At 38.8% G+C, this 57671-nt stretch carries 61 protein-coding genes and 2 pseudogenes; 43 read left to right on the top strand and 20 right to left on the bottom strand.

All coding sequences use genetic code 11. The features are described from left to right. Nucleotides 1-358: 358 nt before the first annotated feature. Nucleotides 359-952 (top strand): hypothetical protein, encoded by a 594-nt coding sequence (locus tag QT16_RS15490; protein ID WP_039489165.1) that lies wholly within the window; start codon nt 359-361, stop codon nt 950-952. A 2-nt stretch (nt 953-954) separates the two neighbouring features. Here QT16_RS15490 and QT16_RS15485 read toward each other — a convergent pair whose 3' ends face one another. Further along, the gene (locus QT16_RS15485; protein WP_039489163.1) at nt 955-1335 is read right to left on the bottom strand and encodes a hypothetical protein; all 381 of its coding nucleotides are present in this window, start codon (nt 1333-1335) and stop codon (nt 955-957) included. Between the two features lie 99 nt (nt 1336-1434). On the opposite strand from QT16_RS15485, the gene QT16_RS15480 reads away from it, so the two are divergent. Beyond that, nucleotides 1435-1875, top strand: coding sequence for a tellurite resistance TerB family protein (locus QT16_RS15480; protein WP_039489160.1), 441 nt, complete (start codon nt 1435-1437; stop codon nt 1873-1875). A gap of 17 nt (nt 1876-1892) precedes the next feature. Here QT16_RS15480 and QT16_RS15475 read toward each other — a convergent pair whose 3' ends face one another. Next, on the bottom strand, nt 1893-2459 hold the full coding sequence (locus QT16_RS15475) for an NADPH-dependent FMN reductase (RefSeq protein WP_024605004.1): 567 nt from the start codon (nt 2457-2459) through the stop codon (nt 1893-1895). Nucleotides 2460-2578: 119 nt separating this feature from the next. Here QT16_RS15475 and QT16_RS15470 point away from each other — a divergent pair, with 119 nt between their 5' ends. Then, nucleotides 2579-3478 carry a LysR family transcriptional regulator gene (locus QT16_RS15470; RefSeq protein ID WP_039489158.1) on the top strand — a complete coding sequence of 300 codons (900 nt, stop codon included), beginning with the start codon at nt 2579-2581 and terminating at the stop codon, nt 3476-3478. 32 nt (nt 3479-3510) lie between these two features. Here the strand turns inward: QT16_RS15470 and norR are convergent, their stop codons facing one another. Then, nucleotides 3511-5067 (bottom strand): nitric oxide reductase transcriptional regulator NorR, encoded by a 1557-nt coding sequence (gene norR / locus QT16_RS15465; protein WP_039489156.1) that lies wholly within the window; start codon nt 5065-5067, stop codon nt 3511-3513. Nucleotides 5068-5227: 160 nt separating this feature from the next. On the opposite strand from norR, the gene QT16_RS15460 reads away from it, so the two are divergent. The 3 genes from QT16_RS15460 to hmpA are packed head-to-tail and all read left to right on the top strand — an operon-like array spanning nt 5228 to nt 7931. After that, on the top strand, nt 5228-5497 hold the full coding sequence (locus tag QT16_RS15460) for a hypothetical protein (RefSeq protein WP_007584928.1): 270 nt from the start codon (nt 5228-5230) through the stop codon (nt 5495-5497). Then, on the top strand, nt 5497-6729 hold the full coding sequence (locus tag QT16_RS15455) for an NnrS family protein (RefSeq protein ID WP_039489153.1): 1233 nt from the start codon (nt 5497-5499) through the stop codon (nt 6727-6729). The genes QT16_RS15460 and QT16_RS15455 overlap by 1 nt, the downstream gene beginning before the upstream one ends. A 20-nt stretch (nt 6730-6749) precedes the next feature. Continuing rightward, the gene (gene hmpA / locus QT16_RS15450) at nt 6750-7931 is read left to right on the top strand and encodes an NO-inducible flavohemoprotein (protein ID WP_039489151.1); all 1182 of its coding nucleotides are present in this window, start codon (nt 6750-6752) and stop codon (nt 7929-7931) included. 71 nt (nt 7932-8002) lie between these two features. Here hmpA and QT16_RS15445 read toward each other — a convergent pair whose 3' ends face one another. From QT16_RS15445 to QT16_RS15435, 3 genes are all read right to left on the bottom strand, one after another. Then, nucleotides 8003-8374: a hypothetical protein gene (locus QT16_RS15445; RefSeq protein ID WP_039489149.1), complete on the bottom strand. Its 372-nt coding sequence runs from the start codon at nt 8372-8374 to the stop codon at nt 8003-8005. Next, nucleotides 8374-9981, bottom strand: coding sequence for a S41 family peptidase (locus QT16_RS15440; RefSeq protein ID WP_039489147.1), 1608 nt, complete (start codon nt 9979-9981; stop codon nt 8374-8376). The genes QT16_RS15445 and QT16_RS15440 overlap by 1 nt, the downstream gene beginning before the upstream one ends. Nucleotides 9982-10081: 100 nt before the next feature. Further along, nucleotides 10082-10735, bottom strand: a complete 654-nt coding sequence (locus QT16_RS15435) for an endonuclease (RefSeq protein ID WP_033020859.1) — start codon at nt 10733-10735, stop codon at nt 10082-10084. A 231-nt stretch (nt 10736-10966) separates the two neighbouring features. Here QT16_RS15435 and QT16_RS15430 point away from each other — a divergent pair, with 231 nt between their 5' ends. Next, nucleotides 10967-11935, top strand: coding sequence for a DnaJ C-terminal domain-containing protein (locus tag QT16_RS15430; protein WP_039489145.1), 969 nt, complete (start codon nt 10967-10969; stop codon nt 11933-11935). After that, entirely contained in the window at nt 11935-12255 is a 321-nt protein-coding gene (locus QT16_RS15425; RefSeq protein WP_024599636.1) for a chaperone modulator CbpM, read from the top strand. Before QT16_RS15430 ends, QT16_RS15425 begins: the two co-directional genes overlap by 1 nt. A 62-nt stretch (nt 12256-12317) precedes the next feature. Here the strand turns inward: QT16_RS15425 and QT16_RS15420 are convergent, their stop codons facing one another. After that, nucleotides 12318-13043: a membrane protein gene (locus tag QT16_RS15420; protein ID WP_039489142.1), complete on the bottom strand. Its 726-nt coding sequence runs from the start codon at nt 13041-13043 to the stop codon at nt 12318-12320. A 313-nt stretch (nt 13044-13356) separates the two neighbouring features. On the opposite strand from QT16_RS15420, the gene QT16_RS15415 reads away from it, so the two are divergent. Continuing rightward, a complete protein-coding gene (locus tag QT16_RS15415) occupies nt 13357-13737 on the top strand; it encodes a hypothetical protein (protein ID WP_024595094.1) in 381 nt (126 codons plus the stop codon). On the opposite strand, the gene QT16_RS15410 is transcribed toward QT16_RS15415, so the two are convergent. Then, a complete protein-coding gene (locus QT16_RS15410; RefSeq protein ID WP_002959621.1) occupies nt 13738-14178 on the bottom strand; it encodes a PaaI family thioesterase in 441 nt (146 codons plus the stop codon). Between the two features lie 167 nt (nt 14179-14345). Here QT16_RS15410 and lexA point away from each other — a divergent pair, with 167 nt between their 5' ends. The 5 genes from lexA (at nt 14346) to QT16_RS15385 (ending at nt 19622) form a co-directional block, all read left to right on the top strand. Continuing rightward, on the top strand, nt 14346-14963 hold the full coding sequence (gene lexA, locus QT16_RS15405) for a transcriptional repressor LexA (RefSeq protein WP_024595093.1): 618 nt from the start codon (nt 14346-14348) through the stop codon (nt 14961-14963). A gap of 483 nt (nt 14964-15446) precedes the next feature. Further along, the gene (gene coxB, locus QT16_RS15400) at nt 15447-16589 is read left to right on the top strand and encodes a cytochrome c oxidase subunit II (RefSeq protein ID WP_039489140.1); all 1143 of its coding nucleotides are present in this window, start codon (nt 15447-15449) and stop codon (nt 16587-16589) included. After that, nucleotides 16589-18181 carry a cytochrome c oxidase subunit I gene (gene ctaD, locus QT16_RS15395; protein ID WP_002959615.1) on the top strand — a complete coding sequence of 531 codons (1593 nt, stop codon included), beginning with the start codon at nt 16589-16591 and terminating at the stop codon, nt 18179-18181. The genes coxB and ctaD overlap by 1 nt, the downstream gene beginning before the upstream one ends. Further along, nucleotides 18181-18711, top strand: a complete 531-nt coding sequence (locus QT16_RS15390; protein WP_002959612.1) for a cytochrome c oxidase assembly protein — start codon at nt 18181-18183, stop codon at nt 18709-18711. Before ctaD ends, QT16_RS15390 begins: the two co-directional genes overlap by 1 nt. A 35-nt stretch (nt 18712-18746) precedes the next feature. Then, entirely contained in the window at nt 18747-19622 is an 876-nt protein-coding gene (locus QT16_RS15385) for a cytochrome c oxidase subunit 3 (protein WP_039489137.1), read from the top strand. Here QT16_RS15385 and QT16_RS21095 read toward each other — a convergent pair. After that, complete coding sequence (locus QT16_RS21095) at nt 19525-19833, bottom strand: DUF2909 family protein (protein WP_076915320.1); 309 nt, start codon at nt 19831-19833, stop codon at nt 19525-19527. The genes QT16_RS15385 and QT16_RS21095 overlap by 98 nt on opposite strands. Nucleotides 19834-19847: 14 nt before the next feature. Here QT16_RS21095 and QT16_RS15380 point away from each other — a divergent pair, with 14 nt between their 5' ends. The 13 genes from QT16_RS15380 (at nt 19848) to QT16_RS15320 (ending at nt 31931) form a co-directional block, all read left to right on the top strand. Beyond that, nucleotides 19848-20588: an SURF1 family protein gene (locus tag QT16_RS15380; protein WP_039489136.1), complete on the top strand. Its 741-nt coding sequence runs from the start codon at nt 19848-19850 to the stop codon at nt 20586-20588. After that, entirely contained in the window at nt 20578-21072 is a 495-nt protein-coding gene (locus QT16_RS15375; protein ID WP_024595087.1) for a hypothetical protein, read from the top strand. Before QT16_RS15380 ends, QT16_RS15375 begins: the two co-directional genes overlap by 11 nt. A gap of 28 nt (nt 21073-21100) precedes the next feature. Next, nucleotides 21101-22090, top strand: coding sequence for a COX15/CtaA family protein (locus QT16_RS15370; RefSeq protein WP_007584952.1), 990 nt, complete (start codon nt 21101-21103; stop codon nt 22088-22090). Between the two features lie 12 nt (nt 22091-22102). Next, nucleotides 22103-23032, top strand: a complete 930-nt coding sequence (gene cyoE / locus QT16_RS15365; protein ID WP_039489134.1) for a heme o synthase — start codon at nt 22103-22105, stop codon at nt 23030-23032. Beyond that, a complete protein-coding gene (locus tag QT16_RS15360; protein ID WP_039489132.1) occupies nt 23029-23646 on the top strand; it encodes an SCO family protein in 618 nt (205 codons plus the stop codon). Before cyoE ends, QT16_RS15360 begins: the two co-directional genes overlap by 4 nt. A gap of 151 nt (nt 23647-23797) precedes the next feature. Further along, entirely contained in the window at nt 23798-24070 is a 273-nt protein-coding gene (locus QT16_RS15355) for an STAS domain-containing protein (RefSeq protein ID WP_024594293.1), read from the top strand. A gap of 8 nt (nt 24071-24078) precedes the next feature. Beyond that, nucleotides 24079-24441, top strand: coding sequence for a response regulator (locus QT16_RS15350; RefSeq protein WP_002959593.1), 363 nt, complete (start codon nt 24079-24081; stop codon nt 24439-24441). Between the two features lie 10 nt (nt 24442-24451). Beyond that, a complete protein-coding gene (locus tag QT16_RS15345; protein ID WP_039489128.1) occupies nt 24452-26542 on the top strand; it encodes a chemotaxis protein CheA in 2091 nt (696 codons plus the stop codon). Next, entirely contained in the window at nt 26539-27024 is a 486-nt protein-coding gene (locus QT16_RS15340) for a chemotaxis protein CheW (RefSeq protein WP_002959588.1), read from the top strand. The genes QT16_RS15345 and QT16_RS15340 overlap by 4 nt, the downstream gene beginning before the upstream one ends. A gap of 45 nt (nt 27025-27069) precedes the next feature. Continuing rightward, complete coding sequence (locus QT16_RS15335; RefSeq protein WP_039489127.1) at nt 27070-29376, top strand: methyl-accepting chemotaxis protein; 2307 nt, start codon at nt 27070-27072, stop codon at nt 29374-29376. An 83-nt stretch (nt 29377-29459) separates the two neighbouring features. Next, nucleotides 29460-30284 (top strand): CheR family methyltransferase, encoded by an 825-nt coding sequence (locus QT16_RS15330; protein ID WP_033020851.1) that lies wholly within the window; start codon nt 29460-29462, stop codon nt 30282-30284. Continuing rightward, a complete protein-coding gene (gene cheD, locus QT16_RS15325) occupies nt 30274-30891 on the top strand; it encodes a chemoreceptor glutamine deamidase CheD (protein WP_039489124.1) in 618 nt (205 codons plus the stop codon). Before QT16_RS15330 ends, cheD begins: the two co-directional genes overlap by 11 nt. 8 nt (nt 30892-30899) lie before the next feature. Beyond that, on the top strand, nt 30900-31931 hold the full coding sequence (locus tag QT16_RS15320; protein ID WP_024596107.1) for a protein-glutamate methylesterase/protein-glutamine glutaminase: 1032 nt from the start codon (nt 30900-30902) through the stop codon (nt 31929-31931). Here the strand turns inward: QT16_RS15320 and QT16_RS15315 are convergent. Further along, nucleotides 31921-32958 carry a polysaccharide deacetylase family protein gene (locus tag QT16_RS15315; protein WP_039489172.1) on the bottom strand — a complete coding sequence of 346 codons (1038 nt, stop codon included), beginning with the start codon at nt 32956-32958 and terminating at the stop codon, nt 31921-31923. The genes QT16_RS15320 and QT16_RS15315 overlap by 11 nt on opposite strands. A 42-nt stretch (nt 32959-33000) precedes the next feature. Between QT16_RS15315 and QT16_RS15310 the strand changes: the two genes are divergently transcribed. After that, nucleotides 33001-34272 (top strand): MATE family efflux transporter, encoded by a 1272-nt coding sequence (locus QT16_RS15310; RefSeq protein WP_039489122.1) that lies wholly within the window; start codon nt 33001-33003, stop codon nt 34270-34272. Between the two features lie 9 nt (nt 34273-34281). Here QT16_RS15310 and QT16_RS15305 read toward each other — a convergent pair whose 3' ends face one another. Then, nucleotides 34282-34551, bottom strand: coding sequence for a hypothetical protein (locus QT16_RS15305; protein WP_002959572.1), 270 nt, complete (start codon nt 34549-34551; stop codon nt 34282-34284). 9 nt (nt 34552-34560) lie between these two features. Beyond that, entirely contained in the window at nt 34561-35136 is a 576-nt protein-coding gene (gene nfuA / locus QT16_RS15300) for a Fe-S biogenesis protein NfuA (protein ID WP_002959571.1), read from the bottom strand. Between the two features lie 146 nt (nt 35137-35282). On the opposite strand from nfuA, the gene QT16_RS15295 reads away from it, so the two are divergent. Next, nucleotides 35283-37838, top strand: a complete 2556-nt coding sequence (locus QT16_RS15295) for a M14 family zinc carboxypeptidase (RefSeq protein WP_039489119.1) — start codon at nt 35283-35285, stop codon at nt 37836-37838. Between the two features lie 223 nt (nt 37839-38061). Here QT16_RS15295 and QT16_RS15290 read toward each other — a convergent pair whose 3' ends face one another. Further along, nucleotides 38062-38739 carry a ComF family protein gene (locus QT16_RS15290; protein WP_024596110.1) on the bottom strand — a complete coding sequence of 226 codons (678 nt, stop codon included), beginning with the start codon at nt 38737-38739 and terminating at the stop codon, nt 38062-38064. 74 nt (nt 38740-38813) lie between these two features. Between QT16_RS15290 and bioH the strand changes: the two genes are divergently transcribed. The 3 genes from bioH to QT16_RS15275 all read left to right on the top strand — a co-directional run bounded on the left by bioH (nt 38814) and on the right by QT16_RS15275 (nt 40809). Further along, nucleotides 38814-39551 (top strand): pimeloyl-ACP methyl ester esterase BioH, encoded by a 738-nt coding sequence (gene bioH / locus QT16_RS15285; protein ID WP_039489116.1) that lies wholly within the window; start codon nt 38814-38816, stop codon nt 39549-39551. A gap of 90 nt (nt 39552-39641) precedes the next feature. After that, nucleotides 39642-39950, top strand: coding sequence for a hypothetical protein (locus QT16_RS15280; protein WP_002959563.1), 309 nt, complete (start codon nt 39642-39644; stop codon nt 39948-39950). Between the two features lie 4 nt (nt 39951-39954). Next, on the top strand, nt 39955-40809 hold the full coding sequence (locus QT16_RS15275) for a putative metalloprotease CJM1_0395 family protein (protein ID WP_039489113.1): 855 nt from the start codon (nt 39955-39957) through the stop codon (nt 40807-40809). 74 nt (nt 40810-40883) lie between these two features. On the opposite strand, the gene QT16_RS15270 is transcribed toward QT16_RS15275, so the two are convergent. The 4 genes and pseudogenes from QT16_RS15270 to QT16_RS15255 all read right to left on the bottom strand — a co-directional run. After that, nucleotides 40884-43211 (bottom strand): Tex family protein, encoded by a 2328-nt coding sequence (locus QT16_RS15270; RefSeq protein ID WP_039489110.1) that lies wholly within the window; start codon nt 43209-43211, stop codon nt 40884-40886. Between the two features lie 168 nt (nt 43212-43379). Continuing rightward, nucleotides 43380-43961: a CBS domain-containing protein gene (locus QT16_RS15265; RefSeq protein WP_039489108.1), complete on the bottom strand. Its 582-nt coding sequence runs from the start codon at nt 43959-43961 to the stop codon at nt 43380-43382. A gap of 50 nt (nt 43962-44011) precedes the next feature. Beyond that, entirely contained in the window at nt 44012-44323 is a 312-nt protein-coding gene (locus QT16_RS15260; protein WP_033020846.1) for a hypothetical protein, read from the bottom strand. Nucleotides 44324-44439: 116 nt separating this feature from the next. After that, nucleotides 44440-44778 (bottom strand): annotated as a pseudogene (locus QT16_RS15255) (GreA/GreB family elongation factor); the annotation flags it as partial. 106 nt (nt 44779-44884) lie between these two features. On the opposite strand from QT16_RS15255, the gene gmtY reads away from it, so the two are divergent. The 4 genes from gmtY to greB all read left to right on the top strand — a co-directional run bounded on the left by gmtY (nt 44885) and on the right by greB (nt 50447). After that, on the top strand, nt 44885-46204 hold the full coding sequence (gene gmtY, locus QT16_RS15250) for a gamma-mobile-trio recombinase GmtY (RefSeq protein ID WP_039489106.1): 1320 nt from the start codon (nt 44885-44887) through the stop codon (nt 46202-46204). Continuing rightward, the gene (gene gmtZ / locus QT16_RS15245; RefSeq protein WP_039489104.1) at nt 46201-48933 is read left to right on the top strand and encodes a gamma-mobile-trio integrase GmtZ; all 2733 of its coding nucleotides are present in this window, start codon (nt 46201-46203) and stop codon (nt 48931-48933) included. The genes gmtY and gmtZ overlap by 4 nt, the downstream gene beginning before the upstream one ends. Next, on the top strand, nt 48930-49541 hold the full coding sequence (gene gmtX, locus QT16_RS15240; protein WP_290294884.1) for a gamma-mobile-trio protein GmtX: 612 nt from the start codon (nt 48930-48932) through the stop codon (nt 49539-49541). Before gmtZ ends, gmtX begins: the two co-directional genes overlap by 4 nt. Nucleotides 49542-49976: 435 nt before the next feature. Next, nucleotides 49977-50447 carry a transcription elongation factor GreB gene (gene greB, locus QT16_RS15230; RefSeq protein ID WP_039489102.1) on the top strand — a complete coding sequence of 157 codons (471 nt, stop codon included), beginning with the start codon at nt 49977-49979 and terminating at the stop codon, nt 50445-50447. 54 nt (nt 50448-50501) lie between these two features. On the opposite strand, the gene QT16_RS15225 is transcribed toward greB, so the two are convergent. The 3 genes from QT16_RS15225 to QT16_RS15215 all read right to left on the bottom strand — a co-directional run bounded on the left by QT16_RS15225 (nt 50502) and on the right by QT16_RS15215 (nt 51869). Beyond that, nucleotides 50502-50957 carry a MerC family mercury resistance protein gene (locus tag QT16_RS15225; protein ID WP_238719449.1) on the bottom strand — a complete coding sequence of 152 codons (456 nt, stop codon included), beginning with the start codon at nt 50955-50957 and terminating at the stop codon, nt 50502-50504. 102 nt (nt 50958-51059) lie between these two features. Beyond that, nucleotides 51060-51437 carry a MerR family transcriptional regulator gene (locus QT16_RS15220; RefSeq protein ID WP_004588890.1) on the bottom strand — a complete coding sequence of 126 codons (378 nt, stop codon included), beginning with the start codon at nt 51435-51437 and terminating at the stop codon, nt 51060-51062. 42 nt (nt 51438-51479) lie between these two features. Then, nucleotides 51480-51869, bottom strand: a complete 390-nt coding sequence (locus QT16_RS15215) for a Cd(II)/Pb(II)-responsive transcriptional regulator (RefSeq protein ID WP_004588889.1) — start codon at nt 51867-51869, stop codon at nt 51480-51482. A 77-nt stretch (nt 51870-51946) separates the two neighbouring features. Between QT16_RS15215 and QT16_RS15210 the strand changes: the two genes are divergently transcribed. The 7 genes and pseudogenes from QT16_RS15210 to QT16_RS15180 form a co-directional block, all read left to right on the top strand. Further along, a complete protein-coding gene (locus QT16_RS15210; RefSeq protein ID WP_004588888.1) occupies nt 51947-52561 on the top strand; it encodes a cation efflux transmembrane domain-containing protein in 615 nt (204 codons plus the stop codon). 55 nt (nt 52562-52616) lie between these two features. Beyond that, nucleotides 52617-53349: pseudogene (locus QT16_RS15205) on the top strand (transglutaminase-like domain-containing protein). Next, nucleotides 53336-54238, top strand: coding sequence for a cation diffusion facilitator family transporter (locus QT16_RS15200; RefSeq protein WP_004588886.1), 903 nt, complete (start codon nt 53336-53338; stop codon nt 54236-54238). The pseudogene QT16_RS15205 and the gene QT16_RS15200 overlap by 14 nt, the downstream one beginning before the upstream one ends. A gap of 103 nt (nt 54239-54341) precedes the next feature. After that, entirely contained in the window at nt 54342-54644 is a 303-nt protein-coding gene (locus tag QT16_RS15195) for a hypothetical protein (RefSeq protein WP_231485813.1), read from the top strand. Between the two features lie 83 nt (nt 54645-54727). Next, on the top strand, nt 54728-55945 hold the full coding sequence (locus QT16_RS15190) for a TolC family protein (protein WP_008468875.1): 1218 nt from the start codon (nt 54728-54730) through the stop codon (nt 55943-55945). Nucleotides 55946-56009: 64 nt separating this feature from the next. Beyond that, the gene (locus QT16_RS15185; RefSeq protein ID WP_002962258.1) at nt 56010-57266 is read left to right on the top strand and encodes an efflux RND transporter periplasmic adaptor subunit; all 1257 of its coding nucleotides are present in this window, start codon (nt 56010-56012) and stop codon (nt 57264-57266) included. Nucleotides 57267-57277: 11 nt separating this feature from the next. Further along, the coding region (locus QT16_RS15180) for an efflux RND transporter permease subunit (protein ID WP_039489093.1) at nt 57278-57671 on the top strand (394 nt) is incomplete at its 3' end.

Here is a 57671-nt window from a genome sequence, read left to right as displayed (position 1 = left end):
GACATCCTATTGCGTAGCGCACCGACTTCAAATTGTAGAGAGTCTGACTAGAAATAGTCGGGCTTTTTTACGTCTGCAGAAAAGTGAAATGTGCGCAGTTAACACACACTCATACCAACATCCATCACGTAGGTCGTTCGAGCGTAGCGACTCCCGACGTTAAAATCACATCTCGGAGTGTGCAATTAATATTTATAAAAGTAGGATTGTTAATGAGTGCAGAGATATTTAGTCGTTAATCATTACTTAAAATTTTATCTAGTTGTCCCGTTCTCATTTTTATATAGATACTTCTAATAAAGTACTTAAGAAAACTGTACTATTACAGGTGTTTTAAAATAACTATAACGAGAAACAAATGAAATTATTAACTGCAGCAACTTTAATCGTTGCTTCATCGACAGCTTTTGCACGCCCTGCACCGCTAGTGTCTATTCCTACTCATGATGCCTTTTTTAATAGTATTGCAGCGCATTGCGGTAAAGCTTTTGAAGGTGAAGTAGCAGTAGATTACGCGAAAGGCCCAAGCTCATTTACAGATAAAAAACTGGTTATGCATGTACGTAAATGTAGTGAGACTGAGTTACAAGTACCGTTTCATGTAGGAGACGATGCATCACGTACGTGGATCATAACTAAAACGGGTAGCGGCTTGAGTTTAAAGCACGATCATCGTCATAAAGATGGAACAGACGACGCATCAACTATGTATGGTGGCCATACGCTTGATGCAGGGTCTGCGCAGATACAGTCGTTTCCAGCAGACCAATACTCTAAAGAGTTATTTGTAAAACAAGGTCTTGCGCAGTCTGTAGGTAATACATGGCAAATGTATATTTACCCAGAAGTATTTACTTATCGATTAATTCGCCAAGGACGTGAGTTTAAGGTGGATTTTGATTTAACTAAACCGACTACTCCACCATCAGCACCTTGGGGTTATAAAGACTAAGGTTACTTACCCTTACTTGTATCTTCTTTAGTTTCGCATTGGAGTAAAACACTTAAATCTGGTTGGTAAGCGCGTGGTTTTGTTGGAAAACGTTCGTACTCTTGCACGCCTTCAAGTACTTTCAACATAAAGGTATTGCCGCGGCATAGACGGTCAGCATGGCGCAATAAAAATACACTTTGATTGGTAAAGTGTTTGTAATCGTCTGACTGGATTTCTATTTTATAATTGTCTTCGCCAATTTGTGTTTGGTAGTAATGTACTTTGTTATCAAAGTCGTAGAGCTTCTCGGTTTCGGCTTTTTCAGCAAGTGCAGTATTTGCACTCGAAAGGGCCACCAGCGTAGCGCCTATAAATAAGCGTGGTGTGTTTATTCCTTTCATAAAATGTATCCTTTAATTTGCGAACTTTATACCCATTAATAAGAGTAATAAGGTCGATTTCTTTACGTATTAGTCTAACACCCAAAAAGGGAAAGTGTGATGTTCAAACAAATAAAACAACTTTTTGCTGTATTCGATGAACAGCAGCCAAGTATGCAAGAGCACGATTTAAAAACAGCTGTTGCTGCATTATTAATTGAAGTTATGCGTGCAGATACCAAGCTTGAACATGATGAACAACGAACCCTGACTGTAACCTTAAAAAAGTATTTTAATTTAACAGATATTGAGGTTAATGAGCTTACTAATAACGCGGCAAGTAGCTTAGATGATTCGATAGATTACTTTCAGTTTTCAAAGCAGATTAATGAGCATTGTAGCGCGGCGCAGCGAATAGAAATAATAGAGTTATTATGGCGCTTAGCGTATGCCGATGGAGAAATAGATCCCCAAGAAGACTACGTTATACGTAAAGTAGCAGGGCTTTTATATGTAACGCATACCGACTTTATCGCCGCCAAAATAGCAGCGACAAAGTAAGTAGGCGTGCGTGCAAGTTATTTTAACTTACTTGCAACGCTTACTAACTGATGAGCGAGGGCTGATACTTTTTCAGCCGTTACAGGTTCATTTATTTGCCCATTTTCATTAAACAATGTGTGCACAGCGGGTACTGCAAGTTGATCGGCAAGTACTAACGATCCAATGCCGCTTAATATATCACGCACATGATTTAAACCGCGTAAGCCGCCAAGCCCACCAGGCGATGCTGCAAACAAAGCAACCACTTTATTACGAAAAGCAGGAACAGCACCTTGCTCTGTACGCGATGCCCAATCAATCGCATTTTTTAGTGCTGCGGTAATAGAGCCGTTGTACTCTGGGCTTGCTAGTAAAATACCGTCGGCTGTACGTAGCTTATCTTTTAAAAGCTGTACATCGCTTGGTGTACCTTGCGCTTCAATATCTTCGTTAAATAGTGGGATGTTTAATTCGTTTAGTTTTATTACTTCTACTTCAGCACCTGTTTGTAGAGCAAAACGTGCTGCCTCATTAATAATTTTTTGATTAAAGCTTTCTTGGCGAAGGCTTCCAGCTAGGGCGATAATTTTTGGTGCTGACATGGTAGTGGCCTTTTAATGTTTTAAGTTACATGACTAATGTAGCAAAATTTCACTTGTAGAAAACCCTAATAAACGCAACACTTGTGTGCGTAAATGCACATAAGTATAAGGTAAGCAGCATGGCGATAAAATTTGAAGATTGGCAAGACGTTAAAGTAGCGTTTGAAGTAGCACGATTAGGCACGTTAACGGCGGCGGCAGAAGAGCTTAATGTGCACCACAGCACAGTACTTAGGCGAATTAATAATCTTGAAAAAAACTTAAATGCACGCCTTTTTCATCGCCATGCCCGTGGTTACAAGGTTACTGAAATTGGCACCAAGTTATTTGCAACGGCGCAAACTATCCATAGCTCCTTAGAGCAGTTACATAACGATATAGCAGCAGCCGATAGCACCCTTAGAGGGAGTTTATTGCTAACGACGGTAAGTGGTTTTATGGATGTACTTGGTGATGTATGTGAGCAATTTCAGTCGCTACATCCACAAGTGCAGCTTGAGGTTATTTTAGAACAAAAAAGATTAAGACTCGATCACGGACAAGCACATATTGCAGTGCGTGCAGGCCCAAGACCTGATGAGGGCGATTATATTGCTCAGCATTTAGCGCAGTTATCATCGAGTTTATACGCGAATAAACGTTACATTAATAAATACGGCATGCCTAAATTATTAAGTGATTTACAACAACATAATTTTGTATCGGGTGTGGCGGGTTTTAATGCCCGCGTGCCTTATTTTGCATGGGCAGATGAACATATTCCTGCATCGCAAATTAAGCTGCGAGTATCTGAAACCGCAGAAGCGACTCGTGCAATAATTAAAGGGCTAGGCATTGGCGGATTACAGCATGACGTAGCGGCGCAATATTCTGATTTAGTACCTATATTACACAGTGAGTTAAGCTGGCCTACCGATGTATGGTTAGTCACACATCACTTAGTGCATCGCACTGCTAAAGTACAAGCTTTTGCTGGGTTGTTAAAAACACATTTTAGTAAGTTAGCTGCTAATCAATAGTTTTAGCAGCATTTTAGTTGTGTTTTAAATGATTATAGTGTTTTTTTTACTTCTATTCCTAGGCGTTTAGCCAAGCGTACCAAGTTAGCTCTATCTAATTCGAGCACTCTTGCTGCTGCTGACCAATTGTAATTATGCTGCTTTAATTGCTCGGTAATTACATTGTATTGCAAAGATTCTACAGCTTGCTTTAGAGGTTGGTTGATTAGGGTATTGGTTGTGCTTTGAGTTGCAACAATAGAGTTTGGCTGTGCACTAGGTGTTAAATCACAGTGCTCGCTTGTAATTGTTATTATTGGATTTTGCCATTGGCTTTGTTTCGCTTTTAGCGCACTTCGGCTAATGACATGTTCAAGCTCGCGCACGTTACCTGGCCAGCTGTACTGATTAAGTAATGCTTGCGCTTCGGGGCTTAGTTTTAATTGTTTTATCCCTAATTTACGGGCTGTTTGCTCAATAAAATAACCAGCTAAGAGTGTTATGTCGTGCTCGCGTTTACTAAGTGGTGGCACAGTAATAGGGTAGACACTGAGGCGATGGTATAAATCGGCTCTAAAGCGACCTTGAGCTACTTCTTCTTTTAAATTTCTGTTGGTTGCAGCAACAACGCGTACATTTACGTATTTTGGCGTGTCTTCTCCTACCGTTTGTATTTCGCCACTTTGTAGCACTCGTAATAGTTTACTTTGCATGGCAAGGGGTAGTTCGCCTATTTCATCTAAAAATAACGTGCCGCCATCAGCTAACTGAAATTTACCTTGGCGCGAATTTTGTGCGCCTGTAAAAGCCCCTTTAGAATGACCAAAAAATTCACTTTCGGCGAGGTTTTCGGGAAGTGAGGCACAATTTAAGTGAATAAGCGGTTGATCTTTTCGAGCTGAATTTAAGTGAATGTTACGCGCAACAAGTTCTTTCCCTACCCCTGTTTCACCTAATATAAGCACGCTAAAGTTAGATGCTGCAACGAGTTTAATGTCGTTTTTAAGTGTTTGCATTAACGGGCTTTGACCAATAATTTCACCGCCGTCACGTGTTAATGCTTCACGATTTAGTTCTTGTACTAATGCACTTGAGTGCTGTGCATGCTGTTTGTAGTGGGCAAGTTCTAAGGCCGTTTTAAAGTGCGCACTACACAGCGTTTGTAAAGTATTGAGTGTATCAGCGCTTATGCTGTTAAATGCATTAGCGTTAAGGCTATCAAACGTAAGTACGCCAAGTAGCGCGTTTTTATCATAAAGAGGTAAACCTAAACATGCATGTACCGGTATGTCGCCGGTTTTAGCTAATAGCAATCCATCGTATGGATCGGGTAGTGGGCAGTCGTGCGCAAATTGAAGCGCGAGTGTGCTTTTGCAAATAGCTTCTAGGCGAGGGTGTTCTACTATTTTAAATCGTCTGCCTAAACTGTCGGGCATTAACCCTTTAATTGCCAGGGGTTTTAATTGTTCGCCCTGAAGCACTAGTAACGCACTTGCATCACTAGGAATAACCCGCTCAACCGTTGCTAGTAATTGATCAAAGCTATGCTCGTGTAGTGTACTTTGAGCAAGCTCTAGAGCAACTTGTGTAAGGTTGAATTGCTGGTTCACGTCAAAATGACCTGTTTGTGTTCTTATGAGTTAATTTATAGTAGGTCATAAAGACTCATACTGTAAAGTGATTTAATTTAACTTATTGAATTTAATTAATTAAATTTTTTGGCACAGTATGTGTAATAGCTAAGTAACGTAGTTAGTTACAGAGATCGCTATGAACACACTAATGCTGAATAATTTAAATAATCAAACACAGTTTAGTTCACTATACGAAACAGTATTATTTGCTGCCAATACTGCATTGGCTGTGAGTTTAGTGTGTATTACGGCAAGTATTTTAATTAGCTACCCGTTTGCTGAGTACTTTTCCATGGCGGTGCAAGTATCAGCTCATATTGGGACTATTGTTATTGCTGCTATTTTAAAAGTAAGTTACGTACTGCGCTGTGTTGCACAGCATGGTTTAGGGCAGGAGGTACGATAATGCGCCCTATAAACTTAACTGAGCCAATGCCAGCACGCGTTGCTATTCATCAAGTATCTCAATGGCCGTTATGGATGCTAGCTTTTAGGCCTTTCTTTTTAGGCGGTGGCTTATTGGCATTTTTGTCAGTGGGGTATTGGCTACTTATTTTAACAGGCCATGCAAGTTGGCACTTATCGATACCTGCGACATTATGGCACGCGCACGAAATGCTGTTTGGCTTTGCAGGAGTTGTAGCTGTTGGCTTTTTACTTACCGCAGCACAAACGTGGACAGGCGTGCCGAGCATAAGTGGCAAAGCTCTTATGTGGCTTACGTTTATATGGCTTGCAGCGCGCTTAGCATTTTTTGTAGTACTGCCAGATATTGCTCATTTTAATTTATATGCTGCACTTACATTACAAGTTATTTGGTGGTTAGGCGCCATAACCGCGTTGGCTAATATGTTATTAAAAGCCAATAGCAAAAGTAACTATCCGTTTTTAGCTATTTTAGCTGTGCTTTGTGGACTCAATGTATTGTATTTAATACTTGTTTTACAACAAAACATGCAGCTTGCACTTGGTGTGGTTGATACCGCAGTACTGGTAATTACTTTACTAGTTGGCATTGTTGCGGGCCGCGTTTTACCATTTTTTACCGCTAAAGGTCTAGGTTTAGCCGCACAAGTTCGCACTCCTAAAATAGATAAAGCGGTGATGTATTTATCTATTTTGGCTATCACTCTGTTTTTCATCAACAAGTTGTTTTTGAACACGATTAATCCTGCGTTAGTTGTTGCAACTGTTGCTGCGCTTCACCTGCTTAGGGCTGGTTGTTGGTGGGATAGCAAGGTATTGAGAGTGCCGTTGTTATGGTCTTTACATTTTTCTTACTTAGCGTTAGGCGTAGGGTTAATGATGGTTGCATTTAGCTTTTATAGCAGTGCAATACAATTTAAAGATGCGCTGCACTTAATCACTATTGGCACAATAGGTATGATGATTTTAGCAATGATGACGCGTGTATCACATGGTCATACAGGGCGGACACTCGCTATTCCCCATTACATGGCTGTTGCTTTTGCGTTTTTGCTTGTGGCCGCTATTACTCGTTCATTACTCCCTTTTATTATTGGGCCTCACCTTGCTTGGCAAATAAGTGCTTTGCTGTGGTTAGTGGCTTTTTCATTATTTTTAATTCACTGCACACCTATATTAACGCGGCGTCGTGTTGATGGGCGTCGTGGTTAGTTCATCCATAGGAAACACATATGTTATCTGATAAAACCATTGAGATTGTAAAAAGCACAGTTCCGTTATTAGCGCAGGCGGGTACGGTTGTTACCGATCATTTTTATAAGCGTTTATTTAGCCATAATCCTGAGCTTAAAAATATTTTTAATATGGCGAATCAAGATACAGGTCGTCAGCAATTTGCACTTTTTAATGCATTGGCTGCGTATGCACAAAATATTGATAATTTAGCCGTATTAAAAGAAGCGCTAACACGTATTAATCATAAGCATACCAGCTTGAATATTTTACCTGAGCATTACCCTATTGTAGGTGCACACTTAATTGGTACGCTTAAAGAGCTTCTTCCTGAGCAATTTACTCCCGATGTTGAATACGCTTGGCGCGAAGCTTACGGCGTACTTGCTGATATTTGTATAACCGAAGAAGCTGCTTTGTATGAGCACAGTAAAAATAAACACGGTGGTTGGGCGGGAACTCGCCAATTTGAAATAACCAACAAACAGGCTGAATCAGAACTAGTAACGAGTTTTACACTTACGCCAGTTGATGGCGAAGCTGTTATTACACATAAACCAGGGCAGTATTTAGGTATTAAAGTTAAGCCAGAGGGCGCTGAATATGAAGAAATTCGCCAGTATTCTATTTCACAAAAAAGTAACGCTAAAAACTACCGTATTAGTGTTAAAAAAGAGCTACAGCCAAAGCCTGGCATGGTGTCTAATCATTTACACTCATTAGAGCAAGGCACTATTGTTGAGCTATACCCGCCGGCAGGAGACTTCTTTTTACGTAATAATACAAGTCCAGCGGTACTCATTTCAGCAGGTGTTGGGCAAACGCCAATGCTGGCTATGCTTGAAACGTTATTAAGTGACAACTCTAATCAAGAGATTATGTATTTACATGCCTGCGAAAATACTCAGCAGCATTCGTTTTCAAAATATTTAAATGAGTTAAATGCAGTTTATAACCGCTTACAAACAATGACGTGGTTTAACCAAGCGACAGAGGGCGCTGACTTTACTGGGTTAATGAACCTAAACGCAGTACAAGCACAGCTACCATTGAGTAATGGTGACTTTTATATATGTGGTCCTGCCGGTTTTATGGCATTTATAAAAAACCAGTTACTTGAGTTAGGTGTTAAAAACGAGCAGATTCATTATGAAGTGTTTGGTCCGCATCAAGACTTGTAATAACGCTTTAAAATAGAAAAAGGCGCGCAGCGGTGTGCTGCGCGCCTTTTTATAAACGCTAATAAAGTGCCTTATAACTCTTTACAGGTCACACCTTCAAGTACTGTAGTAAGCTCTTTTTTAGGATAGTAAAGCTCGCATTGGTTATTACGTAGCTGCAAAATAAACTTTTCAGATTTTATATTATGCGCGCCCATAATTACTCTGCCATCAGACCCTTTACTCATTGCATGATCAATTAGCAGTTCGCTACGTTTAGTAAATACGGAATCGGAAAGTGTTACTAATGCGCCTCCCTTAGCTTGTTGAATTGCCTGTTGTAGTGTTGCAATAACGCTAGGATTAACGCTCGTTAATATAGCGGGTTTAGCGGGCTCACTATTTACACTTTGGCATCCTCCCAAAGCGAATAAGGTAGCTAATGGGAGTAATAATTTAGCCATTACCTTTCCTCACTCAGTGTTGGCCAAGTTAAGTCCATATTACGCTGGGTAAATTGCTCAGGCATATTTAAAGGAATGAGAGATTCACGAGAGCTTGAAAAATTAGCTGGCTCTGCTTTTGCAGCAGCCGTTCTAATTGGGCAATTGCCATTTTCAACATGAAATAATGCGGTGGCTAAAACGGCCTCGTCACTGTCGCCTAACTGATGATCAAAGTCGTCCTCAATTTCACAACCTTGAACATCAGCATCAAATTGTGGCGTAGGGGTTGGTGTAAAACCCGCAGCGTATTCGCCAAATCCTTTGCTATTTACGCCACTAAATTGAATAGTGTAATAGGTTGTTGCGCAGTTATGAGTTGGGGTAAAGCCATAGGGCTTACCGCAGGTTGTGTCGCCAATTAAAATAACTTCTGCGTCTATACCTTTTAAACCATTAATAAAAGCTTCTGATGCCGAACAGGTGCCTGATGTGCTTAATACATAAACCTTTGATAGGTTTAAATCAGGTAGGTTTTCACCTGTGCTAAAAAAAGTAGAGTAATCTATTTCTTCATCAATAAATGGAAAAGGTGAATCAACGGGTTGTTTATCGTTTTGTTGAGTTTGATAATAAAAGCGGTTGTTAACGTTGGCATTACCGGCAACCATATAAGCCAATTGTGCCGACAGTGCTAATAAACCACCACCGTTATATCTAAAGTCGATTACAAGCTCATCAATACCATCGGTTTTAAACTTATTTACCGCATCAATAAGCCCTTCTTGGGCAATGCTTATATGGCTATTAAATTGCATGTAACCCACGCTTAAACCATTTACGGTTGTAATCGTTTTAACATTTTGAACCGGTGTTTGTTCAATATTGCCGGCGGTTACATTAAATGTTTTTTCGGCGCCATCGTTACTGCGTACAACAATAGTATGTGAGTCGCCGTTAGTTGGGCTAAATAAGCCTTCGTTAAGCGTATCTACACCCGACTGTGTATTGGTATTAATGCTAACACCGTCAACTGAAAGTACAGTATCACCACGTTGAAAGCCTATTTGGCTTGCAGGTGAATCATCTTCAAGATAAGCGACGCGTAAAATACGGTCGGCTGTATCGCCAATAAACGCCCAATTTATACCGTAACCAGAAGTAACGCCCGATTGCGCTTCTTGAAAGTAATCTTCAGTAGGTTCTGAAAAATGAAAGTTATCTTTTTTTGCACCTGAGTCGGTAAGCTGCTCTGTTTTTAATTGGGCAAAATAATCTGCTACTGTGGCAAAGCTTTCAGGATCGTTATCGGCAATCTCATCATACCAAAGGTAGGTTTCGTCGCTCCAAGAGCGAAGCCAGAGTTTTTCGTAAAGGGCAGAACCTGCTTGATCTGGGTAAGGCTCGTTGTTATTAAAGGGATCATTACCCGTACGCGGGGTTTCGCAAAAGTTTTTTAAATCGTTAGAGGGTTCAAATACACCCGCAGTCCATGTTGGACTGCTACTAACAGGTGTTGTAACTACAGGGGCTGAGTCGATACCGCTACCGCCGCCGCCACAACCGGTCAAAGCAAAGCCCGCAAATGCAGTGAAAATGGCAAGCGAGGTTTTATTATTTTTAAACATAGGTAAGGGCTTTTTTGTAAATAAGTTGTTTAAAATATTACAACACTCGCTCGTTTATTCAACATTTATAACTTTGATTTATGTAAATGAGTGTTAAAGCTTAGAGCTTGCTCGCACTACTTGTATCTGCGAATGCTTGCTTTTGCCATGCATTAAATAACTTTTGCTGTTTATCAGAGATTTTTAAACCGTATGTTTTTTGCATGTAAGCGTAGGTGTCAGCTATACGTTTACGTGCATAGACAGGCGGTTCAACTACACGTTGCTTAAAGTTTACTTTTACTTCGCAGCGACCATACTGTGTGGCGTTTTCGCTAAGCATGCCAAAACGATAATTAGAGCGATCGGCATTAATTTCGCCAATAGCTGGCGCTAAGTTATTTATATCAGCTTCCATTTTTCTAAATTTAGCACTTACTTTACGGCAGTTTTTACGTCCGCCATCTTGCCAACATTGTAGCTGATGACCAAATTCCCACGCCGGAACAATATGTTCCCACTCAATGCGTAGTGCTCGCACATTTACTTTGCCTGAGCGGGTAAGTGTATTTCGAGGAATGTAACCACAGTTAGAAGGATCAGGAATGAGTTTTTTGCCTTCTTTTTTAATATCACAGCCGCAGTAAATGCTTTTGGCGTTGTCAGGTAGGGTTTTAATTAAATGTCTTTTAGCCGTTGAAAAACGGGTAAATTGTTCGGCTGATACCGAAACGCACACACAACAAGCCAATAAGGCCAGAATAAATCGAGTCATATCCATCACAAATGTGAACTACAGGAATAGGCAGTTTAAAGCCTTGAAGATAAAAGATAAAGTTAACTTAAGGCCTACGCTTATATTAATAAAAAGTGCCTGATTAATTTTTTACTCAAAGTTATTTTCACTATTCATTTATTTCTCACTATTTATCGTATTTTAACCACACAAGGTTACCCGTTAAGGAGTATGCTTAAAGCTTACTCAATATGAGGATTTGGATTGCAAATGAAATTTGTTGATTATTATGCAGTGCTTGGAATATCGCCTGATGCAGATGATAAAGCGGTTAAAGTAGCTTATAAAAAGTTAGCCAGAAAATATCACCCAGATGTAAGCAAAGAGCCTCAAGCAGAAGATAAGTTTAAAGAAATAGCAGAAGCTTACGAAGTCATCCATAACAAAGAAGAACGTGTAAAATACGACGAGTTACGTCGTCACCAACAAAATCGTGCTCGTCAACAGCAAGGCCATTATGGTGGTAACAATGCCTCTTCGCAAAGTAATTATCAGCAAAGCGATCCTCAAACCGACCAAGAGTTTTCTGACTTTATTAATTCAATGTTTGGCGGAGCTGGTGGATTCGATCGTTCCGGGCAGAGCAGAAGTAACGCCGCTCGCGCGCAAAAAGGACAAGATGTGGAAATAGAGTTCCCAATTTTTCTTGAAGAGACTTTAGTTGATACCGTGAAGCCTGTTGAGTTTATGTTACCGCAGCGAGACAGCAGTGGCCGTGTCACTGAAATTAAAAAATCACTTAAAGTGAAAATTCCTGCAGGCTCAGTAAATGGCGAACGAATTCGACTAAAAGGGCAAGGCGGATTAGGGTCAGCGAATGGGCAAAATGGCGACTTGTATTTACAAATTAGTTTAGTGCCTCACCCATTATTTGATGTTGAGGGTCATAACCTAAATATAGTTGTCCCTCTTGCACCATGGGAAGCGGCTCTTGGTACAAAGCTAAATTTACCTACGTTGACAGGTAATATCCAATTAACTATTCCTTCTAATAGTCAGTCTGGTCAACGCTTGCGTATTAAAGGTAAGGGATTAATGAGTAAAAAAGCTAAAGGTGACTTATTTGCTGTGCTTAAAATTGTTAATCCAACATCTGTTGATGATACCAGTAAAAAACTTTGGGAAGAATTAGCCGAAAAAGCTCACTTTAATCCCCGTAATAACTGGAGCAAGCCATAATGCAAATTATCGTGACACAAAAGGACGATTTACTTACTAGTAAAGAGCTATGTTTGAGTAGTGATATTAGCGAAGCAATTTTATATGAGCTAGTTGAGCATAATATTGCGGTTCCAATTGAGGGGGATCATGTTACGCAGTGGCAATTTACGGTATCTGCAGTGACCTTAGTTAAAAAAGCGGCCCGTATCCAACATGACTTTTCGTTAGATTGGTCGGCAATAGCTTTAGTTTTACAATTGCTGGATGAGCGTGATGAGTTGATTTTCGAAAACGAAATGTTAAAGCGACATTTGAGTCGATTTAAGCACTTGGAATAAAATAAGCCCTAGGCTTATTTACTCTTTGATAAGTGGGCGCTAGCTCTCAAAAACCAATATGACTACTTTGATTTATTCTTATTTTTAATTCGGATAAATCGTTTTAGTCGTATATTTTGTATAAGTAGTAATATTCCACTTAAACAAAAAAGTACGCTAGTTGCTGCAAAACTAATAAGCAGCGGATTATTAAAATCCTCTCGCTCATCGTAATCCATAATATGTAACATCCAAAAAAAGTCGAAAATTCGCCATAGTGTGCTGCGAACGGTGACAACTCTGCCGTTATTTTCTGACAAGTACAGTGTTGTGTTAAAAGTGTCGTCAAATTGGACCTGCCAAACATTGGTTTTATATCCAACTTCTCGCGTACCTTGCTTTAGCAGTACAGCGCTTGTCACTTGAGCATCAATAAGTAAGTGTGCTTTAGCATTTGCGGTAATTTGTATTTTAGTTGGCGGCTCAAAGGGCCGGCCTGTTATACCGTTAAAGCTTTGCTGTTCATCTTTATTTATTACTGTAATTATAGGTGTGGTTAAAAAGTTCTCAAAAATTATTTGTGTTGGATTAGCCACCTGAGAGGCAATATCGTCAAGGGAGGCAACATAATCAGCCTGCGTAAATGGGTTATTAAGAGTACGTGTTGCAAGATGCTCCCCATGAACTTTATCAAGAGGGATTGCACTCATAATTAAACCACCTAGTAACCATGCTAAAATTTGTAGTGCTAATAAATAACCTAACCATTTATGTAACTTGCGAGCATGTTTAAATATTTTTTTATTCATGTTTTAGTCTTATTATTTTTAGAGGCTAGTTTATTACATTAATGGGATAAGTTACTGCGACATTTTGTCGCAGTTTAAACTATAGCTTACTGTAATCATTTAAAAATAAAAAAGATTACACTTAAATCCCTAACATGACTTATCTGTTTAATTGAGCTGGATGTTTGATATCCAGCTAGCTTTAAATGCTAAAAAATACTTAAAAGCTGCGAAATATCCATATAAAGTGGTTAATAGAGCATAGTTGATTTGGTATAACGGTAAAACTGCGTTAAAGTTTGCAATGAAATTATTAGAGGATAAATACGAAACGATGTCGGAAATTCAATTTTTAAATGTAGATCTTGAGCTTGAATCAAAGCAAGATATTAGTTTGCTAGTGGCAGACTTGAAAAAAGTCGCGACGATTTTACATTATGACAAAGACGAATACCGTCAATTAGCGCGTATTGAAGCTACAGGTGAGGTGAGCACACCTGATAAAGCCATAAACCATATATGTGAGCTTATTGAATCGTGTTCGCGTAACGCGCTAAAGCAATGGTTAAGCTGTTCACGTAGAACGTTTGATATTGGTTTTGAATCAGGGACTTCTCCTAAGTGCTTTAATCAAGCCTTAGATGCAGATACATTATTGCGTATATCTGCGATTGGTGCGGGTATGGAAATTACCATTTACCCAATCGAAAAGTAACTATCTTCGCTCTACGACTGCTGCGGTCATTTTTGATACGCAGCACAGCTCATTGCGGCTATTTGTAATTTTTATTTCCCACACTGAACTACGTTTGCCAATATGAAATGCTCTAGCCGTTGCTGTTAAAGTGCCGTTGCGAGATGCTTTTAAATGACTTGCGCTAATTTCCTGCCCTACACAGTAAAATTTAGTAAAATCGACAACAAAGTTAGCGGCATAGCTGGCAACTGTTTCGGCAAGTACAACGTTAGCACCGCCGTGAACCATGCCCATTGGGTTATGATGCTCAGGAATTGCCGGCATTGTGGCAACCAAATAATCATCGCCAATTTCTGTGACTTCTATACCCATAGTTTTCATTAATGTTCCTTGGCCATTAACGCCTTGCTCTAACTGCTTGCACAGCTCTAAGGTGATGGGCTGGTACCAAATACTCATAATGTCTCCTTTGCATTTTTAATCATTTATAAACTTAGCTTTAGTTATATCCTTGAAATGTACACAAGTGAAATTACTTTAGCTATTTTAAGGCTTAATTTAAATTTGCGATTTTTATTTAACTGTATATACTCACAGTTAAATGTACTGTATGGAAAACCAGTTGTATGCGACCATTAACGAACCGCCAAGCTCAAATACTCGAACTAATTAAAGTTTTTATTAAAGACACTGGTATGCCCCCTACACGTGCTGAAATAGCGCAAACATTAGGTTTTAAAAGTGCCAATGCTGCTGAAGAACATTTAAAAGCACTTGCTAAAAAAGGCGCAATTAAAATGAAACCAGGTGCAAGCCGTGGTATTCAATTAATTGAAGAAGAAGAGCCAGAACAATTAGGTTTACCGCTTATAGGGCGTGTTGCTGCTGGTTCACCTATTTTGGCGCAAGAGCACGTTGAAAGTCACTGCAAAATCGATCCATTAATGTTTAAACCAGCTGCAGATTTTTTACTACGCGTTAACGGTATGAGCATGAAAGATATTGGTATTATGGATGGTGATTTACTTGCTGTACATCGTACTCAAACCGCTGAAAACGGACAAGTTGTTGTTGCCCGCCTAGACGAAGACGTAACTGTAAAACGTCTTGAGAAAGCGGGTCGTAAAGTATTACTTCATGCTGAAAACGACGATTTTGACTCTATTGAAGTAGATCTTGAGAATGAGTCTTTTAATATTGAAGGCTTAGCCGTTGGCGTTATAAGAAACGCTGATTGGATGTGACTTTAAAAATAGCTTTTAAACAAGCAGTTTTATAAATGCGTACTAATTAGTACGCATTTTTGTTTTAAAATTTGTACTAAAAATAGGGCGTAAACAGCCCACTGACTATTTAAGCTGTAAACTTTTTTGCACTTATATTTTCCCCCTCCGAATGCGTTAAACCCCTTTGTTTTGCTCATATTTTGAACTTCCTGTCGTCCAGTTGATTACCGATTTTTTATTAATTATTCAATATCACCTGATTGTTTTTTATACTAAAACTTGCTTGTTGTTCGTTTTTTAGCTAATTGTTAATGTGCTGAGCTAATAATAACTCACAGCTTTTTAGTTTTGAGAACACACAATATACACAAACCCGTTGTTGGCGCAGCAAAACCAATCAATATTAAATGAGATTGGCTAAAAAAATAAAAATAACGAATTGGCGTTTAAGCCGTATGCCTCTTCGCTTTGCATTCGCAATAGCATCAAAGGAGCCGTCACATGGGTAAACTGACCTCTACCTTGTGGCTTATATTATGTGTTTTTTCGCACCCAGTTTTGGCTAACAGCCAATACAATATGCGCAAAGGCGTAACCGATATAAGCAATAATGTATATCAGCTGCACATGACCATATTTATAATATGTTGTGTGATTGGGGTGATAGTGTTCGCAATTATGTTTTGGGCACTTATTCATCACCGTAAATCTAAAGGGGCTGTACCTGCCCAATTTCACGAAAGCACTAAAGTAGAAATACTTTGGACTGCAATTCCGTTTGTTATTTTAATTGCTATGGCAGTACCAGCCACTAAAACCCTTATTGCAATGGAAGATGCCAGCAAAGCTGATCTCACTATTAAAATTACGGGTTCGCAATGGAAATGGCATTATGAATATATGGGCGAAGATGTAGAGTTCTACTCTATTTTATCTACCCCGCAAGATGAAATAGCGAATCTTGCAGATAAAAACCCTAACTACTTACTTGAGGTTGATAAGCCTCTTGTACTGCCAATAAATCAAAAAGTACGATTTTTAATGACTTCTGATGATGTTATTCACTCTTGGTGGGTACCTGATTTTGCAGTTAAAAAAGATGCGAACCCCGGCTTTATAAATGAAACATGGACGAACATAAACGAAGAAGGTACTTACCGAGGCCAATGTGCTGAGTTGTGTGGTAAAGACCATGGCTTTATGCCCGTTGTGGTGGTCGCTAAATCTGAAGCTGATTTTAAAACATGGCTTGCAGATGCAAAGCAGGCTAAACAAAAAGCAGCATTAGCAGATGCCGCATTACTTGATAAAACCCTCCCAAAAGAAGAGTTAATGACTTTAGGCGAACAAGTATATATGGCTAATTGTGCTGCATGTCATCAACCTACTGGCATGGGGTTACCGGGCGTATTTCCTGCACTTAAAGGCAGCCCGATAGTGCTTGGCGATATAAAAGATCACATTGATGTAGTTATCCATGGACGACCCGGTACGGCAATGCAAGCTTTTGCCAAGCAGTTATCTATAAAGCAATTAGCTGCGGTTATTACTTATAAACGTAATGCGTGGGGTAATGATACGGGTGATGTTATTCAACCGAGTCAAATACAGACAGCACTTGATGCCAAAGTGGAGGCGAACTAATGAGTAGCATAGTAGAACAACCTAACGCCAATGAAGCTCATCATGCTCATCACCCAGCTAAAGGTTTTAAACGCTGGCTTTACACAACTAATCATAAAGATATAGGTAGTTTATATTTAATTTTTTCGCTGACCATGTTCTTAATTGGTGGCGCAATGGCTATGGTGATCAGGGCTGAATTATTTCAACCAGGTTTACAGTTGGTCGATCCTCACTTTTTTAATCAAATGACCACAGTGCATGGTTTAATTATGGTGTTTGGTGCGGTTATGCCGGCCTTTACAGGCCTTGCTAACTGGATGATACCACTCATGATTGGCGCGCCAGATATGGCATTGCCAAGAATGAATAACTGGAGCTTTTGGATTTTACCGTTTGCGTTTTTAATCCTATTGGCATCGTTATTTATGCCTGGTGGGGGTCCTGCATTTGGTTGGACTTTTTATGCACCACTGTCCACAACATACAGTAATGATAATACTGCATTGTTTGTATTTGCCGTACATATTATGGGAATTAGCTCGATAATGGGCGCAATCAATGTGATTGTAACCATAGTGAACTTACGTGCCCCCGGCATGACATGGATGAAGTTGCCCTTATTTGTATGGACGTGGTTAATTACTGCCTTTTTATTAATAGCCGTAATGCCAGTGCTTGCAGGGGCTGTCACTATGGTACTTACCGATAAGTATTTTGCGACCAGCTTTTTTGATGCCGCAGGCGGTGGCGACCCGGTGATGTTCCAACACATTTTTTGGTTTTTTGGTCACCCTGAAGTATACATAATGATTCTTCCTGCCTTTGGCATTATATCGACCATAGTGCCTACCTTTTCTCGTAAAAAACTTTTTGGTTATGCATCAATGGTCTACGCCACATCCTCAATTGCGCTACTTAGCTTTATTGTTTGGGCGCATCATATGTTTACCACTGGGATGCCGGTCGCTGGCGAGTTGTTTTTTATGTACGCGACCATGCTTATATCGGTACCTACAGGAGTAAAAGTATTTAATTGGGTTGCCACAATGTGGAAAGGCTCAATAACTTTTGAAGTGCCAATGCTTTTTAGTATTGCGTTTATTGTGCTGTTTACCTTGGGTGGTTTTTCGGGATTGATGCTGGCAATTACACCTGCTGACTTTCAATATCACGATACTTATTTTGTAGTGGCGCACTTTCATTATGTATTAGTAACAGGGGCTGTATTTTCGATAATGGCGGGGGCCTATTACTGGCTGCCCAAGTGGACGGGCAATATGTTTAATATCACATTGGCTAAATGGCATTTTTGGCTATCACTGGTGAGCGTGAACGTACTGTTTTTTCCTATGCATTTTGTAGGGCTTGCTGGTATGCCGCGTCGAATTCCCGATTACGCTCTTCAATTTGCCGACTTTAACGCAATCATAAGTATTGGTGGGTTTGCCTTTGGTTTATCGCAATTGTTGTTTGTAGCTGTGGTAATTAAATGCGCGCGTGGCGGTGATAAAGTGCCTGCAAAAGTATGGGAAGGAGCAGAAGGGCTTGAGTGGGAAGTTGACTCTCCAGCGCCATATCATACTTTTTCTACGCCGCCGGTAATTAAGTAATGACACACGCACCGCTACTCAAACGTTTGGTACTTATTTGCATAGGCATGTTTGCCTTTGCCTTTGCTTTAGTACCTTTGTATGACGTGTTTTGTGATGTAACAGGGCTTAATGGAAAGCCTTCGCTTGAGCAAGCAGAGCAAAGTACACAAATAGTACAAAACCGAGAAGTCGGCGTTAGCTTTACTACTCACGCACAAAGTGGTGCACCGTTTGAAGTTAAATCAAAAGAATACAGTGTAGTGGTAAAACCCGGTGCAATGCGTGAGGTAATGTTTAGCGCTAAAAATAACAGCAATCTGGATAAAGTAATGCAGGCTGTACCATCAGTCTCACCAGGTAAAGCGGCAAAGTATTTACATAAAATAGCTTGTTTTTGCTTTGATCAGCAACCTCTAAAAGCAGGGGAAGAACTTGAATTTAAATTACTTTTTTATGTTGATACCGCATTGCCAAGCGACATTGAAGAATTAACTTTATCTTATACCGTATTTGATATTAGTGAACAGCTGGTGGCAAGTAATAACTAGCTTTTTAAACTAGCGTGAAACTAGGAGTAAATAAAATGAATCAAGAATATGAGCATTATTACGTACCTGAGCAAAGTCCGTGGCCTATTGTAGGTGCTGTTGCATTGTTTTTTATTGCAGTAGGGGCAGGCTTAACAGTTATGAGTGTAGGTAAAGAAAGTGGTAGCGGGGTTTATCTGCTTTATGCCGGTATTGCTGTACTTGTGTATATGTTGTTTAGCTGGTTTAAAAATGTAATTAGTGAGTCGGACCAAGGTTTGTACTCAGCACAAATGGATCGCTCTTTTAGACAAGGTATGAGCTGGTTTATTTTTTCTGAAGTTATGTTTTTTATGGCCTTTTTTGGTGCGCTTTTTTATGCACGCGTATTGTCGGTACCTTGGCTTGGAGGTGCAGGCAATAATGCAATGACTAACGAGGTATTATGGCCTACTTTTGAAGCCGTTTGGCCGCTAGTTTCAACACCTGCTGGCGAAACTACTCAAGCTATGGGCTGGCAAGGCTTACCACTTATAAATACCTTAATACTGCTTACCTCCTCAGTTACTTTACATTTTGCCCACGTAGCGATGGAAAACAATAAACGCACTCCACTTAAGGTTTTTTTAGGCGCTACTATTTTATTGGGCGTTTGCTTTTTAGGGCTACAAGTTGAGGAGTACATGCATGCATATAATGACCTTAATCTAACGCTAGATGCGGGCATTTACGGTAATACGTTTTTTTTATTGACTGGTTTTCATGGCATGCATGTAACGCTAGGAACCGTACTTTTATTTGTAATATTTTTACGGATATTAAAAGGGCACTTTACTAAAGATAAGCACTTTGCTTTTCAAGCAGCTGCTTGGTATTGGCACTTTGTTGATGTGGTGTGGCTGTGTTTGTTTGTATTTGTATATGTGCTGTAGCGTTTATTGGCGAATTATTTGCTTTAATAAAACCAAGTTTAAGCGCTGCAATAACAACAACTAAAACAACGACCGAAAACAATACGCGACGACCTAAAAAGTGAGACATAGGTCGTCCCCCTGTTTTCCCTGACACCATAATAAACAATGCTCTAAATAAGTTAAAAAGTATAAATATTAACAACAGTACGATAATAATTTTAATAATCACTGAGTTGACCCTTTATGCAGTTAGTTTTATGGCACAAACAAAAGCTTAGCTCACTAATCACACTTTGTATGGTTGTGGTTGTTGTACTTGTGTGTGTGCGATTAGGGTTTTGGCAGTTGGAGCGAGGTGAGCAAAAGCAGCAACAACTAACCGCTATTGCTAAGCAACAGACTCGTGGTGTGATGAGCTGGTCTCAATTACTTAACCTGCCTGATAGCTGGAACAAAACTGGTGTATTGGTTGAGTTAAAAGGGCGGTTTGTACAAAACCAATATTGGCTTTTAGATAATCAAGTTTATAACGGACAAGTAGGGTACGACCTACTTGCTTTACTAAAGCCAGATAGCGAAGAAAAAGTGATTTTAGTTAATTTAGGATGGGTAAAAGCGCCTATATCTAGAGATGCACTGCCAAAGGTTACTCTGCCTAGAGGTGTTTTTATTCTTAAAGCGCAAATAAAAGAAAATAACTTAAGTAGCTTCACGCTTGAAGATAAAACGACAAATAACGACTTACCTACAAGAATCCAATCTATCGACTTGAATATGCTGAGCACCCAAAGCCAGCAATCATTAATTAATTTTATGGCTTACAGACAAGGTACTGGTGATGAGATTGCAACACCTCATTATGAGGCCGTTGTTATGAGCCCTCAAAAGCATAATGCCTACGCTGTGCAATGGTTTTTAATTGCTATTGCATGTGCTGTTGTGGCTATTTTTGCGAGTAAAAAAAGGACACACAATGAAAAATAATCCCCTTTTGTTGTTTGTGGGTTGCTGCGCTATCCCATTAATTTTGGCATATGGCGCATTAAAGTTTGATTGGTTGCCTACTGCAATTACTAATAATGGCGAGTTTTTAAGCCAAGAAATAAAACTTAAAAATTGGCCGCAAAATAATCCCAAACAATGGACTATCGCACTTAATTATTCAAACGAATGTAACACCCCATGCAGCGAACAGCTCAATGCACTTAATAACTTATATGTGGCACTTGGTAAAAACCAAGGCAAGGTTGATATGGCTGTAATGGGAAGCCCCGACAATAAAAATCTACCATGGAAAATTATTACCGAGCAACAGAGTTTAAATCCTGCAAGTTTATATTTAATTGATCATATGGGGTTAGTGGTACTTGAATATCCTTTTAAGGTCGAGCCACAAGAAAACCGTTTAGTACAAAAAGGGTTATTAAAAGATCTAAAAAAATTACTTAACTATTCTCGTTCTAGCTAATTAAGTTGAGCTTAAGTTGGAGTATCTGATGTATAAAAATTATAAAAACTTAGTATTAATAACAGGATTACTCGCTTTGATTGTAGTTGCTTTAGGTGCGTACACCCGCTTAAGTGATGCAGGATTAGGGTGCCCCGATTGGCCTGGTTGTTATGGCTTTTTAACGGTACCTAAGCATGAGGCTGACATAGCCTTAGCAACTCAAAGCTACCCCGATATGATGTTCGAAACCGCAAAAGCGTGGAAAGAAATGATTCATCGCTACTTTGCAGGTGCTTTAGGCTTACTTATTTTAGGTTTATTTGTGTTGGCTTTTTTAAAACGCCAATATCCAACTACGCCAGTTAAATTGCCTTTGGCTTTACTTCTACTCGTGGTATTTCAGGCTGCCCTTGGTATGTGGACAGTAACCATGAACCTTCAGCCGCTTATTGTAATGGGCCACTTATTAGGTGGCTTTAGTATTTTGTCACTTATAACGCTTTTATATTTACGGCTAACCGCAAAACCTATTATGGGTGGCGATAGCGGCGCAAAACGCTATTTTGGTTTAAGTTTAGTAGCGCTCAGTGTATTAATTATCCAAATTGCACTTGGTGGTTGGCTGGCTGCAAATTACGCCGCTCCTCATTGTAGTGGTTTGCCATTGTGTAATTATGCACAACCGTTTTCATTGAGTAGCGTATTTCAATTACCACTTGAGCACAGTAATTATGAGTTTGGTGTGTTATCGCAGCAAGCGCGTATGTCTATTCATTTATTACACCGCATTTGGGCACTGGTTACTTGCATCGTTCTGGCGCTAATTATGTGGAAAATATACAGCCAAGCGTACTCTAAAAAAATTAAAAATTGCGTGGTGAGTGTATTACTTGTTCTGCTTTGCCAAATTAGCTTAGGGCTTATTTTAGTACATTGGCATATTCCGTTGGGAGTTGCATTGGCGCATAACTTGATGGCTGCCATACTATTATTAAGCATGGTTAGGTTGTGTTATTACCTAAAATCACGCACATAAAGGGGAAATATAATGGCACTTATAATTGATAAAAAAATACTGCTACCCGTTAATACTCAATCGCTAATTTCGCGTACTCATAATTTGCTGCAAGACTACTTAGCAATTAGTAAATTTAAAGTGGTAGCCATGCTGGTACTAACAGCTTGGGTTGGTTTAGCGCTGGCTCCTGATGTAGGGCGAGGTATGGCTGTACAGTTTATTAGCTTGTTAGGTATAGGGCTACTTTCTGCTGCTGCAGCGGTTATTAATCATGTGGTTGATAGTGAGATAGACTCAAAAATGGCAAGGACTCGTCATCGTCCTGTGGCTAAAGGGCGTTTAAGTAAAATACATGCGCTTAGTTTTGCAGCTGTTATTGGGGTTGCGGGTTTTATTATGCTAATGGTGTGGGCTAATACCTTAACCGCTATATTAACGTTATTTGCATTGGTAGGTTATGCATTTGTTTATACATCATTTTTAAAGCGTGCTACACCGCAAAATATTGTTATAGGTGGGTTGGCTGGCGCAATGCCTCCATTATTAGGTTGGGTGTCAGAAACAAACCAAATGGCAGCAGCCCCTTGGTTACTTGTAATGATAATATTTACCTGGACTCCGCCACACTTTTGGGCGCTGGCTATAGCACGAAAAAGTGATTACGAACGCGCTAAAATCCCTATGTTACCAGTAACCCATGGAATCGACTTTTGTAAAACGTGCGTCGTTGCCTACTCTGTTTTACTCGCTGTAGTTTGCGTATTACCTTATTTAATTGGTATGTCTGGATTAATATATTTAATAGGTGCGTGTGTATTAAATGCAGTGTTTATATATAAAGCCGCCAAATTAAAAATTGCTGGAAATGATGAGACTGCAATGGACTTATTTCGTTTTTCGATTATTCATTTAATGGTACTCTTTGTAATCTTATTTATAGATAAATGGCTCCCTTTATGAAGCAGTTATGGCTTGGATTAATTGTTGTTTTTGTTTTGTTTTTATCAGCATGTTCAAATGAAAATAGTCCACCAGATGTAGATGCATTAGTTTACGAAAATGCAAAGCCACTGTCTGATTTTACGCTAAACGATCAGCGCGGCGAATTAGTGACTAAGCAACAATTTTTAGGACAGTGGAATTTAGTATTTTTAGGCTACACAAGCTGTCCAGATATTTGTCCATTAACACTTGCTAAGTTAAATGCTGTTTATAAAAACTTACAAGCAGATTATCCGCTGCAAATTTGGTTTTTATCGGTTGATCCAAAACGCGATACACCAGCTAAACGAAAGCAATATATAGATTACTTTAATCCTGACTTTTTAGCTGTATCAGGGGAGCATAAACACCTTTTTCCTGTTGTTAGAGAGCTTGGTTTAATTTACGCGATTAGCGATAGTAGTGAATCAGAATATGCAGTTGATCATAGTGCTTCGGTCGCTATGGTTGATCAAAATGGAGCGGTTAGAGCTATTTTTAAACCAGAATTTAAACAAGGTAGTGTGCCATTAATTAATGCGACGACTTTAACGAAAGAGTTTAAAAAAATAGCCGATTACTACAAAGACTAGCTTTTACTTTTTACCAATTTGAAAGGAGCTTTAGGCTCCTTTTTTTGTTTTTTAACGACGATTTAAATTTAATTAAGCATTTTATGGCAATTTTAATAACTAGGGCTAAGCTTTTGTTATGAATTGAATTGACAGGGAATGCACCTACTAAATGCTAAAACTTCCGAGCGAACTTGCTATTACGCAAGTTGAAACACTACATCAAGATTTACTGCACGAACTCAATAGCAACGATGATATCTGTCTTGATATTAACGATGTGATTTCTGCTGATACTGCCTCAATTCAACTTTTATGCGCCTTACAAAAACACCTACTTACCATACAGCACAAAATCATTTGGGTAGGCAGTAGCAAGGCCTTAACACATACAATCAATAAACTTGGCTTAAGCCAATACTTAACAACCGAAAGTAAAAGTTAGGGGTATATATGAAAAGAATTTTAGCGGTTGATGACTCAGCATCGATGCGTCAAATGGTGAGCTTTACATTAAAAACCGCAGGGTTTGATGTAACCGAAGCTAAAGATGGCAGTGAAGCTCTCGCTATTGCCAAGCAGCAAGACTTTGATGCCGTGATCTCAGATGTAAACATGCCAATAATGGATGGAATTACATTAATACGAGAGCTGCGTACTTTGCCTAGTTATAAATTTACACCATTACTGATGCTTACAACTGAGTCGGGATTAGAAAAAAAAGTAGAAGGTAAAGCTGCTGGGGCAACAGGCTGGATTGTTAAACCATTTAATCCCGATCAGCTACTAGCGGTAATTAAAAAAGTTATTCGCTAAGGAGCGCAGTGTGAGTATAGATTTAAGTCAATTTTTTGAAGTTTTCTTTGAAGAGAGTTTTGAAGGCCTAGATACCATGGAGGCTGAGCTATTAAACTTAGTGCCAGGTGAGGAAGATTTAGAAACTATCAACACTATTTTTAGAGCTGCTCACTCAATAAAAGGAGGCAGTGGGACATTTGGTTTTAGCTCCGTTGCTGACTTTACTCATGTACTTGAAACATTACTCGATCAAATTCGCCAAGGTGAACGAGAGCTTAGTACCGAGCATGTTAATTTATTACTCAAAGCTGTGGATTGCTTACGCGCTTTACTTGCTGCACTTCAAGGTGAACAAGAGCCAGATTTAACCGAAGCAGATTTGTTAAAAGTACAATTTGAACATGTACTTGGAATGAAAAATGAAACACATGAGAATAAACCTCAAAGCTGTGAAGAGCAAACAAGTAGTAATACCTATCAAATAGACTTTAAACCTCATCATCATTTATTTAAAACAGGAAACGAGCCACTGTATATGATCAGTGAGCTTGAAGAGCTAGGTGAGTTAGAAACCACAGTATTTTACGATGAAGTTCCAGAAATCACAGATTTGAGCAGTGATGAATGCTTTTTACATTGGCGCTTTTTTTTAAGCACTAGCCATGATGAAAAAGCCATAAAAGAAGTGTTTGAATGGGTTGAAGACGATGCCGATATAAAAGTTGAATTATGTGGCGGCTTATTTGGCAATGATGAGCCAATTCCACCTAATCAAGATGAGATACCTAAAGCTGTTGAGCTTGAAGAACCCGATTCAATAAAAGTAGCTGAGTTACCAAGTAAGCCACAGCAACCCGTTGCTAATAAAGATAAAAAACCTGCAAGTACACCAGAGTCTACCTCCATTCGCGTTGGCATTGATAAAGTTGATTCGTTAATAAATATGGTAGGTGAACTTGTTATTACACAAGCCATGCTAAATCAACTCAGCGAACAAGAAATCACACCAGCCACAATCACTTTACTACAAGAAGGCTTAGCACAACTTGCACATAATACGCGTGATTTACAAGAAAATGTGATGCGTATTCGTATGCTCCCAATTAATTTTGTATTTAGTCGTTTTCCTCGATTAGTGCGAGATATAGCGCAAAAGCTAAATAAGCAGGTTGAGCTAAAGCTGATCGGAGAGCAAACCGAGCTTGATAAAACAGTAATGGAAAAAATATCTGACCCTATGGTGCATTTAGTAAGGAACTCACTTGATCATGGGTTAGAGACTGTTGAGCAAAGACTGGCGGCAGGTAAAGATCCCGTTGGCACAGTAACCTTAAATGCATTTCATCAGGGTGGAAACATCGTTATTGAAATAATGGATGATGGACAAGGGTTAAATACAAAAAAAATAAAAGAAAAAGCCATCGCTAACGAATTAATCTCAGCTGATAACCATCTCAGTGACGATGAAATAAATGAGCTTATTTTTATGCCGGGCTTTTCGACAATGGATGAGGTAAGTGACTTATCTGGACGTGGAGTTGGGATGGATGTTGTTAAGCGAAATATCCAATCATTAAATGGCTCAGTGGAAGTAACCTCAGCGCCCGGTGTTGGTTCTACGTTTACTATTAGATTACCCCTTACTCTCGCTATTTTAGATGGGCAATTAGTTAAGGTGGCTCAGCATACTTATATTATTCCGCTCATTTCTATTGTGGAGTCACTGCAAATTGATATTGCAAAAGTGAGTCGAGTGGGTAAAAGCCTTGATGTATTGAGGCTTCGAGACGAATACATTCCTATATTAAGACTCTACGATATTTTTAATCATAAAAATGCCATTGAATCACTCGATAAAACGCTGCTTGTTGTTGTAGAAACAGATAACCAAAAGGTGGGTTTATTAGTTGATGATTTACTGTCTCAACAGCAGGTTGTTATTAAAAGTTTAGAGGCAAACTACCATAAAGTGGATGGCATATCGGGTGCTACCATTTTAGGAGATGGACGTGTATCGCTGATTGTGGACATTAGCGGCTTAATAAAGCTCTCAGGCTTAAAGAAGCCAGGTAGCCAAGAACTAACTATTGAAACGCAAGCCACTTTGGAGGCGTTATGAGCTCAGATCAAAGCCAGTTAAGTAACCAATTAAATCTTCAGCAACAGCAAGGTGTAAAACAGTTTTTAACTTTTATTATGGCTGATGAAGAATATGGCGTTGATATTTTAACAGTACAAGAAATTCGCAGTTGGGAAGAAATTACAGTACTGCCCAATGCACCAGAATTTGTAAAAGGCGTTATTAATTTACGCGGAACAATAGTGCCAATTATTGATTTACGGTTGCGCTTTGGATTACCAAGTGTCGACTATGGACCATTAACGGTGGTTATCGTTGTCAAAATAGAATTTGAACTAGGTAGTAAAATTATAGGTGTTGCTGTTGATGCCGTCTCTGATGTTTACAGTATTGCGGAGCAAGATGCGAAAGCGGTTCCTAGTTTGTCTGAATCGAGTAATTGTGAATATGTAGCTGGGTTGGTGAATGTTGGTGAAAAAATGGTAGCGCTAATTGACCTGCAAAAAACAATGAATATTTAGCAAATAGAAACTAAATGAATAATAAACTTAAAGGTGGTGATGAGCATGGGATGGTTTAGTAATCCAAAGCAGTCAAAATCAAGTAATGATTTAATTGTAGACGCATTGAATAAATCATTAGCGGTGATTGAGTTTGAACCTAACGGAAAAATAATTACTGCAAATATGAATTTTCTAAACGCGATGGGCTATCGTCTTGAGGAGGTTCAAGGCCAGCATCACTCGATGTTTGTTGACCCAGATGAAGCTCAGGGCAACGATTATAAAAACTTTTGGCAACGCCTGCGTAATGGCGAGTTTATCTCAGATGAGTTTAAGCGTAATGCAAAAGGTGGAGCTGAGGTATGGATCCAAGCAACTTATAACCCAATTGTTGATGAGCAAGGGCAGGTATTAAAAGTAGTTAAGTTTGCCACCGACGTGACTGAGCAAAAGTTAATAGCAGCAGAAGCTTCAGGGCAAATTAGTGCTATAAGTAAATCTCAAGCGGTTATCGAATTTAATTTAGATGGCACTATTATTGATGCCAATGATAACTTTTTAAATGCGCTTGGCTATCAACTTAGCGAGATTAAAGGCCAGCACCATAGGCTTTTTATTGATCCCGAACATGCAAATAGTATCGAATATAAAGAATTTTGGGCCAAACTAGGTCGCGGTGAATTTGATTCAGGGGAATATTTAAGAATAGGAAAGCAGGGTCAGGAGGTCTGGATTCAAGCATCTTATAATCCAATTTATGATATGAACGGCAAGCCGTTTAAAGTGATTAAATATGCATCTGATATTACTGAACAAAAAGAGCTTGAAAAAGCATCTCGTAAAGCAGCCGATTTAGCAAATGCGCTTAAAGTTTGCCAAGCAAACGTAATGATTGCTGATGAAAACCTTAAAATAGTATTTGTGAACGACCGTGTTCAGCAAATGCTAAAAGTCCGCGAAAAAGAATTACAAACCGTATTGCCGAGCTTTTCTGTTGATAATTTAATTGGCACCTGTGTTGATGATTTTCATAAGCACCCTAATCATCAACGTGATTTATTAAAAAACCTAGATAAGCCCTATAAAGCCGAGCTACTGTTAGCAGGTGTCACTTTTACCTTGATTGCTTCACCTTGGATCAGTCAAGACGGAAAGCATTTAGGCACCATTGTTGAGTGGGAAGATAGAACCAATGAAGTTGCGCTTGAAAAAGAAATCGCTGAGCTCATTGGTGCTGCAGGTAATGGCGAATTAGATACAAGAGTAGCGGAAGATGGGAAGGAAGGGTTCTTTTTACGTTTGGCTCAAGGATTAAATAGCTTAGTTAAAATAGTTGATGATGCCGTTGCCGACACTGGCAATATGCTCGATGCGATGGCAAGTGGTGATTTATCAAAACGTATTGAAAAAGAATACAAAGGTTCATTTGATAAGCTTAAACGCGACGCAAATGCAACGGCAGATAAATTAACAGAAGTGATTAATCGCATAAATTCATCGGCAACGTTAGTAGCCAGTGGTGCAGAAGAAATTTCTCAAGGTAATGCAGATTTAAGTCAACGTACAGAAGAGCAAGCATCGTCACTTGAAGAAACCGCTTCAAGTATGGAGGAAATGACCAGTACCGTTCGTCAAAATGCTGATAACGCAAAAGTAGCGAACGATCTAGCAGAAGAAACCTGTGAAAAAGCAATTCAAGGTGGTGAAGTTGTTAATAGAGCTGTTACGAGCATGTCGGCAATTAATGAGTCGAGCAAAAAAATTGCAGATATTATCGGTGTAATAGACGAAATCGCGTTTCAAACGAACTTATTAGCGCTTAATGCCGCAGTGGAGGCAGCAAGAGCGGGTGAGCAAGGTCGAGGCTTTGCAGTTGTTGCAGGTGAGGTTCGTAACTTAGCGCAGCGCTCTGCGGGCGCAGCGAAAGAAATTAAAGAGTTAATACGAGATAGTGTAGGCAAAGTAGCTGATGGCTCTCAATTAGTTAATGAGTCGGGCGCTACACTTAAAGAGATTGTTGTGTCAGTGCAAAGAGTGACGCAAATGATTTCTGATATTACAGAGGCATCTGAAGAGCAAAGTGCAGGTATTGAACAAGTTAATAAAGCTATTTCTCAAATGGACGAAATGACGCAACAAAATGCCGCTCTAGTAGAGCAAGCCTCTGCTGCTGGTGAGTCTATGGCTGAGCAAGCTAATGAGATGCGCCGATTACTTAACTTTTTCTCAGTAGATCAGCAAGAGATGACAATGATGTCATCAACTATGCGAACCCCTGAACTATCTCATAAGCCGCAAAGTCGTTTTGTGAGTAATAAGCCCAGGGGCGATAACTTTGTAGACTCAGCTGATGAGTGGGAAGAGTTTTAATATTTAGCCTTTTTATGCCTCGTCTAATAAATAGTTACAGCGAGGCACTACTTGTTAGCGTTAGGTTTAATTGAGAGCGAACAATGAAAGAGTTTTTGTGTACCGACCGCGACTTTAAGGAAATTGCCAGTTTAGTTTACAGCGCATGTGGAATTGTATTGGGGGATCATAAGCGAGAGATGGTTTATTCACGCTTAGCAAGACGTATTAGGGAGCGTAAATTAACTGATTTTAAAGCTTACTTAGAGTACCTGAATAGTCATAAAGATCAGGAATTTGATGCCTTTATTAATGCGATAACAACGAACTTAACGTCTTTTTTTCGTGAAATACATCACTTTGAATTTATAAAATCTGAGCTTGTTCCTGCTCTTTTAAAGGCAAATAAAAACAGTAAGCGAGTAAGAATCTGGTCTGCAGGATGCTCCACAGGGGAAGAGCCTTACAGTTTGGCGATGACTTTAAATAACGCATTTCCGAGCAATTGGGATGTAAAAATACTAGCAACCGATTTAGATTCTAATGTATTGGCAAAAGCACAAAAAGGTATTTACACCGCGGCGAATGTTAATGGCTTAGATGACGTGCAACTTAAGCGTTGGTTTTTAAAAAGTAAAGACGGTGAAAATTATAAAGTTAGAGATAAACTAAAAGAGTCTATTTCTTTCAAGCGTTTAAACTTATTGCAAGACTGGCCAATGAAAGGATCATTTGATCTTATTTTATGTCGTAATGTTGTTATTTACTTTGATAAAGAAACAAAAGATCAGCTTTTTAAGCGCTACGCTAATATATTAAATGAACAAGGTTATTTGTTTTTAGGTCACTCAGAAAGTATGGGTAAAGAGCATTCACAATTCAAAAATTTAGGGAAAACTATGTACCAAAAGGGACAAAATGCACGCTGAGTTTAGGCCGGTATTACCTAACTTTGAACACATTAAACGATATTGGGATTCGGGCCGAGGTAGCGTTGTAGCTAAAGTACTTCCGGGTGAGTTTTATGTTTCTAAAAATAATGAACTGATCTCTACAGTTCTGGGTTCGTGTATTGCGGCTTGTGTATACGATGAAGTACTTGGTATTGGCGGGATGAATCACTTTATGTTACCAATTCAAAAGGGAGTAGAACTTAAAAATGCGCATAGTTTAAGTTGTCGCTACGGTAATTGGGCTATGGAGTATCTTATAAACGAAGTTTTAAAAAATGGCGCGTCTCGGTGTAACCTAAAAGTAAAACTTTTTGGCGGGGGGAAAATTATTAGTGCGATGACTGATATAGGGTTGGGTAATATTAGTTTTGCAGCAGCGTATATTAAAGAAGAGGCATTAAATCTAGTTGCCCATGATATGGGGGGGCCGTGGCCGCGAAAAATATTTTTTCACCCGAATACCGGTAAAGTTCACATGAAAAAACTTAAAAACCTACATAATAATACGATTGAAAAACGCGAAGTTCGTTACTTACAAAATCTTAAAAAGCAAGAAGTAGTAACCGATATAGAGCTGTTTTAGGAGTATGCATGATTAAAGTATTAATAATTGACGACTCCCCTTTAATTAGGCGTTTACTCACTGAAATATTACAACAAGCTAAAGACATTACAGTAGTGGGGAGTGCAGAGGATCCCTATGAAGCTCGCGAAATGATAAAAAAACTCAGTCCTGATGTATTAACGCTCGACGTAGAAATGCCAAAAATGGATGGTATTAGTTTTTTAAAAAACTTAATGCGATTAAGACCAATGCCAGTAGTGATGATTTCAACTCTGACGCAAAAAGGCTCTCCTATTACACTAGAAGCACTCGAATTAGGGGCTGTTGATTTTATAGCTAAGCCTACTAATAACGTAAGAGAGCAATTGAGCCAATATGCATCACTTGTCCAACAAAAGGTGCGAATAGCTGCTGGAGCAAGAGTAAGAAGCTATAAAAAAACGGTCGTCACAAATGAGCCTATTAATACCCATTCTCAGTTTTTACTTAATAAAGTAATAGCGATAGGTGCTTCAACGGGAGGTACTGAGGCTATAAAAGAAGTACTTATTAAAATGCCACAAAATTGCCCGCCAATTGTAATTACTCAGCATATTCCTCCAGTGTTTAGCGCTTCATTTGCTGAGCGAATGAATCGTACATGCACGATAAATGTGAAAGAAGCTGAACATGGCGATAAGCTTAGCGCGGGCTGGGCTTATATAGCACCGGGTGGGTTTCATTTAAGTATTAAAAAACGAGGTGTTAGCTTGTATTGCCAGCTTGATGATGGCGAGCCGGTGAACAGACATAAACCTGCGGTAGATGTGTTGTTTAACTCATTAGTTGAAACTGGGGCTAAAAACGTAGTTGCAGCCATACTAACAGGAATGGGGAGTGATGGCGCAAAAGGGTTGCTTGCACTAAAACAAAACGGAGCACATACCTTGGCTCAAGATGAGTATTCGTCTGTGGTATGGGGTATGCCTAAAGCAGCTGCTGAGCTAAATGCAGCTGACGAGATAGTTGCGCTGGATAAAATAACCCAGCGGCTTTTACATCAGGCTGTTAAGGTTTAGATGCTTCAATTACCCAAGGCTGCGAAAACCAAAAGTAATTACCAGGGCTTGAAATAGAAGGGGCCGTGCAATTAAAACGAGAACGCCCTTTATTAAGCACCTTTGGTGAGGTGATTTCGACAGTATTTTTAGTTATCCATTTTAAATCTGCTTGGCCTACGCTTGATACATAACAGGCAAATTGGCTCTTATGAAAATCACCCATCTTAAATTCCATTGTGAGCGAGGGTGGATTTTGCTGTGTAACGCTATCTTGATAAGTTAAATTGGTGATATTAAACGCGCGTGAGTTAAGCTTAGTAATAAGGGTTTCTAGTTTGCTGTAAAAGCCTGATGCAGGAAAACGCGGCAAGCGGCTAAAATTAGAATCTTTATTTACAGCGCCTGAGTGCTGGCCAATACCCACAAAACCAAGCTCTTTCACGAGTGCTTGCAGCTCGTTATTAAACTCACCATACGGGTATGCTAAGTATTTATAGTCGTGGCCTATTTCTTCTTTTATGCGCTTTTGAGAGTTAAGAATATCTTGCTTAATACGTGATTGCCATTGTGCATCGGTTTCGTTTTCAAGCTTAAGGTGTAAGTAATCATGTTGTCCGCTATGATTGGCTATTAATGCCCCTTTTTTAGATAATTCTTTGAGCTTATCCCACCCCATTACGTAACTCATACCTTCGTCTATTAATTTAGGGTTTACAAAAATAGTGTACGGGTAGCCAAACTTTTCTAAAATAGGTGCGGCTTGTTCATAGTTATTGTTATAGCCATCATCAAAGGTGATGGCGAGAGTTTTATCAGGTAAAGTTTCACCTTGTTGAAGCGCGCTAATTAACTCATTAAGAGGAATAACGTTAAAGTTGTGCTCTTTTAAATAGCTTAAGTGCTCCGTAAATGTATTTGCGCTAACGCTCGTGACAGCGGGTAGGGTTTCACTAACATGATGATACTGTAAAATAACGGCTGCTTGAGCCCGTACAGATACACTAATGAGGATAAATAACACTAAATGAAACAATTTCTTATACATAATAAGGCACACCATAAAAGCTTGCTGTTGTTAGCGGGTCCGATGATACTATCAAATATCACAGTGCCGTTGTTAGGAATTGTTGATACTGCTGTAATTGGGCACTTAGGAAGCGCTCATTACTTAGCTGGAATTGCCCTTGGCTCTGCAGTTATATCTATTTTATTTTGGCTTGCTGGTTTTTTAAGAATGAGCACCACGGGACTCGTGGCACAAGCATACGGAAAAAACGATTTAACCCAACTTGCCGCTTTACTTAAACGAAGCCTATTGCTTGCAAGCGCAGTGGCCGTGCTATTAATTGTGTTATCCCCATTAATGAAGCACGCTATTGCTTACCTCTCCGCAGCCAATGGCGACGTACTTAACCAAGCTTATCAGTATTTTAGCATTCGTATTTTTAGTGCTCCAGCAGCATTATGTAATTTAGTGTTACTGGGTTGGATGCTTGGTGTGCATTATGGTCGAGGTCCATTTTATTTATTACTCGTCACTAATATCGTTAATATAGTGCTCGATATTTATTTTGTTGTTTATTTAGATTGGGCAGTTGCAGGCGCTGCATGGGCGTCACTTATTGCTGACTATACAGCACTAGTATTTGCACTGTTTTTAGTGGCTAAACTAGCTAAAAAACAAGACATTGATCTAAATGTACCGAACTGGTTGAGTATTAGCAAAATGGCTGAATTATTGAGTTTGAATAGAGATATATTTATTCGCTCTTTAATACTGCAATTATGCTTTAGTTTTATGACATTTTACGCGGCGCGTATAGGCGAAACCACATTAGCTGCTAATGCTGTTTTACTTAACTTTTTAATGTTGGTGAGCTTTGCTCTTGATGGCGTTGCTTACGCGTCTGAGGCAAAAGTAGGGCAAGCGAAAGGCCAAGGAAGTGTTAAGAATATAGGGCTTTGGGTTAAAATAAGCGTATTTTGGGGTATGCTTTTTGGTGTGTTATATAGCCTGTTTTTTGCATTATTTGGCAACACCATAATCAAGCTTTTAACCAATGTGCCAGAGGTTATTCAAGAGGCAACGCATTATTTACCATGGATAGTAGTATTACCAATTTTGGCCATGAGCTGCTTTTTGTTTGATGGTGTTTTTGTAGGGCTTACGCGAGCAAAGAACATGCGTAACAGTATGATACTTTCAGCTGGAGTTGGCTTTTTTGGTGTGTTTTGGGTGTTTATAGACCTGCAAAATAACGGGTTATGGTTGGCTATGAGCTGTTTTATGTTAATGCGCGGGGTTACATTAATAATTAAATATCACCACTTAAAAATAAATAATCAGCTATTAGATTAAATAAATGGTTTATTTCCAGAGATCGGGGTCGTGGTGTTTAGGGCCCATATCTTTTAAAACTTGTGAAAAACGATTGGCAAAAATACCGCAGTAGCCCCAACCGGCAAAAAATAATGCGGGGAGTAAAATTATAACGCCAATTATTTGTAAGCTGTAGTGGGTGTAATACCCAATAGATATGAATATCACGGCTAGCACAAACAGTGCTAAGCCGCGAAAAAAGCGCTTTAAGCTCAGCTTAGGATTGCTCCCTAAGCGATAGATAAGCTGCTTTAGCATTTACAAGGCCTAATAGTAAGAGTGATCGCCCGCTTCGTGTTCTGTTATATCAGCAACACCGGTGATTTCTTCAAACTTAGCTATCATTTCTTTTTCAATGCCTTCTTTTAGTGTTACATCGATCATAGAACAACCGTTACAACCACCACCAAACTGAAGTATAGCTATACCTGCAGCTGTAATCTCAACAAGGCTTACTTGACCACCGTGGTTAGCAAGTTGTGGATTTACTTCGGTTTCTAGCATGTGCTGTACACGTTCGTTTAACGATGCATCGTCACCTATTTTACGCGCCTTTGCATTTGGTGCTTTTAGCGTCAACTGAGTACCCATTTTGTCGGTAACAAAATCGATTTCAGCTTCTTCTAAAAATGGAGCACTTTCTGCATCTACAACGGCATCAAAACCGTTAAAGTTTAGGCGAATATCGCTCGCTTCTACAGCGTCTTCTGGACAATAAGACACACCACATTCCGCTTGTGATGAACCAGGGTTTACAACAAACACACGAATATTGGTTTGTTGTGATTGATCTGCTAATAGTTTAGCAAAATGCGCTTGCGCTGTTTCGGAAATAGAAATCATAAAACCATCTATACTTGACTAAATTACTCGGATACTGCGTATCATACTCCGCTCATCGTGTTGCGGCTAGTGTTGAGCGTAAAAAGTTGGCATCTATTTTAAGCAATGGTAGCGTGCAAACAACGAACATTTTTTGAGTGATTTATATGCGTTTGGTATTAACATTAATGGTGGTGTTGCTTAGCTTTTCAAGTGTAGCTAAGCCACTTTCGTATTATTTTGAACAAGATGTAAAATTTGACCCTTCAATTCCTACTCCTGAGCAAGTACTCGGTTACGAAGTAGGAGAGTGGCACGTGAGACACGATCAGCTCGTACGTTATATGGAAATACTTGCTGATAAAAGCGACCGTATAAATTTTGAAGTGATTGGCCGCACACATGAACAACGCCCCCTTGTCATGCTAACAATTACAGCAGCTGATAAGTTATCAAGCATAGAGCAGACACGCCAAGCTCACTTAGCACGCTTAAGTAACGATGGATCAGATGCTAATTCTACAAAGCAGCCTGCCGTTGTATGGATGGGATATAGTGTGCATGGTAATGAGTCATCAGGTAGTAACTCATCTTTGCTGGTGGCGTATTACTTAGCTGCTGCACAAGGTGCTGAAATAGATGAGTTATTAAATAACACGGTTATTTTACTCGACCCTTCGCTTAATCCTGACGGACTTGCTCGTTTTGCTAATTGGGCCAACAGTAACCGAGGTATGAACTTATCAAGCGACCCTAAAACCCGTGAACATGTTGAAAACTGGCCAAGTAGTCGTACCAATCATTACTGGTTTGATTTAAATCGTGACTGGTTATTACTACAACATCCTGAATCGCGCGCGCGTATTGCTAAATTTCATCAGTGGAAACCAAATGTCTTAACCGATTTTCATGAAATGGGACCAAACAGCAGTTACTTTTTTCAGCCAGGTATCCCTAGTCGTAAACACCCAATAACACCGGATGAAAATGTAACGTTAACTAAAGCGATTGCTAACTATCACGCAAAAACCTTAGATGAAAATAACGCACTGTACTTTACTGAAGAAAGCTTTGACGACTTCTATTACGGTAAAGGCTCAACTTATCCCGATGTAAATGGTGGTGTAGGTATTTTATTTGAGCAAGCAAGTTCTCGCGGGCATATCCAAGACACTATAAATGGACCTTTGAGCTTCCCCTTTACTATTAAAAATCAACTATTAACGAGTTTATCTACCTTTAAAGCCGCTGTTGATAACCGCCAAGCATTACTTGATTACCAAGCTAAGTTTTATAATCAAGCTACTGATTTAGCCAGTGATGAAAGCTTTGAAGGTTATGTAATTGAGGGCGCGGATGACAACACTCGTATTAAAGATTTTTTAGGGTTGTTGAAACAGCATCAAATAGATGCTTTTTCGCTTACTAAATCACTCAAGGCAAATGGCAACAACTATACAACCAATAGCTACTTTGTGCCCTTAGCCCAGCCACAGTACCGCCTAATAAAAGCTATTTTTAGCGAGCAAAAAAACTTTGCTGATAACACCTTTTATGACGTATCTGGCTGGACTTTAGCGCATGCGTTTAACTTACCTTTTGCAAAAGTAAAAAGCAGTTGGGGTTTAGAGGTTGCAAGTAAACCGTGGCAAAAAGCGGTAAAACCTTCTTTTGCTTCACTTGAGCAAGGTTATGCGTTTGGCTTTTCGTGGGATGATTACCTAGCACCTAAAATGCTAAACAGCCTTTTAAAGCAAGGTATTAAAGCGCGTGTAGCGCTAAGCCCATTAACAGCCAAATCAAACTTAAGTGAAGTAAGCTTTGATGCTGGTAGTATTATTGTGCCAGCAGGCTTACAAACGAATAATGATTGGGTTGGAATATTAAATAAAGCACAAAACGAGTTTGGAATTGCAATCAAGCCTATTAACTCAGGTCTTACAAGCAAAGGAGCCGATTTAGGGTCTCGTACAATGGCGGTTGTTAGCGAGCCAAAAGTATTATTGGTAGGTGGTAAAGGCGTAAGCCAGTACGAAGCTGGGGAAGTATGGTATTACCTCGATCGCTTTGTAGGTGTTGCGCCAACAATTGTTGAAATGGAGCGTTTAAACTCTATTGAACTCAGTAATTACAGCCATATAGTACTTGCCCATGGTAACTACAATAGCTTATCTGATACCGACAAAGTGGCTATAAAAAGCTGGGTAAGAAAAGGCGGCGTTATTTGGGGCCATAAAGGGGGTGCTAAATTTTTAGCTGATCAGCAATTACTCAAAGCAAGCTATCTATCACGCCAAGATGTAGCAAGTGCATTTAAAACAAAAGGTTTAAGCTACGCCGATAAGGACCATTTAGCAGGACGTCAACGTATTGCAGGTGCTATTTTTAATACTAATGTAGATTTAACTCATCCGCTTACATTTTCACTTAAGCGCAATACATTGCCCGTATTCAAAAACAGTACTTGGTTGCTAGAAGCTTCCGATGCGCCATTCGTAAATGTACTTACCTACACTAAAAACCCATTATTGGCAGGTTTTACTGATGCCGTTAATGTTGATCAAGTTGCTGGTGGTGCTGGCTTAATTGCGCACTCATATGGACGAGGTACAGTAATAGGCATGACCGACGACCCTGTATTTAGGGGTTACTGGTATGGGACTAGTCGACTACTAAGCAATGCGTTATTTTTTGGTCATACGTTTCGTGCAAATGGCGAATAATACCAATTCGCTTAATTAAGTGATCTATTTTGAGGATGGAAAAACGTGTTGATAGCTAGGCAAAAAATTCGCTATTTAGTTGTTCTCGGCAATTGCTCCTGCATTGCTCTACCTTCTGCATCCATGCAGTCGTAAATGAGAATTTTTTAACACAGGTAGCAACACGCTTAGCCCCGCAAAATGATTAAGTATTATAGCGGATTGGTTTAATACTTTTTAATAATTAAATAGGCGTTAAGCAAGTTGTAAAAGCCCACACTTGTTTAGCGCCTGCTTGTTTTAGTGCACTAGTAGCTGCGTTTAATGTTGCCCCTGTCGTCATCACATCATCAACAATAGCGACTGTTTTACCGGCCATATCCTGTGTACAAATAAAGGCATTTTTTAAGTTTCTTATACGCTTTGCTTTGGATAGCTCCGACTGAGCTTGTGTTTTTTTATCGCGAATAAGAACATTACTTAGTGGGGCGTAATTAGCTAAACAGGGTTGCCAAACTTGGCTTACCTGATTAAATCCGCGAGTAATAAAGCGGCTTTTATGAAGAGGTAAAATAATAAAGGTATCTGGCAAGTTAGGGCTTTGCTCAAAAAACTGCGTTAACTGTTTTTGTATAATTTGCTGCAATGCCTTTTTATAATGAATTTGATTATTAAATTTTAGCCTTTTAAGCCAATGCTCAAAGGGAGGTTGATAAAAAGCGCATGCAAATAATTTATCAAACTCGCAATTAGGAAACATCTCAATAATATCAGGTCGATGCAATAAACTCGTATGCTTACTAAAATCAAACAATGGTAAATCTTCAAGGCAATAATCACATAGCCCTAAAGAGGTCGTAATCGAGTTTTGACACTGCACGCAATAAGAGGGAAATAACCAATTTAAAACGGCTTGTTTCACTGACTCGCTCCTTGCATTGCAATCGCCTTTCTAAACGTTATGATGAGCCTAAGTTTGGTAAAGGTTAGGCAAATATGCAAAATGAGTTAGTGTTATTACATGGTTGGGGAATGAACCAGGGCGTATGGCAGTTAGTACAGCCAGAACTTGAGTTTTTATATTCAGGAAATGTACGTAGCCTTGACCTACCTGGGTTTGGTAATAGCGATGTGTGCCCAAGCCCTTATACTTTGCATGATGCAGCAGAAATTTTAAGTAAGCAATTAAAGCCAAAGAGCATTTTAATGGGATGGTCGTTAGGTGGATTATTTGCACTTTATATTGCTAAGCATTGGCCTGAAAAAGTATCTAAAGTTATTTTAATAGCATCGACTCCTTTTTTTGCTGAGGCAGATAACTGGCCTGGAATAAAAGCGAATGTATTGGCGCAGTTTAAAGAGCAATTAGTTAATCATCGAGAAAAAACAATAGAGCGCTTTTTAGCTATTCAAGCAATGGGTAGCGAGTCGGCGCGTGATGATATAAAGCAGCTTAAACAATTGCTAAATCAGTACCGCGCACCCCAAAGCGATGCCCTGAGTGCTGGTTTAGATATTTTACAAAACGACGATTTACGTGACTTATTTACTCATTGCCCAGTCCCTATTAGAGGAGTATTCGGCCGCCTTGATTCTTTAGTGCCTTATAAAGCGATTAGCAAAATGTCAGCACTAAATACTGAGTTTGAATATGAAATACTAGATAAAGCATCCCATGCACCATTTATTTCTCATAAAAGTGAGTTTTTATCTGTCGTTAAATCAATGCTTTAAAATAGAGCTAAGAATAGCGCTGTTTAAAGCTTTATTTTAAGCAGAACCTGAGCGATAATTAAACAATGTTTATTTGGTGGAGGTTTTAATATGCCAATCGGATCAGTATTTAATAGTGGTATAGAAGGGTTTAACCGAGCTAGCCAAGGTATTGAAAAAGCCAGTGCTGAGATTAACCGTGCCAGTATAGAACAACAAGATGACGCGCAATTAGCGCAGCAACGTCAGCTTACGGCAGCACGCCCTGAAGAAGCGATTACTGCACCAGTAGCACAACCAGCTCGTGTTGATGAAGCGCTTGTTAACTTAAAAGTTGAAGAATTTAATGCCAAGGCAAACACGCAATCAATTCAAACGGCCGATGATGTACTTGGCACGTTAATCGATATTAAAGTTTAGTATTATGAATATTGTCACGCCATTTCCGTCTATCAATATAAACACCGCAAATGTTTATACGGAAACCGCACGGCGTGACAACCAACTACGCGAAGTTATTCCCGCTCCCGCATCTAATAGCGCAAGTAATACAGAAACCAAAGCGCAAAGTGATGCTGAAAAAGCAAAACTGCCAGGTAGTAGCGATGGTGCGACGTATAACGCAACGGGAAAAATAGCAGACGAAAAGTCAGTTCAGCAGCGCGATGGAAACTCAGAAAACCCTGAGGGCACTGAGCAAGAAAGTGAAGCAATCGAGAAAAAAGAATCTGAGCAAGAAGAGCTGCAATTAGAACAAGAACAACAACAAATTACAGAGCTAAAAGCACGAGATACTGAAGTACGAATACACGAACAAGCACACGCTTCTGTAGGCGGGCAATATGCTGGCTCGCCAAGTTATGAGTATCAACGTGGTCCAGATGGTACTAACTACGCAGTTGGCGGAGAAGTACAAATAGATGTATCAGAAATTCCGGGTGACCCGCAAGCGACTATAGACAAAATGCAAACGGTACGCGCTGCCGCATTAGCGCCTGCAGAGCCTTCAGGAGCTGATCGCTCTATTGCCGCAGATGCTACGCAAAAGCTAGCAGCGGCTCAAGCTGAGCTTGCACAACCTGAAAAAGAAGACGACGAAGACGCAAAAAGTAAATTTGAAGCGTCATTCTCTAGCGATGAAAGCAGCGATACAAAAACAGCTAAAAGTGACGAGCAAACACGTGATGCCGATGTTGAGGCACGGGCGGGGCGTATTGCTAATTTTTACCAAATGGCTACATCGCCAGCGAGCCAAAGTAGTTTTTCAGCGTTAAGTTAATAATTTAGCAAAACATAACCACAAAAAAAACCGCTTACGCGGTTTTTTTTCGTTTTAGCTTAGCTGTACAACTATTATTTTTTCACTTTAGCATTAGCGAACGCATCGGCAAATGCATTGCCCATTAACGCATTACCGTTGTCACGTTTAGGCTTTGCAGCGCGAGGTTGCGAATTATTAGCACGTGCTTGTGGCTTTTGCGTAGCTGGAGCTGCTGACTGATTACTTGTGTCAATATCGTCATCTAAGCGCATAGTAAAGCTTATGCGTTTACGTGCAGCGTCTACTTCAACAACTTTAACCTTTACAATATCACCAGCTTTAACAACTTCACGCGGATCTGATATAAATTTATTCGTGATTGCTGAAATATGCACTAAACCATCTTGGTGAACACCTACATCAACAAACGCACCAAAATTAGCAACGTTTGAAACCACGCCTTCTAAAATCATACCTGGTTTTAGGTCACTAATTTTTTCAACACCGGCTTTAAACTCAGCTGTTTTAAATTCAGGTCGAGGATCTCGACCAGGTTTATCAAGCTCAGTAATAATGTCGGTAACGGTTGGTAAGCCAAACTTTTCGTCAGTGTAATCGTTAGCAGCAAGTTTAGTTAAAAAGTCGCTGTTACCAATTAGGTTACTGACATCTACGCTATTGCGTTCACAAATACGTTTAACAACAGGATAAGCTTCAGGGTGAACTGATGAGTTATCTAGTGGATCGCTACCATTATTGATACGTAAAAAACCAGCCGCTTGTTCAAATGCTTTTGGCCCTAAACGTTCAACCTTTTTAAGCTCACTACGTTTAGTAAATGTGCCGTTAGCATCGCGATAATTAACGATATTTTGCGCTAATGTTTTGTTTAAACCAGATACGCGTGTAAGTAGTGGTACCGAGGCCATGTTTAAATCTACGCCTACTGAGTTTACACAGTCTTCAACTACTGAAATAAGGCTCTGGCCTAATTGGCTTTGCGATACATCATGTTGGTATTGGCCAACACCAATTGATTTTGGCTCAATTTTAACAAGTTCAGCAAGAGGGTCTTGAAGGCGGCGTGCAATAGAGACAGCCCCTCGTATAGAAACATCTAAATCTGGAAATTCGTTAGCTGCAAATTCAGAAGCTGAGTAAACCGATGCACCTGCTTCGCTAACCATAATTTTACTAAGTTTAAGTTCGCTGTTTGCTTTGATAAGCTCAGCAACCAACTTATCTGATTCGCGTGATGCAGTACCGTTACCAATCGCAATTAGCTCAACTTTATGCTGACGGCAAAGTTGCTCTAACGTACGCACTGATTTATCCCAATGATTTTGTGGTGCATGAGGGAAAATAGTTTGTGTAGCTAGTAATTTACCTGTGCTATCAACAACGGCAATCTTACAGCCAGTACGAAGGCCTGGATCAAGACCTAAAGTAGTACGAGGGCCTGCAGGTGCAGCCATTAATAAATCTTTTAAGTTTTTAGCAAATACATCTATTGCACCGGCTTCTGCTTTTTCGCGCATTGCTGCAAAAAACTCATTCTCTAGGTGTAACCCTAGCTTAACTTTCCACGCCCATTGAACAACGTTTAATAACCAAGGACTTGCCGCTTTATATTTAATATCTAAACGGTAATGCTCAGCAATCATGTTTGCACATAATTGTGCTGAATTTTCAGCACTAGGCTCTGGGTTTATATTTAACTGAAGTACACCTTCATTTCGAGCTCTAAGCATTGCAAGCGCACGGTGAGAAGGTACTTTTTTAAGAAGTTCTTGATGCTCAAAGTAATCACGGTATTTTGCACCGGCTTGCTCTTGGCCTTTAATCACAGTACTTTCAATTGCGCCATTTTGGCTAATGTGGCTTCTAAATTTAGCAAGTAATTTTGCGTCTTCAGCAAAGCGTTCCATTAAGATGAATTTAGCGCCTTCAAGTACCGCTTTTGTATCTGCAAAACCTTTTTCAGCATTTACAAACTGCTCTGCTTGTTGCTCTGGGTCAAGGTTAGCATCTTTAAATAGTGCATCCGCAAGAGGCTCTAAACCAGCTTCAATTGCTATTTGACCTTTAGTGCGGCGCTTAGCTTTATATGGTAGGTATAAATCTTCAAGTTCTGTTTTACTTTGTGCATTAGTTATATCGGCACTTAGCTCTGGCGTTAATTTATTTTGCGATTCGATTGTCGATAAAATAAAACTACGGCGCTCTTCTAGTTCACGTAAATACGATAAACGCTGCTCTAAAAGGCGTAATTGGGTGTCGTCTAGGCCGCCTGTAACTTCTTTTCTGTAGCGGGCAATAAAAGGAACAGTTGCACCTTCATCAAGTAACTTTGTTGCAGCAACAACCTGTTGCTGCTGTGCGTTTAACTCACCGGCTAAACGTGCAGAGATATCGCTCATGCAAAAACCTTTTTATACAATAAAATAAGACCAGAAGCGTGTTACTGGCGCTGTTAATTGCTTGAATAATATCACAGGAGGTAGCAATGAAAAGCTCTTAAAGCAAGCTATTTTACTTGCTTTAAGATGGTTGGGTCGGGAGTAAATCAATTCAACTAAAAGAGCGCCCTAGTGAGGGTGCTCAATGTTTTCTAATACTTCACTGAAAGAGTGAGCAATAGGTGAGATATGTACAGGAATATGTAATGTTTTAGCTATTTGGCGAGCTGAAATTAAACCACAAATTTCGTTACTCGCTGTTGTAACTAATAAAAACATTGTGCCCTGATGCTCCATCGTTTGCAGCGCATCACCAATGCATGCGTAGCTTAAGCTTTGCATACTTACACCTGTAAGGCGGTTAACTGGTGTCATAATGTCACGTAAGCTTACTTCGCTTCGTTGCATATTTAAGCGCTCTGCAATGATAGTAATTTTAGAGCTTTGTAAATCGGCGCTAGAAACTAGGCCAATTAATTTTTGGTGTTCGTCTGTTACTAAAACAAAGTCAGATTGTTGTGCACTTACTTGTTTAAGAGCATCTGTAATCGTTGTTCCATGCTCTGCACGAATAGGTGTTTTTTGAGTAAAGTTATTCACCATTTTTAGCGCTGGAGAAGATAAATCGATTAATGGTTGATCATCTGCAAATGTGCTAGCAATAACGCCATGAGAAATATTTTGGGTACGTAATTCTTTAAAGTTAGACATAGTAGTCACCTTAGTAGTTATAAAATTTAATTAAGTTGTAAAATAATGAATTAAATTAAATAGCTAGGTGGTCCGCGTTGGTATGCAGTGCTAAAAGGTCTGTTTAGATTAGTGCTCTTATAAAAAGAATCTACGACATTAGGAAGTGGTTGAGGCGACCTAAAGGTAATAGTGTTAACGTGAGAGTCCACGTCAAAATCGAGGTTTGCTTGGTCAGGAATATCACAAGTAATAAAGTGATTAGATAGTTTAGCGTTATCAAGGTTTACGTCAGTGTTGCTGGCATGCAGCGTCAAACTTACACTCATTAAAAGTGCAAACAATACGGCATTACTAAATATGCGCTGTACTATGTTTGACATAATCACGACCTTAATTAACTGCTTTCAAATTAAACAAATCAACTTGAATAATTCAGTTATAGCTTATTGCTTTAATTTACACAATCAAAAGTTAACATGATCTGAATCAAAACTTTTCATTTCTTTTTTTGGTAATCGATACTGTTTACATACCACTGCTTTTTTCCCTGAGGAGTGGTCACTTCAAATTCGTCGTCCACTTGTTTTTTAATCAACGCACGCGCCATAGGTGAGTCTATTGATATGTAATCTTTGCGGTCGTAAATTTCATCAGGACCTACAATTCTGAACTTTTTAACTTCACCTTCTTCGTTTTCAATTTCAACCCATGCACCAAAAAATACTTTTCCATCTTGCACGGGAGAGTAGTCAATAATTTTTAAATCAGGTATGCGTTTGCGTAAGTAGCGTACCCGGCGGTCAATTTGGCGCAGTAAACGCTTATTATACTGATATTATAACCCCACCCAAATATATACTAAAATCACTACTTTAATACTTGTTAGATGATAGAAAAGAGTTAGTATTAAGGAAAAGTAAATATACTATATAATAAAAAGTATGGCATACATCCAAAAAATAAACGTAAAGTATCATGATAAAGAGGCTGGTAGTATTTGTGAGTTACCAGCTCTTTATACAGAGAAAGGTGTCGTGATATCACATATAAGATATCTTGCTTGGTACAGCTCTAAAAGTGAGTCATGGAAAGAGCGCTCTATATTTTCTTTAAAGCTCCTACTCACATATATTGATGTCGTACCAAACTTTGAAAACTCAACTTTATTATTAAAAGGTTTTACTAAAGCACTATTAGTAGGAACAATCGATTACGATAAAATGGATGACGAACTTGGATTGTATTGGAAGGCAAGAAAGCCTAGAGATGCAAATAATATATTATTTCATATAACGCATTACTCTGATTTTTTAGCTTTACAGGAAGGGTTTGACTCATCAAGGATAAACCCCTTCAGAAAAGCAACCAGTTATGAAGAGAGATTAAATTGGTGTGCATATTATCATAAGCACGCAAATGTGTTCCTAAATCATTTATCTAATCAAAATGACGCTGCCTTTAATGCGAAGAGAGTAAGATTCATTGATCGGTTATTAGAGCCTAAAATAAATAATGAAAAAGCGATGAAATTCCCCGATGAGCACTTTGAAAAGCTTCTTTATATTGGAATGGTAAAAGGCTCAACACCAGACTATAAATCTCAAGCTATGACCATGTTATTAAATTATGGTGGATTACGTAAAAGTGAGCTATTTCACCTTTATGTTTCAGATATAACTTTACACCCAATATATCGAGATGAAGCATTAGTTAGGGTCTATCATCCAGAAATAGGCCGCTCACCTGACAGTAGTTTTGCAAATAGGCGAGAATACTTACTCGAAAGCACTTTCTATAAACCAAGAAATACATACCGATTATCAGAAAGACTATATGCGGGTTGGAAGTCACCTTTACTCACAAATAAAGACGGCTATTTTGAAGTGATATTTAACCCGCCTGAAAAAGCAAAAGAATTTTTAATATCTTGGGTTAACTATCTTAAATATCAACGGGTAGAGCCGGCAAAAACAGACACTCACCCATTTGCATTTACCAACTCCACAGGAGCGCCTGAAACGATAAAAAACTTTCAGCGAATTCATAAAAGAGCAGTAAAAAAAATTGGGTTGGAAGTTCAAAAAGAGCTTGGAACTACAGAGCATGGACACAGGCATGCATATGGTTATCGCGCACGACAACTTGGTTTAAGCCAAGTTGAAATTCAAAAAGCAATGCATCATAAGAGCTCTCTATCCTGCTTGGTATATATACAACCAACCTCAGAAGATATTCGTAGTAAGATGAGAGAGATTAAATGAGCAAACTTAAAGGTGACTCGAGCCTTCCATTAAATATACCTGTATCAATAAAAACATTGGGTGAATACAAAGCAATATGCAAAAAAAACGGTATTACTAACTCAAGATTACATTTAGAAAATTACAAAAGCATACCAGGCCTAATTGCACATCCAGAGAGGGTTTTTAAGGATGAGTGGGTGAGCTATAAAGATACATTTGATGTCCCTGATTTTTATTCCTATAAAAAGTTAAAGAGTATTATTAAGCCATTAGCTCTCAAATCACAAAAGGAATACAGGGCATTTGTTAAAAAGCAAGATGACCCTCAAATACCAAATGACCCACAGGGGGTATGGGAAAGTGAATGGGAAAATTGGTTTAAATTTTTAGGTAAAAAAGAGCCTTACAATTTAAAATTTATTGCAAAACCATATATAGCTTGGGCTGTAAAAATAGAAGAATTTATGACCCAAGCATTAGGCGGAGGTTCTAAAAACTCTTTGCTTTGTCGATTCGTTCGAATTTATATAGAAAAACACGATAAAAGCTTAACTCCAGAAGCATTTCTTACAAAGCAAAAGGTTAATATTAGACCCTTAAAGCAAGAATTAGAAAAGTTGAATACCGATAATATGCGGCGTAACTTGATAATTGCAGTGAATGAATTTTTAGACTTTGTAATTACCAACGATCTAACTAGTGAAGATGAGGAGACTGGAGAGATCATTCGTGTAATGGATGCTAGAAATCCTTTATCGCTGCTATCAAATTCAGCAAGTGTGATGTCTCCGCAACGCGCTGAGTCAACTAAACCTTGCTTGCAGTATTACTTTGTTAAAAAGGCCCAAGAGTGGATAATTCCAGCTAATGCAAAAACTTTTAAAGACCTAAAGCATTTGCAAAAATTTGATGCTGATTGGCTGAAAGTATCATCGAAGGAAGTAGATCGAAGTGACCCTGATTGCGTGATAAAAAAGATTGGAGATCAGCTTTATATGTGGTCTCCAATAAATTGGTTGCATACGTTCACTTTAACAAAAGTTCCATTGCGGGGTCGTCAGATTGCATATAATGATTCAGGTGAAGCAGATGATGTAATAGCTAATGTTGATCAAAATGGAAAAATAATTTGGGAAAAAAATAAATCTATTTTTTCGGGGTTAACAAAAAACCAAGCGTTTATTAAAAGAATGCCTGACGAAAACGCAGGGATGTTTATCACTACAAACAAAACAAGTAATAATGGTCAAGGTTATTCAATACCTTGGATACCTGAAGACCTTATTTATTGGTTAGTAAAACTTCGTAAGTGGCAGCAAAAATATAATCCTATAGATAACCCTACGAACTGGTCTAGTTGTAAAAGAACAAATTTAAATGAGTTGCAACTTAAGGCTAAAGGAATAAATTGTTTTTTATTTAGGGCGTATCAGGATATTGAGCCACAAAGTGTTGGTAATTCCCTAACACCAAGGTTAGCTGCCGCACTTTATAATGTTCAACCATCAAATTTAGAGCTTGCAACGCTATCAGGGAAGGAAGCAACGTTAAATCAGTATAAGTCTAAGTATACCCCTCACTCAATGCGTGTGAGCCTTATAACGGCTTATATAATGGAAATGGGGATGCCTATTGAAATAGTTATGAAAGTTGTGGGGCACTCATCAATTGTAATGTCTATTTATTACTGCAAAATTACGCAAGGCGATATTAGAAAGCGATTAGAGCAGGGCGAGAAAGAAGCATTAAAAACGAGGGTTGACGCTACTCAGAGTTTAATTGAACAAAATAAAATAGAGAAAGTAAAAAATGAATTGGTATCAAATAATGAAGAGTTACTAAATTCATTAACAAACTCTATTCCAGCAGGGAACTTCATTTTCAGGGATTATGGTATCTGCCCATATGCCGCAACTCGCTGTGAAGATGGCGGAGAACTTAATGGTAGTGGTACATCATTACGTGTACCGGCTCCATCTGGTTATCTAGGGACGCAAAATTGTCTTCGCTGTCGTCATTTTATTACAGGCCCCGCATTTATTGGTGGGTTGCTATCCATCACTAACGAAATATTATTTCACTCTAACACCCAGTCATCTCAATGCACAAAGTTACAAAGTAAAATTACTATGCTTGAGAAAAGTTTAGACGAATTAGATCGCCGAGAATACGTAGCTAATTTAAAAAATGAAAAAATTGACTTATCAGAGCGTAAAATTCTTGAGTTAAAAATAAGAAAAACTGAGTCAGAATATGAAAGTGCAGCAAAAAAAATGGATATGCTCTTATGTGACTTACAGTCGTCCTACAAGCTAATTAAAATGACACAATCAATAGCTAATCAAAAAGACAGCTTGTCCCTCGTTAAAATGAGTGATTCAGAAATAGAAATATCTTTAGAAGAGACATCTTCATTTGAGCAACTTCAAGAGGTTTGTGAGAATGCAACGATTTATGAGTCGGCCAATGCATCGCATGCCATAATTCCAAGATCTCAACAGTTGGATAAAATGGCTGTATTCAATGAAATATCTCCCGGCTTATTCTTACTCACAGAAGAGCAACAATTGCACGCTGGAAATCAATTAGCGCGCCTTTTAAAGTCTCGTTTAAAAACATGGTCAAAAGTTAGTCGTGTAATTAATTGTGATATTAAGCTCTCCGACCTTCTTGGTGATGAACAGATTTCAAAGTCTGAAATCGAATTTATTAATAAAAATAATACGTTAATTAATAGTGAGTTATGAGTATGTCACCTGAAGATCTACTAACTGAATTACAAAAAGGTTGCTCTACTAAGATTAGTGAAACCCTCGAAGCAATCTATAGGGTTTGTATGGAGCAAAGAAAAAGAGGTGTTGATGACTATTCTATTTCTACAATATCAAAGTTAGGCACTCAACGAGGGGTTCCAAAAGCACAAAGTATTCGTAATAAATCGGGTGAAAAGTATAGAGCACTTATTGCATCATTTGCAGAGAACAGCCCAGTAAAAGATCTTGGTAAGCAAAAGCATCAAGGGTTAGACTGGATAGATGAAATAAACAATCCAAAGCATCGATTACTAGCAAAAATTCAAGCTTCCGAGCTAATTGCGACTCGAAAAAAGCTACAAGAAATTATTCCACCAAACCTTCAAATTGATATTTATGACTACAAGTCTACTGGGCTTGGTTCTGAGCATAAACTATCGAATCAAGAGCGCAGAGCATTAGAATATTTATTATCAAATAGCTTTCAAAGCAAATGGAAATTAACGCCAACGGATTATGGGGAGCTTATTGATGAAAATAAGCATGCTGTTTTTAAAGCGGCTACCCTTGACGCTATAAAAAAAGCTTTAGATTTTTTATAGCCGTAATATCTATAACACACGCTAAAATTTAATTTGCTGTCTGGTTATTATAATCTTTGTAGTTTCAATAAAGGAAAGCTTCATTTGGATAGAAAAATTAAAAGACCCTATAGTTAGGCTTCAAGATAACATTTTCTACTCTCAAGCATTAGCAGCTGAAAAACTAGCAAAGGAGATATAGTACCGATTGGTCCAGTCATAGAATTTTATGAAGGTGGGTAGTCTTCGTCACCAAACTCAAAATAGACTGACTTAGAAGTAGAAGATCTTGAATACCTCATATCTAAAGAGTTTATGCGCCGAGCAGGTTTGGAAGTGGGGCCAAACGGTAGTATATTATCAAGTAATGATAAAGATAACTTTCTCCCGGTTGCAACTTTAGATGCTGTTAAAAAAGCATTGCAGTATTTGTAATATTGGGATGGGGCAAACTAATTGTATACCAATCTAATAACGCGTGAAGGATTAGACAAGCTAAATAAAGAGCTTAATTACCTTTGGCGCGACTACAGACCTGAAATAACAAAAAAAGTAGCTTGGGCTGCTAGCCTTGGCGATCGTTCAGATAATGCCGATTATAAAGAAAATAAAAGATTACTTAGACAGATAGATTCTCGAATTAGGTTCCTTAGAAAGCGCATCGAAGCAGTCAAAGTTATTGACTACTCTCCTCAACAAGTCGGCAAGGTTTTCTTTGGGGCATGGGTAGAGGTTGAAAATGATAATGGTGAAACAAAAGCTTTTCGCATAGTTGGCCCTGATGAGATCTATGGTCGTAACGATTACATTTCTATTGACTCTCCTATGGCCAGAGCGATGCTAAAAAAGGAAGTTGATGATGATTTTCAAGTTAAAACGCCAGTAGGGATAAAAGAGTGGTTTATTAACAAAATTGAGTATAAGTAAAGAGCTAGTACAGCTTATGCAACAACTAACTTGAAAAACTCCGAAAGAGAGTATTTATATTTCAGCCTTCTGAGCTTTAGTCATCAAAATCTCTTTTGGTATAAAGACGGTTAGTCTGCTTAGAGCGAAAAGCAGACATTGACCGTTAATCGTTTCAACGACGGCAATTAGCCATACGTTGCATGTTTGCTCCCTTACTGGTTTTACGATATCCAAAACCGACATAACGACCATTAAGCAAATACCAAAGTAAAATAGGTATGTGCTCCAATCATATAGCCAAAGAGGATAAAGCGTTAATAGCACTGCTACAGGCCCTAGAATGCTGAAGACAGCTCTGGTATGGTTTTTATTTTTGTGCCAGTTGTATAAGTTTACCAATAGTTCCAAAGATGCAAAAATAGGTAAAAGCGTATTTACAGCTATTCCTTCGAAGTGAGAGAAGAAGCCTAGTCCTAATGCCGATGCAAGTGACCTTAATGCAGGGAGGCAGGCCGTGCCGCTAGCCAAACGCCACTAGAGCCTACTCTGTCTAATATTTTATTTATCATTTGAAAGTCTATTGGTTGATATTACCATCATTCTAAACTCCGTATACAAGTACGGAGTCAATCATTTTAATGAGTCAATTATGGGGCAATGTGTTGGATCTTCGTTTTGCATACAGGTATTTGTCATACCCACAATTACTTTCTCTAAACGTTGAAGGTCATTAATTTTGTCTCGAATGATTGCTAACTTTTGTCGGTTTAATAGCTCAACTTGAGCGCAGTTGCTGTCCATAGACATTAGCGATTTTATTTCTCTTAACGTAAAGCCGAGCGCTTTGGCTTTTGTGATAAACCTAAGTTGTCCTGCTATTGATTCGTCATATTGTCTATAACCAGATATTGGTTTTTCAGGTTGTGTAATCAGTCCTTCTCGTTCATAAAAACGAATGGTTTCTACATTTAAATTTAATGATTGTGCTAATTTGCCAATGGTTTTCATTATTGCCTTTGTGAATACTACTAATCTAAAGTTATATTTAGTTCAACTATCTAATGACTTGATAATGCCACAGACTTCAATTGTACCGTCAGACCCGCAAGAGCTTGCCATTAGTTTTAACTCTTTTTTGAGTGCATTCAATTCCTTCATTCGTTGATTAACTAAAGTTAGTTGCCGATCAATTAATGCATTTACACTAGAGCAACTCTCCTCTGGCTTGTTTTTTAATTCAATGAGTCGCTTAATATCATTAAGCGGAATATCTAAACTTCGACAATGCTTTACGAACTCTAGCTCTTTAAATGCCTTATTAGAATACAACCTGAAATTCCCTTCAGTGCGATCAGGATCTGACAGCAAGCCCTCCTTTTCATAATATCGGATGGTTTGTACTGAATACCCCGATGTTTTCGATAACTCACCAATTTTCATAAAATTTCCAAATAAACTTGACCCTATAGTCACTATAGGATTTATAGTTAGAGCATACAAGTTAATCGGAGATGAAAATGAGCGATTGTGGGTGTGAAGTTGAGCTAAAAGATAACCAGCAAAAAACGGTGCTTTATTGGCTTCTGGCTATCAATGCCTCGATGTTTGTTTTTGAAATTGGCTTTGGTTGGTTATCAGAATCAACGGCTTTAATTGCAGATTCGTTAGACATGCTAGCGGATGCAATCGTCTATGCAATTGCACTATACGCGGTGGGAAAGTCAATCCAACATAAGGCTAATGCTGCTTTAGTGAGTGGCTATTTCCAACTGGGGTTAGGCGTGCTAATTCTAATGGATATTGCTAGAAGGCTGTATGGTGAAAGTGAGCCTCACTCTTGGTTTATGATTGGCGTAGGCATGGTTGCTTTAGTTGCAAATGTGATTTGTCTCATCCTTATTCGAAAGCACAACAACGATGAAGTACATATGAGAGCTAGCTGGATATTTTCAGCGAATGATGTAATTGCAAATCTTGGTGTCGTTATCGCAGGCATACTCGTTATGGTGCTGAAACAGCGTTGGCCTGATATCGTCATTGGTAGCATCATTTCAATGTTAATTCTTCGAGGCGCTTACCGAATACTAAGCGATGCTAAACAAGAATTAGCTGTTGCTGAGAAAACACGTTAAACACCAAATGAAGATAAACAATCAACCTTTGGTTGTTCAAAGTAAGGAAACATCAATGAATAGCAAATATCTAGAAAAAACCCAAGATAGTAAATTTTGAACACTCTACAATTCAATCATTAATTTCTGAGCGTAATTGGCAAGAACTCGATGACTTCAACAAAATTGGTGCAGCCTACCAATTTGTTAAAGATGAAATATTATTTGGTTACAATGAGAGTGATGATATTTCAGCAAGCAGTGTTTTAGCCGATGGTTACGGACAATGCAATACCAAGGGTAACTTGCTGATGGCTTTGTTACGAGGATTAGGTATTCAATGTCGTTTTCACGGCTTTACTATTGAGCAGCGATTACAAAAAGGAGCTATTCCAACTTATGTATTTTGGTTAGCACCTAAATATATCATTCATAGTTGGATTGAAGTTTATTTCAAGGATCGTTGGATAAACTTAGAAGGCTTTATATTAGATGAACAATATTTAAGTTCACTACAGCACAAATTTAGTCAAATAAAAAACGAATTTTGTGGTTATGGTGTTGCAACAAAGTGTTTCTCTTCGCCAGATACAGATTGGCGTGGTCAAGATACCTATATACAAAAAGAAGGTATTCATGATGATTTTGGTGTTTATAATTCCCCTGATGAGTTTTATCTCGAAAAAGGAACTAACTTATCAGGAATCAAACGTTGGATGTATCAACGAGTGATCCGTCACTTTATCAATTTTAACGTAGTCAATGTAAGAAATTTAAAAGTTCTTGAGGTGGAAAATGCACAATCATAGCCATAGCCATTCGCATGGAAAAGACGACCGTATAGGTTGGACATTTTTCCTTAATGTTTCATTTACTATTATCGAATTTATTGGTGGTTGGCTAACCAACAGTACCGCTATTATGGCTGATGCTGTACATGACCTGGGTGACAGTTTATCTATAGGATTCGCTTGGATACTGAGTCGTTTCTCGGATAAAGAAGCATCCGATAGATTTAGCTATGGCTATCGTCGTCTTACCCTGTTTGGCGCATTAATTAACAGTATTGTATTAGTTATTGGTTCTGTCTGGGTGCTATTTGAAGCAATACCAAGATTATCTAATCCTGAAATGCCAATGGCTGAAGGAATGTTGGGTCTTGCATTACTTGGGGTTGCTGTTAATGGGTATGCAGTATTTAAACTAAAAGCGGGTAAAACGCTGAACGAAAAAGTACTTACGTGGCATTTGCTTGAAGACGTACTTGGCTGGGTTGCAGTCCTAATTGTTTCTATCGTGCTGCTTTTTGTAGATCTACCAATATTAGATCCTTTGCTTTCTATAGGCTTTACACTGTTTATATTGTTTAACGTTTTGAAAAACCTGAAAACAACATTGGCACTATTTCTTCAAGCTACACCTGATGAAGAAGTGCAGAATAATATTGAAAAAGCGATAAAGGCTATACCTGAAATTAATGGGATTCATCATATGCACTTTTGGTCATTAGACGGGGAAAGTCACGTATTAACTGCTCACCTAGAGTTAGCCCATAACTTTGAGGTTGATAAATTAATTAGGCTAAAACAACAAGTGGCTAAGGAACTTTCTTCTTATAATTTATCTCATACAACCATTGAGTTTGAGTTTCCTCAAGAAACTTGCCGTGACGAGCATGAAAAACATGCGCATGGCTAGTTTAGAAAACCTTTTTTTGATATTATAATTTTTCATATTTAAGTAGGTGTTTATTTTGAAATTCAATGTTGCGTTAAAAATACTATTAGTCGTTTCGATTGTTTTGCAATCGTTAACTGCTGTTGTATCCGCAACACCTGAGAATCACCAAATAGATATAGAGCACCTTCAAATTCAACATGATCATGCAGATGATCGAAATGTCTCAAATGATAATGTAGGTGATGAGCAGCATAATGAAAAAGATTGTCATCACTGCGGACATTGCAGTGGCAGCCACTTATCTTGGATTTTAGTCAGTAATTCAAATACCACGGGCAAACTAAACATTATCAATAAAACGCCTTATCAAATTGATCAAACAAGTACCTTTCTTGAAGCGATACTTCGTCCGCCCATTTCTTAATTAGATTAATTTTTAATGACCTATTTATCCTTTAATAATGGATAAAGGTTTCGTGTTTATTAATTTTAAAATTAAGAATTTTTATGTATATATATTTAAAAAATGCAGGTTTAGTCCTGTCTTTATGTATGGCTGTGAGTTTTTCAGTTGCCACTTATGCCAAACAGAAAAGTATTTCATGGCTAGATAGTCAAATAAATAAAGATCCCGAAGTTGTTGCGGCTAAAGAGTTACTTAATGCAAGTAATCATAGAGCCAAGAGCTTAACTAAAGCCGTATATAACCCAGAGCTTGAAGCAAGCTATGAAAAAGAGGGTGATTTTGATAATTATTCTATTGGTATCAGTCAAACGATTGATTTTTGGGATAAGCAATCAGCAAATAAAAGCATTGGTGAAATTGGTGTTTATGCAAACCAGCAACAATTGTTATCTCTACTCGATTCTAAAAAGGCTAACGCTTTAACTGCAATAGTTAATTGGCAAGCAGCAAAAAAGGTGGCTCAGTTACTTTCAGTAAGAGAAAATCAATTACAAACGCTCGTTGGAATTATTGAAGATAAGCGAAAAGCAGGACTTTTAGAGCCACTTGACGCTGAACTGGTTTATTTAAACTTGTCCCAAGTTTTCAGTGAAATATCTGAGTCGCAAATTGCTTTGAAAAATGCAGAGGTAAATGTTCAGGAGTTATTGCCTGATTGGACGCCTAATACTACCAATTTGTTTTCATTTACTTTTGGAGCAACAAACTATTCATTTAACTCTCAGTGGGTTGAGGAACATCCAAAAGTTAAACTCGCTAGAGCGCAATGGAAGATAAAACAATCTAAAGCTCAACTAACCACTATGGAATCTAAAGCCAATCCAACCATTGGAGTTAACGCAGGGAAAAGTGGAGATGAAGACTTGATTGGCGTGACTTTCTCAATGCCTTTAAATATCAGAAATAACTATTCAGATACTGTTAAAGCCGCTTATTCAGAAGCAATTGCAGCAGAGGCTAACTTTCGGTCGGTTTATCGAAAGCAGTCATTTGAAGCAAAAGCTAATTATGAATCGCTTATTGTCAGTAAAAAATATTATGAGCAATGGCAAAAACTGACAAAAGGCAGATTAGATAGCAGCGAAAACTTATTAAATAAGCGCTGGGAAGCTGGTGACATTAATACTTCTGACTACTTACTTGCATTAAATCAACGTGCGGAAGGGCTTCATGCAGGAATACGTTTGGAAAATCAATTCAAGCTTGCAGAAATATCCTTCATTTTAAGTATGGGTCAGTTATCCAAATTTGAGATTTGAGCGCTTTGTTTTTTCAGTAGCGAAAAACGAAATCTTAAATTTATTAAAAATATAGGTTACAAAAATGAATACAGTAATTAGTAAAAAATTTTTAGCCGTAGTAATTAGCTGCCTGTTAGTTGGGTTTACTACAAATCATGATGCTTTTGCACAGTCGTCAGATGGAACTGGTTCTGTCACAAACGTTTCGAAACAAGAAGAAAAAGAACATCAAGATGAGCATGAACACGAAAAGGGACATGAAGAAGATAAAGGTGACCATGACGAGCACGGCCATGAAGGTGGTAATAAAGAGGGAGAAGAAGGACATGAAGAAGGTATCACTATTGATCCAAAGAAGATGTCGCTTGCTAACATTAAAGTGGAAAGTGTTAAGCCTGAATATCAATTTAGCTCCGTATATGCACCTGGCGAAATAAAAGCTAATGGCTATAAAAGTTATGTGGTATCACCACGTACAGAGTCAGTCATTATCAGTCGCCATGCAGCGCTTGGCGAGTATGTAGAAATAGGTCAGAAGTTAGTTACATTATTTAGTGAAGCAATGGCACAAGCACAAGCTGACTATTTAATCGCTTCAACCGAATGGCAACGTGTAAAAAAGCTGGGTAATAAGACGGTGAGTGAAAGTCGATTATTACAAGCTGAAACAACATACAATGCGAGCTATGGCAAGCTCATTGCTTTAGGGTTAACTGAAAAAGCAATAAATGGTATTTCTAACAAAGACATTAAAGCATTTGGACAATATGCATTAACGGCGCACCGTGAAGGTGTCGTGCTTCAAGACGACTTTATCCAAGGGCAACGTGTTGATGCTGGGGATTCAGTCATGTTGTTAGCTGATGAAAAACAACTATGGGTTGAAGCAAAAGTTTCTCCAAATAAAAAGCTAAATTTATCAATTGATTCTCCTGCGGTACTTAAATTAGAAGGCCAGAGTTACAATGCCAAAGTTATCCAAGAAGCCCATACAATTGATCCCGTAACTCGTACAAGAATTATTAGATTGGGGGTACAGAATGCTGATGATAACCTTCATTCAGGTATGTTTGTAAAAGTTTACTTTCAGTTTGCCACAAAGCAGAAAGTGATGGCTGTGCCAGAAGAAGCATTGATCCGCAGCGCAGATGGTGATTGGACCGTATTTGTCGAAGACCACCCTGGAGAATTTAAAGCTGTAGAAGTAGAACTAGGCCGAGCCTTAGGTGATTTTAGGGAAATCATTGGCCTTGATAGTGGGACGCGAATTGTAACCAAAGGCGCATTTTTTGTTGCTTCTGAAATCGCTAAAGGCGGATTTGATCCGCATAACCACTAAGGAGCAAGACTATGTTTAATAAAATAATAGATTGGTCTGTTAATAATAGACTCCTGATTTTGATTGCGCTGTTTGCCACAATTGTCGGCGCAATTATGGTTATACCAAAACTAAATTTAGATGCCTTTCCTGATGTTACTAATGTTCAAGTTGCTGTAAATACTGAAGCGCCAGGACTAGCTGCTGAAGAAGTTGAACAACTCATTACGTACCCCATTGAAGCGGTCATGTATGCCTTACCTGATGTAGAACAAGTGCGCTCAATTTCTAAAACAGGCTTGTCTGGCGTCACGGTTGTTTTCAAAGAAGGCACCGACATTTACTTTGCAAGACAACTTGTATTTGAGCGTCTTCAAGCCGCAAAAGAACTGATACCAGAAGGTGTCGGCACACCCGAAATGGGGC

Origin of the sequence: Pseudoalteromonas distincta (assembly GCF_000814675.1) — a bacterium.
GTDB lineage: Bacteria > Pseudomonadota > Gammaproteobacteria > Enterobacterales > Alteromonadaceae > Pseudoalteromonas > Pseudoalteromonas distincta.
The sequence above is the reverse complement of the archived record's forward strand: the minus strand, read 5'-3'. Positions and strand labels throughout refer to the sequence as shown.

Excerpts from the sequence above, each read along its gene's own strand:
- QT16_RS15425 (WP_024599636.1), top strand. The coding sequence starts at position 11,935 with ATGCAAATTATCGTGACACAAAAGGACGATTTACTTACTAGTAAAGAG.
- QT16_RS15335 (WP_039489127.1), top strand. The coding sequence starts at position 27,070 with ATGGGATGGTTTAGTAATCCAAAGCAGTCAAAATCAAGTAATGATTTA.
- bioH (WP_039489116.1), top strand. The coding sequence starts at position 38,814 with ATGCAAAATGAGTTAGTGTTATTACATGGTTGGGGAATGAACCAGGGC.
- QT16_RS15185 (WP_002962258.1), top strand. The coding sequence starts at position 56,010 with ATGAATACAGTAATTAGTAAAAAATTTTTAGCCGTAGTAATTAGCTGC.
- QT16_RS15410 (WP_002959621.1), bottom strand. The coding sequence starts at position 14,178 with ATGAGTATTTGGTACCAGCCCATCACCTTAGAGCTGTGCAAGCAGTTA.
- QT16_RS15490 (WP_039489165.1), top strand. The coding sequence starts at position 359 with ATGAAATTATTAACTGCAGCAACTTTAATCGTTGCTTCATCGACAGCT.
- QT16_RS15295 (WP_039489119.1), top strand. The coding sequence starts at position 35,283 with ATGCGTTTGGTATTAACATTAATGGTGGTGTTGCTTAGCTTTTCAAGT.
- QT16_RS15330 (WP_033020851.1), top strand. The coding sequence starts at position 29,460 with ATGAAAGAGTTTTTGTGTACCGACCGCGACTTTAAGGAAATTGCCAGT.
- QT16_RS15435 (WP_033020859.1), bottom strand. The coding sequence starts at position 10,735 with ATGACTCGATTTATTCTGGCCTTATTGGCTTGTTGTGTGTGCGTTTCG.
- lexA (WP_024595093.1), top strand. The coding sequence starts at position 14,346 with ATGCGACCATTAACGAACCGCCAAGCTCAAATACTCGAACTAATTAAA.
- QT16_RS15320 (WP_024596107.1), top strand. The coding sequence starts at position 30,900 with ATGATTAAAGTATTAATAATTGACGACTCCCCTTTAATTAGGCGTTTA.
- nfuA (WP_002959571.1), bottom strand. The coding sequence starts at position 35,136 with ATGATTTCTATTTCCGAAACAGCGCAAGCGCATTTTGCTAAACTATTA.
- ctaD (WP_002959615.1), top strand. The coding sequence starts at position 16,589 with ATGAGTAGCATAGTAGAACAACCTAACGCCAATGAAGCTCATCATGCT.
- QT16_RS15315 (WP_039489172.1), bottom strand. The coding sequence starts at position 32,958 with ATGTATAAGAAATTGTTTCATTTAGTGTTATTTATCCTCATTAGTGTA.
- QT16_RS15355 (WP_024594293.1), top strand. The coding sequence starts at position 23,798 with ATGCTAAAACTTCCGAGCGAACTTGCTATTACGCAAGTTGAAACACTA.
- QT16_RS15380 (WP_039489136.1), top strand. The coding sequence starts at position 19,848 with ATGCAGTTAGTTTTATGGCACAAACAAAAGCTTAGCTCACTAATCACA.
- QT16_RS15275 (WP_039489113.1), top strand. The coding sequence starts at position 39,955 with ATGAATATTGTCACGCCATTTCCGTCTATCAATATAAACACCGCAAAT.
- QT16_RS15415 (WP_024595094.1), top strand. The coding sequence starts at position 13,357 with ATGTCGGAAATTCAATTTTTAAATGTAGATCTTGAGCTTGAATCAAAG.
- QT16_RS15200 (WP_004588886.1), top strand. The coding sequence starts at position 53,336 with ATGCACAATCATAGCCATAGCCATTCGCATGGAAAAGACGACCGTATA.
- QT16_RS15470 (WP_039489158.1), top strand. The coding sequence starts at position 2,579 with ATGGCGATAAAATTTGAAGATTGGCAAGACGTTAAAGTAGCGTTTGAA.
- QT16_RS15350 (WP_002959593.1), top strand. The coding sequence starts at position 24,079 with ATGAAAAGAATTTTAGCGGTTGATGACTCAGCATCGATGCGTCAAATG.
- cheD (WP_039489124.1), top strand. The coding sequence starts at position 30,274 with ATGCACGCTGAGTTTAGGCCGGTATTACCTAACTTTGAACACATTAAA.
- QT16_RS15340 (WP_002959588.1), top strand. The coding sequence starts at position 26,539 with ATGAGCTCAGATCAAAGCCAGTTAAGTAACCAATTAAATCTTCAGCAA.
- QT16_RS15475 (WP_024605004.1), bottom strand. The coding sequence starts at position 2,459 with ATGTCAGCACCAAAAATTATCGCCCTAGCTGGAAGCCTTCGCCAAGAA.
- QT16_RS15210 (WP_004588888.1), top strand. The coding sequence starts at position 51,947 with ATGAGCGATTGTGGGTGTGAAGTTGAGCTAAAAGATAACCAGCAAAAA.
- QT16_RS15460 (WP_007584928.1), top strand. The coding sequence starts at position 5,228 with ATGAACACACTAATGCTGAATAATTTAAATAATCAAACACAGTTTAGT.
- coxB (WP_039489140.1), top strand. The coding sequence starts at position 15,447 with ATGGGTAAACTGACCTCTACCTTGTGGCTTATATTATGTGTTTTTTCG.
- gmtZ (WP_039489104.1), top strand. The coding sequence starts at position 46,201 with ATGAGCAAACTTAAAGGTGACTCGAGCCTTCCATTAAATATACCTGTA.
- QT16_RS15440 (WP_039489147.1), bottom strand. The coding sequence starts at position 9,981 with ATGTTTAAAAATAATAAAACCTCGCTTGCCATTTTCACTGCATTTGCG.
- cyoE (WP_039489134.1), top strand. The coding sequence starts at position 22,103 with ATGGCACTTATAATTGATAAAAAAATACTGCTACCCGTTAATACTCAA.
- QT16_RS15375 (WP_024595087.1), top strand. The coding sequence starts at position 20,578 with ATGAAAAATAATCCCCTTTTGTTGTTTGTGGGTTGCTGCGCTATCCCA.
- QT16_RS15485 (WP_039489163.1), bottom strand. The coding sequence starts at position 1,335 with ATGAAAGGAATAAACACACCACGCTTATTTATAGGCGCTACGCTGGTG.
- QT16_RS15265 (WP_039489108.1), bottom strand. The coding sequence starts at position 43,961 with ATGTCTAACTTTAAAGAATTACGTACCCAAAATATTTCTCATGGCGTT.
- hmpA (WP_039489151.1), top strand. The coding sequence starts at position 6,750 with ATGTTATCTGATAAAACCATTGAGATTGTAAAAAGCACAGTTCCGTTA.
- QT16_RS15390 (WP_002959612.1), top strand. The coding sequence starts at position 18,181 with ATGACACACGCACCGCTACTCAAACGTTTGGTACTTATTTGCATAGGC.
- QT16_RS15280 (WP_002959563.1), top strand. The coding sequence starts at position 39,642 with ATGCCAATCGGATCAGTATTTAATAGTGGTATAGAAGGGTTTAACCGA.
- QT16_RS15260 (WP_033020846.1), bottom strand. The coding sequence starts at position 44,323 with ATGTCAAACATAGTACAGCGCATATTTAGTAATGCCGTATTGTTTGCA.
- QT16_RS15420 (WP_039489142.1), bottom strand. The coding sequence starts at position 13,043 with ATGAATAAAAAAATATTTAAACATGCTCGCAAGTTACATAAATGGTTA.
- QT16_RS15430 (WP_039489145.1), top strand. The coding sequence starts at position 10,967 with ATGAAATTTGTTGATTATTATGCAGTGCTTGGAATATCGCCTGATGCA.
- QT16_RS15215 (WP_004588889.1), bottom strand. The coding sequence starts at position 51,869 with ATGAAAATTGGTGAGTTATCGAAAACATCGGGGTATTCAGTACAAACC.
- QT16_RS15360 (WP_039489132.1), top strand. The coding sequence starts at position 23,029 with ATGAAGCAGTTATGGCTTGGATTAATTGTTGTTTTTGTTTTGTTTTTA.
- gmtY (WP_039489106.1), top strand. The coding sequence starts at position 44,885 with ATGGCATACATCCAAAAAATAAACGTAAAGTATCATGATAAAGAGGCT.
- QT16_RS15385 (WP_039489137.1), top strand. The coding sequence starts at position 18,747 with ATGAATCAAGAATATGAGCATTATTACGTACCTGAGCAAAGTCCGTGG.
- QT16_RS15220 (WP_004588890.1), bottom strand. The coding sequence starts at position 51,437 with ATGAAAACCATTGGCAAATTAGCACAATCATTAAATTTAAATGTAGAA.
- QT16_RS15270 (WP_039489110.1), bottom strand. The coding sequence starts at position 43,211 with ATGAGCGATATCTCTGCACGTTTAGCCGGTGAGTTAAACGCACAGCAG.
- QT16_RS15310 (WP_039489122.1), top strand. The coding sequence starts at position 33,001 with ATGATACTATCAAATATCACAGTGCCGTTGTTAGGAATTGTTGATACT.
- QT16_RS15305 (WP_002959572.1), bottom strand. The coding sequence starts at position 34,551 with ATGCTAAAGCAGCTTATCTATCGCTTAGGGAGCAATCCTAAGCTGAGC.
- gmtX (WP_290294884.1), top strand. The coding sequence starts at position 48,930 with ATGAGTATGTCACCTGAAGATCTACTAACTGAATTACAAAAAGGTTGC.
- QT16_RS15190 (WP_008468875.1), top strand. The coding sequence starts at position 54,728 with ATGTATATATATTTAAAAAATGCAGGTTTAGTCCTGTCTTTATGTATG.
- QT16_RS15455 (WP_039489153.1), top strand. The coding sequence starts at position 5,497 with ATGCGCCCTATAAACTTAACTGAGCCAATGCCAGCACGCGTTGCTATT.
- QT16_RS15370 (WP_007584952.1), top strand. The coding sequence starts at position 21,101 with ATGTATAAAAATTATAAAAACTTAGTATTAATAACAGGATTACTCGCT.
- QT16_RS15480 (WP_039489160.1), top strand. The coding sequence starts at position 1,435 with ATGTTCAAACAAATAAAACAACTTTTTGCTGTATTCGATGAACAGCAG.
- QT16_RS15445 (WP_039489149.1), bottom strand. The coding sequence starts at position 8,374 with ATGGCTAAATTATTACTCCCATTAGCTACCTTATTCGCTTTGGGAGGA.